Source organism: Streptomyces sp. NPDC059679, assembly GCF_042734105.1.
Classification (GTDB): domain Bacteria; phylum Actinomycetota; class Actinomycetes; order Streptomycetales; family Streptomycetaceae; genus Streptomyces.
The window spans coordinates 1-57,671 of sequence record NZ_JBHWES010000012.1 but is presented as its reverse complement, the minus strand read 5'-3'; the positions used below and the strand labels follow the sequence as shown (position 1 = coordinate 57,671).

At 71.1% G+C, this 57,671-nt stretch carries 30 protein-coding genes and 4 pseudogenes (1 of these 34 running past the window's edge); 6 read left to right on the top strand and 28 right to left on the bottom strand.

Annotated features, from left to right (window positions below):
• Both ACFV2X_RS16000 and ACFV2X_RS15995 read left to right on the top strand, forming a co-directional pair.
• Window positions 1-652, top strand: the 3' portion of a protein-coding gene (locus ACFV2X_RS16000) for an SDR family oxidoreductase (RefSeq protein ID WP_385616526.1). It extends 110 nt beyond the left edge of the window; the window shows 652 of its 762 coding nt (coding positions 111-762); the start codon falls outside the window, past its left edge; the stop codon is at window positions 650-652.
• 33 nt (window positions 653-685) lie between these two features.
• Entirely contained in the window at window positions 686-1,693 is a 1,008-nt protein-coding gene (locus ACFV2X_RS15995; protein WP_385616524.1) for a Gfo/Idh/MocA family oxidoreductase, read from the top strand.
• 87 nt (window positions 1,694-1,780) lie between these two features.
• Here the strand turns inward: ACFV2X_RS15995 and ACFV2X_RS15990 are convergent, their stop codons facing one another.
• From ACFV2X_RS15990 to ACFV2X_RS15965, 6 genes and pseudogenes are all read right to left on the bottom strand, one after another.
• On the bottom strand, window positions 1,781-2,647 hold the full coding sequence (locus tag ACFV2X_RS15990; protein WP_385616522.1) for a sugar phosphate isomerase/epimerase family protein: 867 nt from the start codon (window positions 2,645-2,647) through the stop codon (window positions 1,781-1,783).
• The gene (locus tag ACFV2X_RS15985) at window positions 2,644-3,663 is read right to left on the bottom strand and encodes a Gfo/Idh/MocA family oxidoreductase (RefSeq protein ID WP_385616520.1); all 1,020 of its coding nucleotides are present in this window, start codon (window positions 3,661-3,663) and stop codon (window positions 2,644-2,646) included. Before ACFV2X_RS15985 ends, ACFV2X_RS15990 begins: the two co-directional genes overlap by 4 nt.
• A gap of 25 nt (window positions 3,664-3,688) precedes the next feature.
• Window positions 3,689-4,054, bottom strand: a pseudogene (locus tag ACFV2X_RS15980) (MFS transporter); the annotation flags it as partial.
• A 3-nt stretch (window positions 4,055-4,057) separates the two neighbouring features.
• Window positions 4,058-4,508 (bottom strand): annotated as a pseudogene (locus ACFV2X_RS15975) (2-keto-myo-inositol dehydratase); the annotation flags it as partial.
• A gap of 75 nt (window positions 4,509-4,583) precedes the next feature.
• Window positions 4,584-5,336, bottom strand: a pseudogene (locus tag ACFV2X_RS15970) (aldehyde dehydrogenase family protein); the annotation flags it as partial.
• 1 nt (window position 5,337) lies between these two features.
• Window positions 5,338-6,051: pseudogene (locus ACFV2X_RS15965) on the bottom strand (PfkB family carbohydrate kinase); the annotation flags it as partial.
• A gap of 228 nt (window positions 6,052-6,279) precedes the next feature.
• On the opposite strand from ACFV2X_RS15965, the gene ACFV2X_RS15960 reads away from it, so the two are divergent.
• Window positions 6,280-7,278 carry a LacI family DNA-binding transcriptional regulator gene (locus tag ACFV2X_RS15960; protein ID WP_385616733.1) on the top strand — a complete coding sequence of 333 codons (999 nt, stop codon included), beginning with the start codon at window positions 6,280-6,282 and terminating at the stop codon, window positions 7,276-7,278.
• A gap of 24 nt (window positions 7,279-7,302) precedes the next feature.
• Here ACFV2X_RS15960 and ACFV2X_RS15955 read toward each other — a convergent pair whose 3' ends face one another.
• Entirely contained in the window at window positions 7,303-7,911 is a 609-nt protein-coding gene (locus ACFV2X_RS15955; protein ID WP_385616519.1) for a TetR/AcrR family transcriptional regulator, read from the bottom strand.
• Window positions 7,912-8,123: 212 nt separating this feature from the next.
• Here ACFV2X_RS15955 and ACFV2X_RS15950 point away from each other — a divergent pair, with 212 nt between their 5' ends.
• Window positions 8,124-11,819, top strand: coding sequence for a family 78 glycoside hydrolase catalytic domain (locus tag ACFV2X_RS15950; protein WP_385616517.1), 3,696 nt, complete (start codon window positions 8,124-8,126; stop codon window positions 11,817-11,819).
• Between the two features lie 11 nt (window positions 11,820-11,830).
• Here ACFV2X_RS15950 and ACFV2X_RS15945 read toward each other — a convergent pair whose 3' ends face one another.
• From ACFV2X_RS15945 to ACFV2X_RS15870, 16 genes are all read right to left on the bottom strand, one after another.
• A complete protein-coding gene (locus tag ACFV2X_RS15945) occupies window positions 11,831-12,691 on the bottom strand; it encodes an SAM-dependent methyltransferase (protein ID WP_385616515.1) in 861 nt (286 codons plus the stop codon).
• Window positions 12,692-12,733: 42 nt separating this feature from the next.
• Window positions 12,734-25,726 (bottom strand): type I polyketide synthase, encoded by a 12,993-nt coding sequence (locus tag ACFV2X_RS15940; RefSeq protein ID WP_385616513.1) that lies wholly within the window; start codon window positions 25,724-25,726, stop codon window positions 12,734-12,736.
• 54 nt (window positions 25,727-25,780) lie between these two features.
• On the bottom strand, window positions 25,781-26,101 hold the full coding sequence (locus ACFV2X_RS15935) for a BBE domain-containing protein (protein WP_385616511.1): 321 nt from the start codon (window positions 26,099-26,101) through the stop codon (window positions 25,781-25,783).
• A 397-nt stretch (window positions 26,102-26,498) separates the two neighbouring features.
• Window positions 26,499-27,497 carry a radical SAM protein gene (locus ACFV2X_RS15930; RefSeq protein WP_385616509.1) on the bottom strand — a complete coding sequence of 333 codons (999 nt, stop codon included), beginning with the start codon at window positions 27,495-27,497 and terminating at the stop codon, window positions 26,499-26,501.
• Window positions 27,491-29,140, bottom strand: a complete 1,650-nt coding sequence (locus ACFV2X_RS15925; protein WP_385616507.1) for an AMP-binding protein — start codon at window positions 29,138-29,140, stop codon at window positions 27,491-27,493. The genes ACFV2X_RS15930 and ACFV2X_RS15925 overlap by 7 nt, the downstream gene beginning before the upstream one ends.
• Window positions 29,137-31,140 carry a prolyl oligopeptidase family serine peptidase gene (locus tag ACFV2X_RS15920; RefSeq protein ID WP_385616505.1) on the bottom strand — a complete coding sequence of 668 codons (2,004 nt, stop codon included), beginning with the start codon at window positions 31,138-31,140 and terminating at the stop codon, window positions 29,137-29,139. The genes ACFV2X_RS15925 and ACFV2X_RS15920 overlap by 4 nt, the downstream gene beginning before the upstream one ends.
• Before the next feature lie 38 nt (window positions 31,141-31,178).
• Window positions 31,179-32,456 (bottom strand): MFS transporter, encoded by a 1,278-nt coding sequence (locus ACFV2X_RS15915; RefSeq protein ID WP_385616503.1) that lies wholly within the window; start codon window positions 32,454-32,456, stop codon window positions 31,179-31,181.
• Window positions 32,447-33,199, bottom strand: coding sequence for a hypothetical protein (locus tag ACFV2X_RS15910; RefSeq protein ID WP_385616501.1), 753 nt, complete (start codon window positions 33,197-33,199; stop codon window positions 32,447-32,449). The genes ACFV2X_RS15915 and ACFV2X_RS15910 overlap by 10 nt, the downstream gene beginning before the upstream one ends.
• Window positions 33,200-34,789 carry an amino acid adenylation domain-containing protein gene (locus tag ACFV2X_RS15905; RefSeq protein WP_385616499.1) on the bottom strand — a complete coding sequence of 530 codons (1,590 nt, stop codon included), beginning with the start codon at window positions 34,787-34,789 and terminating at the stop codon, window positions 33,200-33,202.
• Between the two features lie 17 nt (window positions 34,790-34,806).
• Complete coding sequence (locus ACFV2X_RS15900) at window positions 34,807-35,826, bottom strand: HAD-IIIC family phosphatase (RefSeq protein ID WP_385616497.1); 1,020 nt, start codon at window positions 35,824-35,826, stop codon at window positions 34,807-34,809.
• Window positions 35,823-36,998, bottom strand: a complete 1,176-nt coding sequence (locus ACFV2X_RS15895) for an acyl-CoA dehydrogenase family protein (protein WP_385616495.1) — start codon at window positions 36,996-36,998, stop codon at window positions 35,823-35,825. Before ACFV2X_RS15895 ends, ACFV2X_RS15900 begins: the two co-directional genes overlap by 4 nt.
• Window positions 36,995-37,249: an acyl carrier protein gene (locus ACFV2X_RS15890; protein WP_385616493.1), complete on the bottom strand. Its 255-nt coding sequence runs from the start codon at window positions 37,247-37,249 to the stop codon at window positions 36,995-36,997. Before ACFV2X_RS15890 ends, ACFV2X_RS15895 begins: the two co-directional genes overlap by 4 nt.
• Window positions 37,250-37,251: 2 nt before the next feature.
• Window positions 37,252-38,580 carry a condensation domain-containing protein gene (locus ACFV2X_RS15885; protein ID WP_385616491.1) on the bottom strand — a complete coding sequence of 443 codons (1,329 nt, stop codon included), beginning with the start codon at window positions 38,578-38,580 and terminating at the stop codon, window positions 37,252-37,254.
• A gap of 51 nt (window positions 38,581-38,631) precedes the next feature.
• Window positions 38,632-44,070, bottom strand: coding sequence for a beta-ketoacyl synthase N-terminal-like domain-containing protein (locus ACFV2X_RS15880; protein WP_385616489.1), 5,439 nt, complete (start codon window positions 44,068-44,070; stop codon window positions 38,632-38,634).
• Entirely contained in the window at window positions 44,067-44,405 is a 339-nt protein-coding gene (locus ACFV2X_RS15875; protein WP_385616487.1) for a phosphopantetheine-binding protein, read from the bottom strand. Before ACFV2X_RS15875 ends, ACFV2X_RS15880 begins: the two co-directional genes overlap by 4 nt.
• A gap of 57 nt (window positions 44,406-44,462) precedes the next feature.
• A complete protein-coding gene (locus tag ACFV2X_RS15870) occupies window positions 44,463-45,848 on the bottom strand; it encodes a condensation domain-containing protein (RefSeq protein ID WP_385616485.1) in 1,386 nt (461 codons plus the stop codon).
• Between the two features lie 98 nt (window positions 45,849-45,946).
• On the opposite strand from ACFV2X_RS15870, the gene ACFV2X_RS15865 reads away from it, so the two are divergent.
• Both ACFV2X_RS15865 and ACFV2X_RS15860 read left to right on the top strand, forming a co-directional pair.
• Window positions 45,947-47,773, top strand: coding sequence for an ABC transporter transmembrane domain-containing protein (locus tag ACFV2X_RS15865; RefSeq protein WP_385616483.1), 1,827 nt, complete (start codon window positions 45,947-45,949; stop codon window positions 47,771-47,773).
• Window positions 47,770-49,581, top strand: coding sequence for an ABC transporter ATP-binding protein (locus ACFV2X_RS15860; RefSeq protein WP_385616481.1), 1,812 nt, complete (start codon window positions 47,770-47,772; stop codon window positions 49,579-49,581). Before ACFV2X_RS15865 ends, ACFV2X_RS15860 begins: the two co-directional genes overlap by 4 nt.
• Window positions 49,582-49,717: 136 nt before the next feature.
• Here ACFV2X_RS15860 and ACFV2X_RS15855 read toward each other — a convergent pair whose 3' ends face one another.
• The 5 genes from ACFV2X_RS15855 to ACFV2X_RS15835 all read right to left on the bottom strand — a co-directional run bounded on the left by ACFV2X_RS15855 (window position 49,718) and on the right by ACFV2X_RS15835 (window position 57,560).
• Window positions 49,718-52,468 carry a condensation domain-containing protein gene (locus tag ACFV2X_RS15855; protein ID WP_385616479.1) on the bottom strand — a complete coding sequence of 917 codons (2,751 nt, stop codon included), beginning with the start codon at window positions 52,466-52,468 and terminating at the stop codon, window positions 49,718-49,720.
• A 1-nt stretch (window position 52,469) separates the two neighbouring features.
• On the bottom strand, window positions 52,470-53,657 hold the full coding sequence (locus ACFV2X_RS15850; RefSeq protein ID WP_385616477.1) for a hypothetical protein: 1,188 nt from the start codon (window positions 53,655-53,657) through the stop codon (window positions 52,470-52,472).
• Between the two features lie 23 nt (window positions 53,658-53,680).
• On the bottom strand, window positions 53,681-53,932 hold the full coding sequence (locus tag ACFV2X_RS15845; RefSeq protein WP_385616475.1) for an acyl carrier protein: 252 nt from the start codon (window positions 53,930-53,932) through the stop codon (window positions 53,681-53,683).
• A gap of 89 nt (window positions 53,933-54,021) precedes the next feature.
• On the bottom strand, window positions 54,022-54,876 hold the full coding sequence (locus tag ACFV2X_RS15840; RefSeq protein WP_385616473.1) for a 3-hydroxyacyl-CoA dehydrogenase family protein: 855 nt from the start codon (window positions 54,874-54,876) through the stop codon (window positions 54,022-54,024).
• Window positions 54,873-57,560: an SDR family NAD(P)-dependent oxidoreductase gene (locus tag ACFV2X_RS15835; protein ID WP_385616731.1), complete on the bottom strand. Its 2,688-nt coding sequence runs from the start codon at window positions 57,558-57,560 to the stop codon at window positions 54,873-54,875. The genes ACFV2X_RS15840 and ACFV2X_RS15835 overlap by 4 nt, the downstream gene beginning before the upstream one ends.
• Window positions 57,561-57,671 lie beyond the last annotated feature (111 nt).

Below are 57,671 nucleotides of genomic sequence, written 5' to 3'. Positions count from 1 at the left end.
GCGCCGGGCCGAGGTCGGCGACGAACTCGCGGCGGAGACGGGCGCACACTTCCTCCGCGCGGACCTCGCGGATCCGGCGCAGGCGCACGACAGCGTCACGCGGACCGTGGCCGCGCACGGGCGCGTCGACTGTCTGGTCAACGCGGCCGGACTGACCTCGCGTGGCTCGCTGCTGGACACCACACCGGAGCTGTTCGACGCCCATGTCGCGATCAATCTGCGGGCGCCGTTCTTCGCGATGCAGGCCGCCGTCGCCGATATGGTCGGGCGCAGGGCACCCGGCACGGTGGTCAACATCATCACCACCTCGGCGCACGGCGGACAGCCCTATCTGGCCCCGTACGTCGCGGCCAAGGCCGGGCTCGTCGGCCTGACCCGCAACGCCGCACACGCCCACCGCTTCGACCGCGTCCGGATCAACGGCCTGAACATCGGCTGGACGGACACCGAGGGCGAGGACGCCACCCAGCGCGCCTTCCACGGCGCGGGTGACGACTGGCTCGAGAAGGCCGCCGGGCAACAGCCGATGGGCAAGCTCGGCCAGGTCGACGAGATCGCCGACTTCGTCGTCTTCCTGCTCTCCGACCGCAGCGGCGTGGTGACCGGCTCGGTCATCGACTGGGACCAGATCGTCATCGGCGGCCTCGACTGAGCCGCCCCTCGGACTGAAGGAACGAGAATTTTCATGCGCATTGGCATCATGGGTCTTGGCCGGATCGGCGCCTTCCACGCGGAAACCCTCGCCGGGCTCGACGTGGTGGACTCCCTCGTGGTCACCGACCCGGTGGCCGCGGCCACCGCCACCGCGGCGGAGCGGTTCGGGGCCACCGCCGTCGACTCCCCGGAGGCCGTGTTCGCCGCCGGTGTGGACGGCGTGGTCATCGCCGCCGCGACCGACGCCCACCCGGAGCTGATCCTGGCCGCCGTCAAGGCGGGCGTCCCCGTGTTCTGCGAAAAGCCCGTGGCCCGCGGCGTCACGGAGAGCCTGGAGGTGCTGCGCGCCGTGGCGGACGGCGGCGTGGAGGTGCACATCGGCTACAACCGGCGCTTCGACGCGGGATGCGTCGCCGCCCGCGCGGCCGTCGTCGGCGGCGAACTCGGACCACTGCACACCGTACGGTCCACCACCCTGGACCCCGCGCCGCCGCCGGCCGCATATGTGGCTACCTCAGGCGGCATCTTCCGCGACTGCGCCGTGCACGACTTCGACATCGTGCGCTGGGTGACCGGCCGCGAGGTCACCGAGGTGTACGCCACCGGCGGCAACCGGGGCGCGGACTACATCCGTGCTGCGGGCGACGTCGACACGGCCTCGGCCCTGCTCACCCTCGACGACGGCACCATCGCCGTCATCTCCAACTCCCGCCACAATGCGCGCGGTTACGATGTTCGGCTGGAGTTGCACGGCATGAAGGACAGTATCGCGGTGGGCCTGGAGGACCGGCTGCCGCTGCGCTCCGTCGAACCCGGCGCCACTTTCCCGGCCGGGACGCCACACGACTTCTTCATGGACCGCTTCGCCGACGCCTACCGCGCCGAACTCACCGCGTTCACCGAGGTCGTGGCGGGCACCCGCCGCTCACCGTGCACGGTGGCGGACGCCATCGAGGCGAGCTGGATCGCCGAGACGTGCACCCTGTCCCTGCGCGAGCGGCGGCCCGTACGGCTGGAGGAGGTGCGTACGGCGGTGTGACGGAGGCCGGGGCCCGGCCGCGGATCGCGCGGCCCGGCCCCGTGCCTCTTCCGGAGGGTGGTCCGGGCACTCCCTGAGGGTGGCTCCCTATGCGGCGAGCTCCTTGGTGATGCGGTCCAGCATGAACGCCGAGGACTCGCGTGCCCGCTCCTCCCAGGCGAAGACGCATGCCGTGGCGACGCCGTCGAAGTTCAGCTCGCGCAGGGTGCCGAAGAAGGCGCCCCAGTCGACCTCACCCTGCCCGATGTCCAGGTGCTGATGGATACGGGCCGCGGTGCCGGGCGGGTTGAGGATATAGCGCAGGCCCGAGGACCCCTTGTGGTTGAAGGAGTCGGCGATGTGCACGTGCTGGAGCTTGTCGCCCGCGTAGCGCATCATCGCCGCGACGTCCGCCGTGGGGTCGGCGCCGGACAGATGGAAGGAGTGCGGGGCGCAGTAGAGGTAGTTCACCCAGGGTTTGTTGATCGCGCGGACGAGGTCGACCGCGGGGGTGTTCTCCTCGCAGAAGTCGTCCGGATGCGCTTCCAGGTTCAGGGCGATGCCCTCCCGCTCGAACAGCGGAAGCAGTTCCTCCAGCGAGCGCCAGAAGGCCGCCTCGCTCTCCGCGGCCCGATCCGGGCGTCCGTTGAACTCCGAGTTCATCAGCGGGCATTCGAGCTCCGCGGTGATCTCGATCATCCGCTTCCAGTAGCGTACGGCGGCCTGCCGTTCGGCCTCGTCGGGCGAGGACCACTTGTACAGGGGGAGTACGGAGGACAGCCGCACACCGTGGGTGCGCAGGGATGTCTTCAGTGCGCCGATCCGCTCGTCGTCCGCCCGCGGATGCAGGAAGAACGGCATGAAGTCGTCGCGTGGCGACAGCTCGATGTAGTCGTAGCCGAGTTCGGCCACCGTGCGCACCATGTCGTCGATCGGCAGAGCGCGGAACATATACGGGTCGAGGGCGATTTTCATGCGGTGCCTCCGTAGAAGCCCGGGCGGGGCTTCATGTCGACGGTGATGACCTGGCTGTCGGACTCCAGCGAGCGGACGGCGGCGTCGGTGATGACGGTGGCGGCGTAGCCGTCCCACGCGGAGGGACCGGTGGGCTCGACGCCGGCCGCGATGCCGTTGATCCACTCGCGGAACTCGGTGTCGAAGGCGTCCGCGAACCGGCCCTTCCAGTCCTGCGGGACCGCCGTGCCGTGCGCTCCGGCGGTACGGACCCCGACGGCCGCCGGGTCGGGCAGCCGGACCAGCCCCTTCTCGCCGACGGTCTCGCACTGGATGTCGTAGCCGTACTGGCAGTTGACGAACACCTCCAGCTCGATACGGACGCCGTTCGCCGTCTCGAAGTACATGAGCTGGGGGTCCTTCAGATGCTCGAACCGCATGCCGGTGGCGCGCGGCGTGATCACCTGGGCGGAGACGATCTCGTCGTCGAGCAGCCAGCGCAGCACATCGATCTCGTGCACGGCCGTGTCCTGGGCGGCCATCACCGAGGTGTACGACTCGGGCACCGTCGGGTTGCGGTGGGCGCAGTGCACGATCAGCGGTGTGCCCAGCGAGCCGGCGGCGATGACCTCCTTCATCTGGCGGTATCCGGCGTCGAAGCGGCGCATGAAGCCGACCTGGACGAGGCGGCGGCCGTGGGCGCGTTCGGCGTCGACGATGCGCAGACATTCCTCGGCGGTGGTGGCGAGGGGTTTCTCGCAGAACACCGGCTTGCCGGCCGCGATCGCGCCCAGCACATGCTCGGCGTGGGTGGGGCCCCAGGAAGTGACGAGGACGGCGTCCACCTCGGGAGAGGCGATCAGCTCGGCGCCGGTGGGCAGCGCCACCGCGCCCACCGTGGCCGCGACCTCGGCGGCACGGGCCTGGTCGATGTCCGTCACGGCGGTGACGGTGGCTCCGGTGACGACATCGGTGAGGCGCCTGATGTGGTCCTGGCCGATCATTCCGGCGCCGATGACGCCTACACGTACGGTCATGGTCGTTTCCTTAAGGACGGGAGGGTCAGGAGAAGCGCGCCCGGAGTTCGGCTTCGAGGGTTTCGAGGGAGTGGCCCCTGGTCTCGGGGACATGGCGCTTGACGAAGGCGAAGGAGAAGACCCCGGCCACCACGAAGAGGAAGAAGGTGTTGGAGACCCCGATACCGGAGACCAGGGACGGGAAGACCAGGCCGATCACGAAGTTGGTCAGCCACAGCACCACGGCCGCCACGCCCATGCCGAAGCCGCGCATCCGCATCGGGAAGATCTCCGAGAGCATCAGCCAGGTCACCGGCGAGATCGCGCCCTGCTGGAAGGCGAGGAAGGTCACCGTCATCGCGAGCACGGCGTACGCCCTCCCGTCCCCGGCGGGCAGCACCAGGGAGAAGACGCACAGCTTGCCCAGCCGGTCGGCGGCGCGGCCGAAGCCGGCCCACTGCTCGGCGGTCAGCTCGGGGGACTCGGTGAACGCGCCGGTCTTCTCGTCCCGGTACATGGGCGGGATCAGGACCAGGTGGTGGGCGCCCGCGGCGGCCGTCAGCGCGGCGACCTGGCGGACGTGGGCGAGCATGTCGTCCCATGCCTCGGGGCGGTGCAACGCGCCGAAGGCCGTACCGCCGGAGACCTGGAGCCCACGGGCGTCGAGCTCCCGCTTGAGGCGTTCCGGGTCGGTGGGGAGGTAGCCGTACGGGCCGAGCTCCAGCCAGGTGTAACCGGCCTGCGCGAGTTCGTCGAGGAAGCGGGTGTACGACACCTGGTGCTCGTCCTCGGGGAACCAGACGCCCCAGGAGTCGGGGGCGGAGCCGAGGCACAGATTGCCGGAGGGGGGATGGCGCCGTTGCCATGACGTGTCCTTTGGGGAGAGGGACGGGGGAGTTTCCTGCGGTGTTCCTTGCGTGTTCCGTGTGGGGGTGGGGAGGTCAGCCGGCCGTCGGGAAGGCGAACCCGGCGGCGACCTGCTGCCTGGGCTGGGGCCAGCGGGTGGTGACGACCTTGGGGCGGGGGTAGAAGCGGATGCCTTCGGGGCCGTGGACGGGGGAGTCGCCGATGAGGGAGTCCTTCCAGCCGCCGAAGGAGTAGTACGACATCGGCACCGGTACCGGCACGTTGATGCCGATCATGCCGACCCTGACCTTGCGCTGGAAGCGGCGGGCGGCCTCACCGGAGCCAGTGAACAGGGCGGTGCCGTTGCCGCACGGATTGGCGTTGATCAGCTCGATCGCCTCGTCGAGGGTGTCCACCCGGACGATCGCCAGGACGGGACCGAACAGCTCTTCCTGGTAGGCGTCCATCTCGGCGGTGACGTGGTCGAGGAGGGACGGGCCGGTGAAGAAACCCTCCTCGTGGCCGTCGACCTTCAGCCCGCGGCCGTCCACGACGACAGTGGCGCCCTGTGTGGCGGCGGTGCCGACGGCGTTCTCGACGCGCTCCTGGTCGGTCTTGGTGACCAGCGGCCCCATCTCGGTGGCCGGGGCGTCCCCTGGGCCGACCTTCACCTCCCGGGCCTTGCGCTCCAGCACCTCCACCAGCCCGTCGGCCGCGGTGCCGACCGCGACCGCCACGGACAGGGCCATGCAGCGTTCGCCGGCCGAGCCGTAGGCGCCCGCGGTGATGTGGTTGGCGGCGAACTCCAGGTCGGCGTCGGGCAGGACGACGGCGTGGTTCTTCGCGCCGCAGCTTCACCCCGGCGGCCAGCAGCGCCTTCGCGGCGGCGTACGGCTCGCGCTCGCCGGTCGCCACCTCGCATTCGTCGAGATTGCCGACGGCGACGGTGGTGTGGCGCAGGGCCTTCGCGTAGTACGCACGGGCCTCGGCGGGGTCACCCCCGGCCACGCTCTTCCGGGCTGTGGTCTGCCAAGCTGCGTTCTTCCAAAACATGGGCCGCCAGTCGAGGTCGAACACCGTCGTGCCCGCCTTCGCCCGGTGCTCGAGCACGGCAAGGGTGGCCGTACGGCTCGGCTCCTCGCTCAGCCCGGTGCCGGTCATCCAGAAGATCCGGGCGTCGCGCACCGCTGCCAGGTCCAGCTCCTCGGGCCGGATGTCCAGGTCGGGTGGCTTGGGCAGCCGGTAGAAGTAGAGCGGGAAGTCGTCCGGCGGGAAGATCTCGCAGAAGGTCACGGGGGTCGGCGCGATATCCGACGCACCGACGAAGCGGGTGTTGACGCCGTATCCGTCCAGGGCCGTGCGGACGAAGTCCCCGAACGGGTCCGCGCCCGTCTTGGTGATCACGGCCGAGGTGCGCCCGTACCGGGCGGCGGCCACCGCGACATTGGCCGGACTGCCGCCGAGGTACTTGCCGAACGAGGTGACCTCGGCCGGCCCCACGCCCGTTTGGAGCGGATACACATCCACTCCGATGCGGCCCATGGTCAGCACTTCGAACGGCATGACGCTGGTTTCCCTTCGCTCCGGAGATCCGGGGAAATGGTCAGGAAAGAGGTTGCTGTTGCGCTCTACTAGCGCGCTCTAGTGCGAGTACGATGACCTCTGTCCGAATGTCATGTCAATAGCTTGTTGCCGGAGGATTTCGATGCTGTCCTAGGGTGGGCTCCGTCGAGGGTGGTGGGAGATCGGGTGGGATCAGTGGTGGATGCGGCGGGCAGGCAGCGGCCCACGATGGCCGATGTCGCCGACAGGGCCGGAGTGTCCCGTGCGCTGGTCTCGATCGTGTTCCGCAATCAGCCGGGGGCGAGCCAGGAGACCCGCGAGCGGGTGCTACGGGTGGCCGATGAGATCGGCTACCGCCCCGACAGTGCGGCCCGGCTGCTGGCCCGTGGCCGCAGCCGCACGCTCGGCGTGATGTTCACGGTGCATCAGACCTTCCACAGCGACCTCATCGAGGGGATCTACCCCGAGGCCGAGCGCCTTGGCTATGACGTGCTGCTCTCCGCGGCGGCCGAGGGGCGGAGCGAGGCCAGGGCGGTCGAGGCGTTGCTCGGCCACCGCTGCGAGGCGCTGATCCTGCTCGGCTCCGATGCGCTCCCCGGCTATCTCGATGAACTCCGGCAGCGCGCCGTCACGGTGTCGGTCGGCCGCCGAGTGCCGCGCGCCCGCGTGGACTTCGTGCACAGCGCCGAGGCCAAGGGGGTCCGGCAGGCCATGGACCACCTGGTCGAACTCGGCCACCGGGCGATCGTGCACATCGACGGCGGCCGGGGGCCCGGGTCGGCCGAGCGGCGGCGCTCCTACCGTGCGGCGATGCGCCGGCACGGACTGGAGCGGGAGATCCGGGTGATCCCCGGTGAGCACACAGAGCAGTCCGGTATCGAGGCCGGCCAACTGCTCCTGGCGGAGCGCGACCGGGGCCTGCCCCTTCCGACGGCGGTCCTCGCGGGCAACGACCGGTGTGCCATGGGGGTGTGGATGGCCCTGGCGCGGGGTGGCGTCGAGGTCCCGCGGGACATCTCGGTCGTCGGCTACGACGACAGCCACCTCTCGCATCTCATGCCGATAGGGCTGACGACCGTCCGTCAGGACGCGGTGCTGATGGCCGAGTACGCGGTCGGGTTCGCTGTGGAGCGGCTCGAGAACCCGGAACTGGAGCCGCGGGAGGCGGTGTTGGATCCCAAGCTCGTGGTGCGGGGGACCAGTGGGCCGCCGCCGGGGGCGGCCTGAGTGCTCAGCCGTCGGCCTGAACGCTCACTCGTCGGTGCGATCGTGGCCGAAGAGCAGCCGTACGAAGTCGGTGACGGGGCCGACGATATCGAGGTCCTGGTCGAGTACCCACTGCAGTTGGAGCCCGTTGAGCACGGCGTGGAAGAGGATCGCGGCGCTCTCGGGGCTCAGGTCCTCGCGCAGCCGGCCGCGGGCCACTCCGTCCTGCAACCCCTCGGCGAACTGCGCCCGCCCGCGCTCATAGCGCTCGACGAAGTAGTCGTGGGCGGGGTGGTCCGAGCGTGAGGCCGCGGCGGCGAGCTCGATCCACAGGCGCATCAGCTCGGGTGCCTTCTGGTGGTGGCGGATGAGCTCGCCGAGGTAGGGCGTGAGCTGGTCGAGGCTGTCGACCTGCGTGAGGCCGTGCTGCCACTCCTCGGAGTCGCGCTCGGCAAGCACCTCGGCAAGGAGCTCGTCCTTGTTGCGGAAGTGGTGGAGGAGGCCGGCGTGGGTGATCCCGGCCCGTTCCGCGATATCGCGCAGGGAGGCCTTGGCGTAGCCGTTCTCGGCGAAACTGTCGCGCGCCGCCCGTACGATCTCCGCTCTGCGGGCCGGCGTCTTGGCGTACGGCCCACGCACTTTGGCCTCACTCACGGTGTGCCCACTCTCCTCGACGAAGCCGAGCACCAAAACCTACCATACGGTAAGTATTTGTCGGGCCGTGTCGTGGGCGGTCGATGGATAACGCTCTGATTACGAACATTGATCGTACTCTTTCCGGCGCTCGTGGCGCGGGCTTAACGTCCCAGCGAAAAACAACCAGCTGGTAAAGGTTGGTGTTGCGCAACCCTGAAAGGAACTGAGCCGTGCCCGAGGAGAACAGAAGCGCGCTGAGCCGTCGACACATGCTCGGCATCATGACGGCGGCAGCAGCCGGGGGCTCCCTCCCGCTCGCCACCGCACCCAGCGCCCGGGCGGCGAGCGCGACGACAACCGGCGGACACGGCTCCGCGCCCGTGGATCTGCAGATCAACTCCCGGATCCAACCCCTGGGGACACAGACGGCGCCGAGGTTCGGCTGGGTGCCCCTGGTGGACCGGCAGACCGCGTACGAGATCCAGGTCGGGACCGCACCCGGCCGGGCGGACGTCTGGCACAGCGGCAAGGTCGCAAGCCCGCACAGTGTCGACGTGGCCTACGGCGGTGGCGCGCTGCGGTCGGAGCAGCCGTACTTCTGGCGGGTGCGGACCTGGGACGAGAAGGGCACGCCCGGCCGCTGGAGCGAGCCCGCGAGGTGGGAGACCGGCCTGCTGAAGGGCGAGAAGGACTGGTCGGGCGCGCTGTGGATCGGCGGACGCCAGCCGCAGGACCACGACTGGAAGGACCTGACCGCCACCGTCGTCTTCCGCGGCGGCACGGACCCGGCGAGCGGGCTGTCCCTGCTGCTGCGCGCCGAACCCATCGGCAAGACCTGGGGCGAAGGACTCGACTGGACCATCCGCCAGAGCGGCGACGACATGCAGCTGACCATGAAGACCAGCCACTACGCCGGCAACACCTGGGTGGACGACGGCACATCCGAGCCCAACTGGGGCGTCGACTTCTACGACCCGCAGAGCGAGATCAACCCCACCACCGCCGGCACCCGCGGCGTCCCGGTCGGCACGGTCACCCTCCCCGCCTCGACCGGGCTGACGAAGGACACCTGGGCCTCCCGCGACCACACCGTGAAGGTCACGGTCCGCGGGCTCACCGTGATCACGGAGGTGGGCGGCGTCGAGGTGGACCGCCGCACGCTCGCGATGGACCAGATCCGCCGCCATGGCAGCTTCGGCTTCGGCGGCGCCACCTCCGCCACCGTCCGCAGCGTCACGGTGACGGGCACCGGCGCCCCCGACTTCTCCGCCGACCTCACCACCGGCGCCAACCCGTTCGAGAGCGGCATCGGCACCCTCGACGGCCTGACCTTCCCGCCCAAGAACCCCTACATCCCGGCCAAGAACGCCATGCTGCCCATCGCCAACCCGGCACCGGTGCTGCGCCGCGCGTTCACCCTGCCCCGCGGCCGGCGCATCGCCAAGGCACGCCTCCACCTGAGCGCCGCGGGCAACGTCACCTGCACCGTCAACGGCGACCCGATCACCGTGGACGGCAAGCAGCCGGCCGGGGACCGGACCAACGTCCCCCGGCTGCTCACCGACCAGAGCACCTACGACCGTACGGTGCTCTACGACACCTTCGACGTCACCGCGCTGCTCCGGGCCGGCCGGGACAACGTACTCGCCGCCGAACTCGGCCGCGGCTGGTACGGAGTGACCACGCCGCAGGAGTGGTACTGGCAGCTCGCCCCCTACGCCGGCCCGCCGCGCCTACGTGCGAAGCTCGTCGTGTCGTACACGGACGGCTCGGCCACCACGCTCGTCACCGACCGGGACTGGCTCACCGCGGACGGGCCCACGACGTTCGACTCCGTCTACTCGGGCGAGAAGTACGACGCCCGGCGCGCGGACCAGCTCGGTGACTGGCGCTCCGTCGGCTACCGCGCCGGCGGTCAGTGGCGTCCGGCCACCGCGCTGATCCCGCCGGGCAGCTGCTCCGGCCCCGCACCGAAGCACCACGGAGCGCTGCCCGCCACCACTGTCCCCGAGGGTTTCAAACCGGCCGTCCTACGGGCCCACGAGGCGGAACCGGTCCTGGTCAACCAGACGCTGCGCCCGGTCTCGCTCACCGAGACCGCGCCCGGCTCGGGCGTCTGGGTCCTGGACTACGGCCAGATCCTGACGGGCTTCGTCCGGCTGTCCCTCACCGATGTACGCCCCGACAAGGAGGGCATCACCCTGCGGATCCGCGGGGGCAACCGCATCTCGGGCGGCGACGGCAGCACCGGCTCCCCGCTGTCGGTCGAGGAGGAGAACTTCCAGCACGACGCCAACCTCCAGACGCACTACTACACCGTCGGCAGGCGGCCGGCGCAGATCTGGGAACAGCGGTTCAGCCACTTCGGCCTCCGCTACCTGGAGGTGAGGAACCTCGAAACCGTCCTCGGCCGGACACCCGACCTCAAGCGGGACGCGGACGTACTGACCGTCGACGTCGCCCGCTCCGGCTTTGCCCGCACCGGCACGTTCACCACGGACAACGCCCTGCTCAACCGCCTCCAGCGCAATCTGGAGTGGGCCGAGCAGAACAACCTGGTCCAAAAGCCCACCGACACCCCCTCACGGGAGAAGAACGGCTGGACCGGCGACGCCATGGCCAGCTCCGAATCGCAGTCCCTCACCTGGGACGTGAACGCCGTCCTCACCAACTACCTGCGCCACTTCCCCGACACCCAGATCTCCACCGGCCAGCTGCCCATGTTCGTGCCCGTCGCCAAGGGCGGCTACGGCTACGACCACACCCCCGGCTGGAGCGCCGCGTGGAAGGCGGTGCCGGCCTGGGACTCGGCGTACTTCGTCATCCCGAGGGAGCTGTACGCGTACTACGGCAACAGCAGCCTGTTCGCCGAGCTCTACGACCACCAGGACACCCTTCTCAAGTACTACGAGACGCTGTTCACCGCCGAGAACCACTACATATTCGAAGCCTCCCTCGGCGCCTACTCCGGCGCCGAGCCCCCCGGCAGCAACGCCGTCATCAGCCTCGCCTTCTACATCCACTTCTGTGACTACATGGACGAGGTGGGCACCCGGCTCGGCCGCACCGAGCGCGCCGCACACTACGCGAAGCTGGCGCGCACCCTGCGCAGAGCGTTCATCGCCAACTACTGGGACACCTCCTCGGGACACTTCACCCAAGGCAGCATCTCCAGCGAGAACGCCCTGGCCATCGCCTTCGACCTGGTGCCCGGCTCGGACCTGCACCCCGATGACCCGCGCTATCTGGCCGGTACGAAGACGCTCGCCGAGAACAGGAAGGCCCTCGCGAAACTGCTCGCAGACCGGATCGTGGCAGCGGACCACCACATCCAGAACGACATGTACGGATCGCGCTACGAGTTCAACATCCTCAGCGAGCACGGCTACACGGACATCGCGCTGGGGGCCGTCACCCAGACCGGCACGCCCGGCTACGTCCACCAGATCGCCAAGGGCGCCACCTCGCTGTGGGAACAGTGGACCGACCGGCTCTCGGTAAACCACCACTACCGCTCCAACGTGGCCACCTGGTTCTACCAGAGCCTGGCCGGTATCAAGCCGACCGCCACCGCCTACGCGTCGCTGCGCATCCGCCCGTACATACCGTCAGTCGCGGTCAACAGCCGCGTCCCCAAGGACACGCAGGACACCGATCTGGCGCCCGCGACGCTCGATCACGTCAGCGCCTCCATCGACACCGTACGCGGAACGGTGTCCTCGCGGTGGCGGCGCCTGCCGGACGGCAGGATCGACCTCGCGGTCACGATCCCGCACAACACCGACGCCGAGATCTGGGTCCCCACCCGGAACAAGCCCGTCACCGCGCCCCGGGGGGTCGCCTTCGTCCGCGACGACACCTCGGGGGGAGCCCCCTACAAGGTCTATCGGGCCCGGGCCGGCTCGTACCGCTTCAACGCCGGATGACCGTGCGGTGATCAGCCCCCGGCCGGACACTCGGGGCGCTTGGCGGTCAGGACCACATAGCCGAGCTTGAGCGACGAGTTCATCCGCGCCCACTCCGCCACGAGCGTGTCGAACCGCTCGGTGTCGACGCCGAAGGCCGCCGCGTAGGCGGCGGAGTTGGCGACGACGGCACCGCCCAGGGCATCCATGGACGGGCGGATGATGTCGTCGCCCAGGTCGGCCAGCTCCTCCAGCCGCAGGCCCGCGCCGAGGATCAGCCGGGGGTACTCCACCAACTCGATATGGGCCGGGACCGCGAACATCGAGCGGCCGCGCTCGACGGCGCCGCGGTCCCGCCTCGCGACCGGCTCCCGCAGCACGACGTCCATGACGGCGAGCCGTCCGCCGGGGCGGAGCACCCGAGCGATCTCCCCCAGCACCTGCGCCGGGCTGGGCATATGGAACATGCACTCCAGCGCCCATACGGCATCGAACGAGGCGTCGGGGAACGGCAGCGTCATGGCGTCGGCGCGGACGAATCGCACCCGGTCGGCGACCCCCTCCCGCTCGGCGAGCGCTGTCGCCCGCTCGATCTGTACGGGGCTGACGGTAACGCCGACGACCTCGGCCGGCCCGCTCCGCGCCAGCCGTACGGTCGGCCTGCCGGAGCCGCAGCCCACGTCCAGCACCCGGCGGCCCGCGATGTCGCCGAGTTTGCCGATGAGGTGGTCGGTCAGCCGGTCGGCGGCGACTCCGAGGGAGCTTCCGTCGTGCGGATGCGGCCAGTAGCCGAAGTGGAGGTTGCCGCCCGCCGCCTCTCCGATCAGGTCGGTGAGACGGTCGTAGTAGTCGGCCACGTGGTCGGGGGAGATGTTCTGCGATGCGGTGGTCATGGCACTCCAGTCGTTCGTCCCTGGCTTCGAGCGTTTCGTCGTTCAGGAGAGACCGAGGTCGTTTCTGATGAAATCCAGCACCTCGGCGGCCGTGGCGGACGCCAGCCTGCCCTCGCCCTCGCCGTCACCGCCTGCCGCCGGACCGTCGGACTCGTTCCACTTCAGGAGAAGGGCCTGCAACCGGGCCGTCACCCGCGCCCGGACCGGATCGTCCCCGTCCACCCGGGACAGCGCCGCTTCCAGCCTGTCGAGCTCGGCCAGCACCGGGGCCACCCGCGCCGCTTCGCCGCCGCCCAGCACCTGCTCCCCGACGTGACGGGCGAGTTCGTCGGGCGTGGGGTGGTCGAAGACGAGGGTGGTGGACAGCCGGAGACCGGTGGCGGCGTTGAGCCGGTTGCGGAGCTCCACTGCGGTCAGGGAGTCGAAGCCCAGGCCGCGGAAGTGCGCACCGGGATGGACGGTGTCCGGATCGTCGCGGCCCAGCACGAGGGCGGCGTGCGAGCGGACCAGCGAGAGCAGGATCTCGTGCTGCTCGGCCGGGCCGTGACCGTCGAGGCGGGTATGCAGGGGGGACGGCCCGGTGGTGGCGGACACGGGGCGTGTTCGCCGTGTCCTGGATCCGACCAGGCCCCGGTACAGGGGCGGCACGGTCGACGAACCGGGGTGCGGATCCGGGGTGTCGAGGCGGGCGGGGACGAGGACGGGGCGGTGGTGGCCGAGGGCCGCGTCGAAGAGGTCGAGCGCCTGCCCGGTCGTGAGTGGGCTGATGCCGAGCCGGGCCAGCCGGGCGCGGTCGGCCTGGTCCAGGTGCCCGGTCATACCGCTGCTCTGCTCCCACAGCCCCCACGCCAGCGACACCGCCGGAAGGCCCGAACCGCGTCGGTGGTGGGCGAGCGCGTCCAAGAAGGCGTTGGCCGCGGCGTAGTTGCCCTGCCCGGGCGAGCCGAGCAGACCGGCGACTGAGGAGAAGAGGACGAACGCGGCCACGTCGGCGTGGCGGGTGAGGGCGTGCAGATGCCAGGCGGCGTCGGCCTTGGCGGCCAGGGCGGCGTCCAGGTGGCGGGGGGTGAGCGATCCGAGGGTGGCATCGTCGACGACCCCCGCCGCGTGGATGACGGCGGTCAGCGGTCGCTCGGCCGGGATCGCCCCAAGGAGCCGGGCGACAGCCGCCCGGTCGCCGAGATCGCAGGCGGCGATGGTGACCCGCGCGCCCAGCTCGGTCAGCTCCCGCCGCAGCTCCTCGGCGCCCGGGGCGTCGGGGCCGCGCCGACCCGTCAGCAGCAGATGTCGGGCGCGCCCGGTGCCCGCCAGATGGCGGGCGAGGGCGGCGCCCAGGGTGCCCGTACCGCCGGTGATCAGCACGGTGTCCTCGGCGTTCCAGCCGGCCGGGACGGTGAGCACGTTCTTTCCGATGTGGCGGCCTTGTTGCAGATGGCGGAAGGCGTGCTCCGCCTGCCGGATGTCCCAGCAGGTCCTCGGCAGGGGCGCCAGGACGCCGCGCTCGAACAGGTCCAGTACGGTGCGCAGGATCTGCCCGACCCGCTCCGGCCCGGCCTCCAGCAGGTCGAACGCCCGGTAGAGCACGCCCGGATGGTCCAGTGCCACCTGCCGCGGGTCGCGGATATCGCTCTTGCCCATCTCCAGGAACCGGCCTCCGTCACGCGCCACCAGGCGCAGTGAGGCGTCGACGAACTCATGGGCCAGGCAGTCCAGGACGACATCGATCCCGCGCCCGCCGTGGGTCGCCGCGAAGCGCTGCTCGAACTCCAGCGTGCGCGACGAGGCCAGATGGGCGTCGTCGATGCCCTGGGCGCGCAGGATGTGCCACTTGCCGGGGCCGGCGGTGGCGTACACCTCGGCGCCCAGATGGCGCGCCAGTTGTACGGCGGCCATGCCCACCCCGCCGGCCGCGGCATGGATCAGCACCGATTCCCCCGGCTGCAGACGCGCCAGGTCGACCAAGCCGTGGTAGGCGGTGGCGAACACGATCGGGACCGACGCGGCCTGGGCGAACGACCAGCCGTCGGGGATCCGCGCCAGGGTCGCCCGCTCGGCCACGGCGACCGGGCCGAACGCCTCGGGGAAGATGCCCATCACCCGGTCCCCGGGGGCGAGCTCGCGGACCTCCGCCCCGACCTCGAGGACGATCCCCGCCCCCTCACTGCCCAGCGCCGTCCGCCCGGGCACCACGCCCAGCGCGATCAGCACATCGCGGAAGTTCAGCCCCGCGGCCCGCACCGCGACCCGTACCTCGCCCGGGCCGAGCGGCACCGCCGCGGCCGGGGACGCGGTCGCCGTCAACCCGTCCAGGCTGCCCGCGCCGGGGCACTCCAACCGCCAGCCTTCCGGCCCCCGCGGCAGGGCCAGACCGCTGTCGTCGGCGCCGTCGCCCGGGCGCACCAGGCGCGGGGCCAGCGCCCGGCCGCCGCGGACCGCCAGCTGCGGCTCGCCGAGGCCGAGCGAGCCGAGCCCGAGCGCGCCGAGCAGCGCCGCGCGGGACTCCTGGGCGCCGTCCATGTCCACCACGGTGAAGCTGCCCGGATGCTCCGACTGGCCGGAGCGCACCAGCCCCCAGACCGCCGCCCCCGCCAGATCCCGTACCGGCTCGCCCGGCCTGGTGGCGACCGCGCCGGAGGTGAGCAGCACCAGGTGTGCGTCGGCGAGCCCGTCCTCGCCGAGCCATCGCTGAAGCAGCTCCAGCACCTGGCCGGTTCTCGTGCGCACCGTCTGTGCCTGTTGGCTTGCGCTGTCGGCTCCCGGGGCTTCGTGGCAGGCCGCGATGACGAGGTCCGGGACGGGGGCGCCCGCCGCCACGGAGCGCAACAGCTCCTCCAGGTCCGCGTATCGCTCCACGCCGTCGAGCACGGGTGCCAGGCCGAGGGCGTCCGTTCCGGTCAGCGCACACCGGGGCAGGGCCGGGGGCGGCGTCGGCAGCGGCACATCCGTCCAGTCCAGGCCGTACAACGAGGTGCGCACCGCCGCCTCGGCCCCGTGCAAGGCGCCTCGTGGCACCGGGCTCAGCGTCAGCGACTCCACCGACACGACCGGCCGGCCGGCCGCGTCGGACACGGCGACGGCCACGGTGTCAGGACGGAGCCTTCGCAGTCGTACCCGCAGGGCCGACGGTCCCGCCGTACGCAGCGAGACCCCTTGCCAGGCGAACGGCAGGCCCTGATCCGGGCCGCCCAGGCCACCCGTCGGCCGTGTGCCGTCGGGCTCCACCAGCCACATGGTCTGCAGGGCCGCGTCGAGGAGCGCGGGGTGCAGCCCGAAGCGGGTTGCGTCACCGGCCAGTTGGTCGGGGAGGCGGACCTCGGCCAGCGTCTCGTCGCCGTGCCGCCATGCCGCGGCCAGCCCTTGGAAGGCCTCCCCGTACTCGAACTCGGCCTCGGCGAACCGGTCGTAGACCCCGGTGACGTCCAAGGACTCGGCGCCGGCCGGCGGCCAGGCCGTGGCCCATGACCCGAACGGCTCGTCGCCCTCGGGGGCGTGGCCATTGTGCCCCGTGCCATCGTCGAGGCTGACGTCGTGGGCCGTCGCCAGCGTGCCGATGGCGTGCCGTGTCCACGTGCAGTCGTCTGTCGGCCGGGCGTGGATGCTCAGCCCACGGCGGCCGGACTCGTCGGCCGCCCCCACCGCCACCTGCAGCACCACCTCGCCGTCGGCGGGCAGCGGCAGCGGCGCGTGCAGGGTCAGCTCCTCCACACGGTCGCAGTCCACGTACGCCCCGGCCCGCAGCGCCAGCTCCACGAACGCGGTGCCCGGCAGCAGAGTGGTGCCGGCGATGACGTGGTCGGCCAGCCAGGGGTGGGTACGCGGCGAGATCCTGCCGGTCAGCAGACAGCCATCGCCTTCCGCGAGCCCCACGGCGGCGCCGATCAGCGGGTGCTCCGGCGCGTCGAGCCCGGCGGCCGTCACATCGCCGGCCGCCGCCGGGGCGGGCAGCCAGTAGCGCCGGTGCCGGAAGGCATAGGTGGGCACGTCGATCTGGTGTGGCGTCGGCCGCGGCCGTGCGACGTAGTGGCGCGTCCAGTCGATGGGGCGGCTGTGGGCGTGGACCGTGGCGAGCGCGCCGAGGACGCTGTGCCTCTCGCCCCGCTCCGGATGGAGCAGGAAGACGGCCACGGGATCGTGCGCGGCGAGGTTGTGGTGGACGAGGGCGGTGAGGGTGGCGTCGGGGCCGAGTTCCAGGAACGTGGTCACACCGCGGGCGTGCAGCCGCTCCACGGCCCGCGCGTAGTGGACGGTACGCCGGGCCTGGAGAGGCCAGAACGCGGCCGTGCCGGGGTCGGGTGTGTCGTCGCCGTCCGCCGACGCGGTGACGAGGGGAGTGTGGGATTGGTGGTAGGTCAGGGTGTCGGCGGTGCGCCCGATCTCGCCGAGCAGGGGCTCCATATGAGGGGAGTGGAAGGCGCCGCTGACCTGGAGGGGGGTGACCTTCCTGCCCTGCGCGCGGAAGCCGTCGGCGACCTGGTGCACGGCGTCATGGTCGCCGGTGATGACCAGGGACGCGGGGGTGTTGATCGCGGCGATGTCGACCCGGTCCGCCAACTCGGCGAGGCGGGGCCGCAGCTCCGCCTCGGTGGCCTCGACGGCGACCATGGCTCCGGCCGCCGGAAGGTCCCGCATGGCGCGGGCGCGGGCCGCCACCAGCGCCGCGGCGTCGGGCAGGCTGAGGATGCCCGCCAGATGGGCGGCGGTCAGCTCGCCCAGGGAGTGCCCGGCCAGATAGTCGGGGGTGAGCCCGAACTCCTCGGTGACCATGCGGTGCAGCGCGGTCTGGAGGGCGAAGAGGGCCGGTTGGGCGTAGGCGGTCCGGTGCAGCAGCGCCGACGTATCGCTCTTCTCGTCGGCGAACATCACCTCCATCAGAGGGTGTTCCAGATGCGGGTCCAGATGGGCGCACACCTCCTCCAGCGCCTCGGCGAACGCCGCGGACGAGCGGTACAACCCGCACCCCATGCCGGGGCGCTGAGTGCCCTGCCCCGAGCACACAAAGGCGACCTTGCCCTGTCGTCCCGCCGCCACGCCCTGGACGACCGTGCCATCGGGCGCGCCCGACACCAGGGCGTCCAGGGCGTGCCGGAAGTCGTCGTGGCCGGTGCCGAGGAGCACGGCCCGGTGCTCGAAGGTGGCCCGTCCGCGCGCGAGGGAGTACCCCACGTCGGCGGGGTCGACATCCGGGTGCTCGGCCGTATACGCCCGCAACTTCCCGGCCTGGGCCCGCAGGGCCGCCTCCGACCTGGCGGAAATGGGCCAGGGGAGCAGGGAGGGCACGGGGGCTGTCGGTGCCGGGTCCGGCTCCGGCCGCGGCGCCTGTTCCAGGATCACATGGGCATTGGTGCCGCTCACGCCGAAGGACGACACCCCAGCCCGCCGGGGGCGCCCGGTGTCCGGCCACGGCTGGTCCTCGGTCAGCAGCCGCACCGCACCCGCCGACCAGTCCACATGCGGCGACGGCTCGGACACATGCAGCGTGCGCGGCAGCATCCCGTGCCGCAGGGCCAGCACCGTCTTGATGACCCCGGCGATACCGGCGGCCGACTGGGCGTGCCCGATGTTGGACTTGACCGTACCGAGCCACAGCGCCCGGTCCGCCGGCCGCCCCTGTCCGTAGGTGGCGAGCAGGGCCTGGGCCTCGATCGGATCGCCGAGCGTCGTCCCCGTGCCATGCGCCTCGACCGCGTCCACTTCGGCCGCGGTGACCCCGGCGGCGGCCAGGGCGGCCCGGATGACCCGCTGCTGCGAGGGGCCGTTGGGGGCGGTCAGCCCATTGCTGGCACCGTCCTGGTTGACGGCGCTGCCGCGTACGAGAGCCAGCACACGATGGCCGTTGCGCCGCGCGTCCGACAGCCGCTCCACCACCACCATGCCCACGCCCTCGCCCCAGCCGGTGCCGTCGGCCGCGGCGGAGAACGCCTTGCACCTGCCGTCCGCCGCCAGGCCCCGCTGACGGGAGAACTCCACGAAGTTGAACGGAGTCATCATGACCGTGACGCCGCCCGCCAGGGCCAGTGAGCATTCACCGGCCCGGAGCGACTGGCAGGCCAGATGGAGCGCCACGAGCGAGGACGAGCAGGCGGTGTCGATGCTGACCGCCGGGCCCTCCAGGCCGAGCGCGTACGAGACACGCCCCGAGGCGACGCTGTTGTTGCTGCCCGTCAGCGCGTAGCCCTCGCACACCTCCGCCAGTTCGGACGGCGTCTGCCGCAGCCGCGCGCTGAAGTCCTGCGCGTTGCTGCCGGTGAAGACGCCCGTCGGACTGCCCTGGAGGTCGTGGGGGTTGATCCCGGCTCGTTCGAGGGCTTCCCAGGACGTCTCCAGGAGCAGCCGTTGCTGGGGGTCCGTCGCCGTGGCCTCCCGTGGGCTGATCCCGAAGAACTCCGGGTCGAAGTCGCCCGCGTCGTGGAGGAAGGCGCCCTGTCGGCTGTACGAGGTGCCCGGCCGGTCCGGATCGGGGTCGAAGAGCCTCGCCAGGTCCCAGCCCCGGTCGGTCGGGAAGTCCCCGACGGCGTCCCGGTGCGCGGTGATGAACTCCCACAGGTCCTCGGGGGAGCCGATCCCGCCGGGATAGCGGCAGGCCCAGCCGACGATGGCGATGGGTTCGGCGGGATCCGGTGCGCCATGTGCCGTAGCGGACGAACCGCCGCTCGCGTCGGCCGTCACCCCGGTGACGTCCGGGCCCGTCGGCGCGCACCGCGCCAGCAGGTCCGCCGCGAGCTTGTCCGGCGTCGGACGGTCGAAGGCGACGGTGGTCGGCAGGCGGAGCCCGGTAACCGCCGCGAGGCGGTTGCGGAGCTCGATGGCCGTCAGCGAGGTGAACCCCAGGTCGCGGAAGGCCCGGTCCGTGGGGATTGCCTGGGGCGCGGCGTGCCCGAGGACGGCGGCCGTGTGCGAGCTGATGAGGTCGAGGAGCGTCTGGTGCCGCTCGGCCGGGCTCTGACCCGCCAGGCGGGCACGGAGGCTCGCGGTGGTGTCGGCCGCCTCGTCCGCGCCGTCGGTGGCGGCCGGGGCCGGGCGGCGGCTCCCCGGGATGTCGCGGGTGTGCGGCGCCGGCGTGAGCTTCTTCCAGTCGACATCGGCGACGACGAGCTGGGCGTGGGGCGAGACGACGGCGCGCTCCAGAGCGGCCAGCGCCAGGCGTGGCGGCATGGGAGGAAAGCCGCGGTTGCGCAGGTACGTCTGCGCGGACTGTGTGTTCGCGAGCCCGTCGCCGTCCCAGTTGCCCCAGGCGATGGAGGTGGCGGCAAGACCCCGGGCCCTTCGGTGCTGCGCGAGGGCGTCGAGGTAGGCGTTGGCGGCCGCGTAGTTGGCCTGGCCCGCGGCGCCGAAGGGCGCCGCGACGGACGAGAAGAGGACGAACGCGTCGAGGGGGTGGTGCCGCGCGAGGGCGTGCAGATGGTGTGCGGCGTGGGACTTGGGCCCCAGAACGGAGGCGAGGTGGTCCGGGGTCTGTGCGGCGAGGGTGCTGTCGTCGAGGACGCCCGCGGTGTGGACGACCGCGGTGAGGGGGCGGTCCGAGGGGACATCGGCGAGGAGATCCGCGAGCGCGCCGGGGTCGGCCGTGTCACATGCGGCGAGGGTCACGGTGGCGCCGAGTTCGATGAGCCGGTCACGGAGCGCGGTGGCGCCGGGGGCGCTGGGCCCTCGCCGACTCACCAGCAGCAGATGGCAGTCGGGGTGGCGTTCGGCGATGCGGTGGGCGACGCGGGAGCCGAGGGCCCCGGTGCCGCCGGTGATGAGGACGGTGCCACGGGGCGTCCACGGCCGGTCCTCCTCCGCTGCGGCGGTGGACGGTGTCCGGACCAGGCGCCGGGTGCGCGGGCCGGTGGCGCGCAGCGCGAGTTCGTCCTCGTCGTGACAGGTGGTCAGCGCCGTGACGAGGCCGCGGAGGACCCGCTCGGTGAGCGTGTCCGGAAGGTCGATGAGTCCGCCCCACAGATCGGGGTGTTCAAGGGCGGCGGTGCGTCCCAGCCCCCAGACCATCGCCTGGAGGGGGTGATCGAGCGTATCGGCGGACGAGGTGGCGACGGCCTCGTGGGTGGCCAGCCACAGCCGTGGCGCGATGTCCTCGCGTGCGATGAGCGCCTGGATCAGAGTGAGGGTGAGGGCGGCGCCGACGGGCACCTCGGGGTGGCCCGGATGCGGTGCCTCGTCGAGGGCGAGCAGCGAGAGCACACCGCCGATGGCCGGCCCATCGCTCGCGATCGCCTGTGTGAGGTGCCGCTCCAGCAGGGGGAGTTCGGTGTGCGTGCCGTCGAGGACGAGGGTGGCGATGGGCAGCCCCTGGCGTTCCAGCGCGGTCAGGACGGCACTGACGTGGGGGTGATCGGTCAGCCCGGCGGAGATCGCGACAAGCCATCGGCCGGACGGCCGGGGGTCGGCGGCGGCGAGGTCGACCGGCTTCCAGACGTCGCGGTAACACCAGGTGTCGGTGATGGCCTGGTCGCGACGGCGACCGTGCCAGGCGGACAGGGCCGGTAGCAGCGCGTCCAGCGAGGTGCCCGGCTCGACATCGAGGAGCGCGGCGACGGCGTTGGTGTCCTCGCCCTCGACCGCCTCCCAGAAGCGTCCCGCGGCGAGGTCCGTACCCGCCGCCTTGTCCTCGGCGGAGTCGTGGAGCCAGTAGTGGTGGTGTTGGAAGGGGTAGGTGGGGAGGTCGATGTGGGGTGGGGTGGGGCGCAGGGGCTGGTAGTGGTGGCGCCAGTCGATGGTGTGGCCGTGGATGTGGGCCTGGGCGAGGCCGGCGAGGATGTGGTGGGTGTCGTCGTGGTCGCGATGGAGCGAGGCGATGACGGTGGTGGTGTGGTCGGTGGTCTCGGTGGTGGCCGTGATGGCGGGGATGAGCGTGGGGTGTGGGCTGACTTCGATATAGGTGTGGTGGTCGGTCTCGGTGAGGGCGTGGACGGCGTCGGCGAACCGTACGGGGCCGCGGAGGTTGCGGTACCAGTAGTCGGCGTCGAGTTCGGTCGGCTCGGCCCATCGGCCGTCGACGGTGGAGTAGAAGGGGATGTCGGTGGCGCGCGGGGCGATGCCGTCCAGCAAGTCGGGCAGCCGCTCGGCCACGGCGTCCATATGGGGGCAGTGGGAGGCGTAGTCGACCGGGATGCGTTTCGCCCGTACGTCGTGGGCGTGGTAGTGGTCGAGCGCTTCGTCGAGTGCGTCGGTGTTCCCCGAGATGACCGTTGCCGTGGGGGAGTTGATGCCGGCCACCCATAGCCGGTCGGGCCAGTGGGTGTGCAGATCCTCGGTGACCTGGTCCGCGGGCAGGGGCACGGAGGCCATGCCCCCGGCGCCCCGTACGGCCTGGAGGGCCTGGCTGCGCAGGGCGATGACCTTGGCCGCGTCGTGGAGCGTCAGGGCGCCGCAGACGTGGGCCGCGGCGATCTCGCCCTGGGAGTGGCCGAGGACGGCGTCCGGTTCGATGCCGTAGGAGCGCCAGAGCGCGGCCAGGGACACCATGATCGAGAACAGGGCGGGCTGGACGATGTCGGCGCGCTGCCATACGGGGTCGTCGGCGGGCCGGTGGAGGATATCGGTGAGTGTCCAGTCGACGAAGGGGGAGAGGGCCTGTTCGCAGGCGGCCATCCGCTCGGTGAAGACGGGTGAGCCGTTCAGCAGCCGTAGGCCCATGCCCGCCCATTGGCCGCCTTGTCCCGGGAAGACGAAGACGATACGGCCGTCGGCGGTGGTGGCACGGTCCGCCGTCTGGTGGACCGCCGGGTCGGGCCGGCCAGTGGCGAGGGCGTCCAGGCCGTGGAGGAGCTGTTCGCGGTCGGAGCCGATGAGGACGGCGCGGTGATCGAAGGTGGCGCGGCCGGTGGCGAGGGTGTGGCCGACGTCGGCCGGTTGGAGCTGTGGCTGGGCGGTGAGGTGTTCGTGCAGGCGGCGGGCCTGGTCGCGGAGCGCCTGGGGCGTCTTCGCCGAGACCACCCAGGGCAGGACAGGCCCGGCCTCGGCGGCATCCCCCTCGGGAGCCGTCGTGGACGATGGCGTTGCCTGCTCGAGGATGACATGGGCGTTGGTACCGCTCACACCGAAGGACGACACGCCCGCCCGGCGCGGGTGGCCTCGCTCTGGCCAGGGCACCGGCTCCGTCAACAGCCGTACGGCCCCCGCCGACCAGTCCACGTAATCCGACGGCTTGTCGACGTGCAGGGTGCGCGGCAGCACACCGTGCCGGAGCGCGAGCACCATTTTGATGACCCCGATGACGCCCGCGGCCCACTGGGTGTGTCCGATGTTCGACTTGATCGAGCCCAGCCACAGCGGCCGGTCGGCCGTACGCCCCTGTCCGTAGGCGGCCAGCAGCGCCTGCGCCTCGATCGGATCGCCCAACCGGGTACCGGTGCCGTGCCCCTCCACCGCGTCGACCTCCGGAGCCGACACCCCGGAATTGACCAGGGCCGCCCGGATGACCTGTTGCTGTGATGGACCGCTGGGCGCCGTGAAGCCGTTGCTCGCCCCGTCCTGGTTGACGGCGGAGCCCCGTACCACCGCCAGCACCTGGTGTCCGAGCCGTCGCGCGTCGGACAGCCGCTCGACGAGCAGCATGCCCACGCCCTCGGACCAGCCGGTTCCGTCCGCGGCGGCCGCGTACGCCTTGCAGCGGCCGTCCGGAGCCAGACCGCGCTGTCGCGAGAACTCGATGAACATGCCAGGGGTCGAGAGGACCGTCGCCCCGCCGACCAGGGCCAGCGAGCACTCTCCGGCCCGCAGCGCCTGGGCCGCCAGATGCAGGGCGACCAGGGACGAGGAGCACGCCGTGTCCACGGACACCGCCGGCCCCTCAAGACCGAGGACGTAGGAGATCCGTCCCGAGGCGGCGGCGCCGATGTTGCCGGTCAGCAGATGGCCCTCCAGCTCCGGCGACGCCTGGTGCATACGGGGGCTGTAGTCCAGCGGGGCCACGCCGACGAACACCCCGGTGCGGCTGCCGCGCAGCGTCGTCGGGTCGATCCGCGCCCGTTCAAGCGCCTCCCATGAGGTCTCCAGGAGCAGCCGCTGCTGGGGATCCATGGCCGTGGCCTCGCGGGGCGCGATACCGAAGAACTCGGCGTCGAACTTGTCGGCGTCGTGCAGGAATCCCGCTTCGCGCTGGTAGTACGTGCCGGGCCGGGCGGGGTCCGGATCGTAGAGCTGCAGCGGATCCCAGCCCCGGCCCTGCGGGAAGGGGGAGAGGGCGTCGGTGCCCGTGGCGACCAGCTCCCACAGTTCCTCCGGGGTACGGGCGCCCCCGGGGAAGCGGCCCGCCATGCCGATGACGGCGATCGGCTCGTCGTCGGCCCTGGCCGGACCGGCCGCCGCCGCGGGGTCGGGTCGGCCGTCCGCGCCCGGCTGTTGGCCGCCCTGGTGGCCGAAGAGCCGGGAGAGCAGATGGTCGGCGACGGCGGCGGGCGTCGGATGGTCGAAGGCGAGGGTGAAGGGCAGCAGCAGCCCGGTGGCGTCGTGCAGGCGGTTGCGCAGCGCGACCGCAGCGGCGGAGTCGAAGCCCGAGGCGACGAAGTGCTCCTGCTCCGCGATGCCGCGGCCCGGCGCGTCCGCACCGGCGACTTCTTCGAGGACCTTGGCCGCCTCGGCCCCCACCAGCTCGCGCAGCCGCCGCTTCCGCTCCGCGGTGGAGAGCCGGGCAAGCCGCTCCACCAAGGGGGGCCGGCGGGCCTCCGCCGGGTCCGGGGCGTCGGCGAGCTCTACGGACGCGTGCGCGGGCGGTTCGAGGGGCAGGGTGATCAGGTGGCCGCCCGGCACCGAGAACGCCGCTCGGTGGTCGTCCAGCGCGCCCCGTACGTACAGCTCGGCCAGCGCGGTACGGAAGGACGCGAGGGCGGCCTGTCCGCGATGCAGCGTCGGCACGATCACGACGGGCTCACCGCCCACCACCTCCTCGGCGGTGGCCTGCACACACATGGTCAGCATCGGGTGCGGGCTCAGCTCCACGAAACAGCGTGTGCCCTGCCGCAGCAGCCCCGTGACGACGCTCTCGAAGCGGACCGGGTCGGCGAAGTTCCGGTACCAGTAGGCCGCGTCGAGCCCCAGGGTCTCCAGCGGACCCCCGACGACCGAGGAGTGGAACGGCACCCGCGACGCCCCCGCCGTGACCGATGACAGCGACTCCAGCAGGCCGTCCTTGAGGGGGGCCATGAACGGCGAGTGCGCCGGGATGTCGATCGCCACCTCGCGGGCCCGGACACCGGCACGGGCGAGTTCCGCCAACAGCTCTTCGGCGGCCGGCCGATCGCCGGAGACGACCGTGGCCATCGGGCCGTTGACCGCGGCGATCGTCAGTCTGCCCGGCCACCGCCGCAACAACGGAAGCAGCTGCGCCTCGGATCGCGCGACCGCGATCAGCGCACCCGACCCGGAGAGCGTCGCCTGGACCCGGCTGCTCTCGATCACCACGCGCGCCGCGTCGGACAGCGGCAGGGCGCCGCAGAGATGGGCCGCCGCGATCTCCCCGACGCAGTGCCCCACGATCGCCGCCGGGCTCACCCCATGTGTCCGCCACAGCTCGGCCAGCCCCACCATGACGGCGAACAGTGTCGGCTGCACCACGTCGGTCCCCTCCAGGGGCGGCGCGCCCGGCGCGCCGCGCAGCACCGCCTCCGGTGACCAGGGGACATACGGTTCGAACGCCTCCGCGCAGGCGTCGACCGCCCGACGGAACGCGGGGGAGACCGTCAGCAGGTCCACGGCCATACCGGGCCACTGGGTGCCCTGGCCGGGGAAGACGAACGCGACCCCGTCGCCGGCCGCGGCCGCCGTGCGCCGTACGACACCGGGGGCGTCCTCACCCCGGGCCACCGCGTCGAGCCCCCGCAGATACCCCTCCCGGTCCGCCGCGACCACCGCCGCGCGATGAGGGAGCGCCGGGCCGCCGCTCGCCAGCGTGTGGCCGATGTCTTCCGGACGGAGCCGCGGGTGGTCGGCGACATGGTCGTGGAGCCGCCGCGCCTGGGCCTGCAGCGCGGTTCCGGTGTGCCCGGAGAGGATCCACGGATGACCGGCCACTGCGAACTCGTTCTGGGCATTGGGCAACCGAACCGTCTCCAAACCGAACGAGGCAGCAGTTCTGCGGCAGAGCTGTTCGGTTTATAGAGCAAAGCGGCAGAGCGACGGTGGCATCCCACTTGACAGCGCCTCAGGTGACGGTCGAGGCCGCGGCGCCCGGGGGAGGCTCCTACGCGCTGGGGCGGGAGCGATGTTGTTGTTGTGGCGGAGCAGGTTCCGCGGATCCCACACCGCCTTGATCTCCGCGAGCCGCCGGTACTTGGCCTCGCTTCCGAGGACGGCCGTGGCCTGGTCGTCGGGGAAGACGATCTGGCCGGAGACGACGTCCGGGCCCAGCGGGTGGGCGCGGTACTCGAAGGCGGTGACGACGCCGAAGTTGCCGCCGCCTCCGCGCAGCGCCAAGAACAGATCCGGGTTCTCCTTCTCGTCCGCGCGGACCTCCCGGCGTCGACGGTGATCATCTCGCAGGCGAGCAGGTTGTCGACAGTGGCGCCGAAGCTCGTCGCCACGCGTGAGGCGCTGCTGGCCGACCTGACGACCTGGTGGCACGGGCCCAGCGGGAGGTGTCGCTCCGGGCGGACGTGAACACATACGACCTGGTCCTGATGATGGTCCCGCTGCCCCCGCGGATCCCCGAGGACGGCGCCGGCGGCGGCCTGTCCGCCGACCTCACCGGCCGCCAGCTGTCCGTCCTCCTCGACGGCCTGCGCGCCCCGGCGCGGAGCGGCTGCCCGGCTCCGCCGCCACTCGCCCGGACCTGGACGAGTTCTTCCGTACGCGGTTCGGAATCTGAACGCGCTCAGGGGCGTGGCGTGGACGCCGTGGGGCCGGTGAAGACGGACCGGCCGGCAACCAGGCCGACCGAGTCCAGGACGCGCATGGCGTGGTCGGAGCGGACGACGAAGCGCTCCTTGCCGTAGATGAGATACCGGTCCGCGTTGCGCCCGTGGGTGAAGTTGATCGTCAGGACATTGGCCCCGGCCAGGAAGCCGCTGCGCTGCCCGTCCTTGCGGTTCTTGGCCAGGGCGCTCACCGCGGGGATCAGCCAGTCCGGCCGTACGATGCGGCAGACGGCCAGTGCGTTGAGCGTCGTGTCGACATCGCCGGGTTCCAGGTGCTCCAGCGGGGTGTGCGGCGCTGGTACGAACGGTGAGAAGCTGCACATATGCGTGCCCAGCTCCCGCGCCATGACGATGTCGTCCGCGATATGTGCCAGCGTCTGACCGGGCAGTCCGACGATTCCGCCGGTGCCCACCTTGAACCCCAGCTCGATGAGATCGGTCAGACAGCGCAGCCGGCTCTCCAGGGTTTCGTGGCGCATCCGCAGATTGAGGTCCGGGTCGCTGGTCTCGTGTTTGAGGATGTAGCTGGTCGCCCCCTGTTCCCGCAGATACGCGTACTCGCCGCGCTTCTTGTTGCCGAGGTTCAGCAGTACTTCGACGTCGTCGTCGTACAACTCCCGGATCCGCGGCAGGGCTTCGCCCACCACACGCGTCGTCTGAGGGATCTCACCGGCCTGGAAGAAGACGACGTTGATGCCGTTGTCCTTGACGACCCGTGCGGCGTCCACGAGATCGTCGGGCCCGGCCAGGAAGGTGTCGTTCTCCCGGGTGTTGTCCCGGCGCATGGGGCAGAAGTCGCAGTTGACCCGGCAGGCGTTGCCGATCTCCGTCACACCGCGCACGACGACGTGGGTGCCGAAGACTTCTTCGCGGATCCGTCGGGCCCGCGCGAAGAGCTCTTCCTGTTCCTTTCCGCGTAAGGCGAGCAGTTCGACCATGTCCTGTTTGGTCAGCACTGAATTGCGCTCCCTTCGGGTGGGGTGAACTCGCGTCGCAATCGATCACGGAGCAGGAATTTCTGCACCTTCCCCGCCGGATTACGGGGCAGGGCACCGACGAGCTCCACACGCTCGGGCCAGTAGTGCTTGGTCACCCGGTGGACGTCCAGGAATTCCTGGACGTCGCTGAGCTTGAGGCTCTTTCCGGGATACAACGCGACGAACAGACAGGCGCGTTCGCCCAGCCGCCGATCGGGCATCGCGACGAGTGCGGATTCGCGTACGGAGGGATGGGCGGCCAGCAGCTGCTCGATGGCGCCGACGGGGATCTTCTCCCCGCCCCGGTTGATCACGTCCTTCGCACGACCGGTGATGCGCAGATACCCGGACGGCTCCAGGACCGCGAGGTCGCCCGTGCGGTACCAGCCGTCGGGGGTGAACGCCTCGGCCGTCCGGTCGTCCCGTCCGAGATAGCCGTCGAAGACGAGCGGGCCGGTCATCTCGAGATGGCCCTCGCATCCGGCGGCGAGCTCGGCGCCCGAGTCGTCGGTCACTCGGAGCCGTACGCCCGCCAGCGGGCGCCCGTCGGTCGCCGCCACCGACTCCGGTTCGTCCTCAGGGGCGGACAGTGTCGCCATGCAGGTTTCCGTGCTGCCCCAGGCCGCGCAGACCCGTACGCCGAGGCGGGCGCGGGCGCGGGCGAGCAGAGCGCGGGGTACGGACGCGCCGGTGATCACGAACGTACGCAGTGCGGCGGGCGCCGTCGCACCGGCCTCGACCGCGTCGACCAGATCGAGCAGGAACGGTGTGGACCCCTGCATAAAGGTGCCGCCCCATTCCCGGAACGCCCGCAGCGCGCGATCGGCGTTCCAGGTCGGCTGCACGATCTGGGCGCTGCCGAGCAGCAGGGACAGCCACATTCCGTAGAGGAACCCGCTGTGGTGCGCCATGGGCGCGGCGATGTGCACCCGGTCGCGCGACGTCAGGCCGAGTCGGTCGGCGGTGAGCAGGGCGGCCCGGTTGAGCGTGTCCATACGGTGCGGGACCCCCTTCGGCTCTCCCGTGGTGCCGGAGGTGAAGAGGAGATGCGCGACATCGTGGGGAGAGGCTCCGGGCGGACGGGCCGACGCTCCGGCGGGCCTGGCCACGGCCACACCTGCGGCGAGCCGGTGCGTGGCGGGCACGGTCGCCGAGGGCGCGGGTGAGTGTCCAGGAGCGATGAGAAGGTGACGCAGGTCCGGGGCCAGCCCCGCCTCCGCCATGGCGCTGACTTCGCAGGGGTGGCCACGGCCGCGGAACGACTCCGGTACGACCAGGACATGTGCGCAGGAGCGGCGCAGCACATGGCCGAGTTCGTGTTCGCGCAGGCTCGGGAGCACCGGGCACACCACGGCCCCGATGCGCAGGAGCGCGAGCGAGACGGTCACGAGGTCGGCGGAGTTGGGGAGCGCGGCGACCACGGTCTGGCCGGGCCGGACGCCCAGACCGGTCAGCACGGTGGCCGTACGGTCTGCCAAGTCGACGAGTTCATGCCAACTTAGGGTGAGATCGTCACCGGTGTCGCGCAGTTCGACGAGGGCGAGGCCATCGGGTTGCTCGCCCGCCCGCCGCCACACCACATCGGCAAGGGAGAGCGATGCGGTGCCGGTTCGCAGGCTCACTTGAGATCCCTCCCTTCGACGTGTTCGACCAGCCAGGCCACGACGCGGCGGCGGTAGTCCTCCTGGTGGCCGAGGGGGCCGTTGTGCATGAAGAGATGTCCGCTCCCGGGGTAGCGCACGAACTCGACCTCGCATCCTTGGGTGCGCAGCGCGGTGAACCACTCCTCGCTCTGACCAATGGGGTTCATGAGGTCGTCCTCGCCGTGCAGCAGGAGCGTGGGCGCCGTGACGTCGCGGACGTACGTCAGCGGCGAACTGGCGGCGTAGCGTTCCGGGGCATCCTGGGGGGTGCCGCCCAGGAGGACGGGTGCGGTCGTCGCGCCGAGCGACGACGTCCCGTACAGGCTGGACCAGTTGGCGACGCCGGCGACGCTGATGCCCGCGGCGAACCGGTCGGTGCGGGCGGTCAGCCAGTTCGTCATGAACCCTCCGTGGCTGGAGCCCATGACGGCGACCTGGCCTTCGGAGGCGAGTCCGTCGCGCACCATGCGGTCGAGGGCGAACAGGAAGTCCTCCTCCTCGCTGAAGCCCGGCCTGCCCAGCGGGGCGCGCATGAAGGCTTCGCCGTAGCCGTCGCTGCCCCGCGGATTGAGCAACAGGACGTTCCAGCCACGGGCCGCCAGGGCCCGGTGGTAGAGGTGGCGCGGGGAGAGGCTGGGACGCCATACGTAGTCGGGCCCGCTGTGAATGTCGAACAGCGTGGGTCCCCGGGTTCCGGCCGGGCGCCCCCGCAGCAGGTATCCGTGCAGTTCCGGGCGGCCCGGTGGGCTGAAGCGGATGTCCTCGGCCGCGGTGACCGTGAACCGCGCTGCCCATGGATTGAGTTCGGTGAGCTTCCGGGGCCCCGGCTCGTCCGTCGGTGTCAGATATACGTCTCCCGGGGTGCGTGCGTCGCCGATGACCAGGGCCAAGGAGTCCGCGGCGGCCGATGCGCTCATGCCCATCACCACGGTGGAGTCGCCGCCGAACCAGGGCGTCGCCCGGCCGCCTCCCGCCGGGGCCCGGTACACCCGGGTGCCCCCGGCCTCCCGTGCGCAGAACAGGAAGTCCCCGGTGCCGAGGAAGAGCGCGGCGGGTGTGGTGCCGCGTGCGGAGGCGACCAGCCGCCGCCCGAATCCGGCGAGGAGGTCGACGGGTTCTCCGTGCGGGCCGTCCACGACGCGGTACAAGCTGGAATGCTGACAGGGGCCCGGGTGGCGCTGCCCCGCGAAGACGATCTGACGCTCCGGGGTCCAGCCGGTCCACACCACCGTGCCGCCCCAGTCGACGAGGTGACGCAGCTCTCCCGTGGCGGCGTCGGCGAGGCACACATCGGCGAGCGGCCAGGGGACATCGCCCGCCGGTCGGCTCACCCCGAGGCTCAGCACCGCTCCGTCCGGCGACCACGCGGGGCCGTGGACGTCGAACCCGCCCCGGGTGAGCTGTCTGACGTCCCCCGTGGCGATATCGGCGATATGCAGATGGCGCCGGGCCTTCGGCACCAGCCCCACGCCGTCGATCTTGTAGCCGAGGTCCCTGACGACATGGGGAGCGCGCCCCGGGGCCTCGCCGCCGTCTTCCTCGGCCGCGACAAAGGCCACCCGCGTGCCGTCCGGCGACCACATCGGGCGCCCGGCGGCCCGCAGGCCCCGGGCGAGCGGACGTACGGTGCGGTCGACGGCGGACCACAGTGCCAGCGAGACACCGGGTTGCCCCGGCTCCCGGACGAGATGGGCGAGCCACCTGCCGTCGGGCGACCAGGCGGGGGCGTCCGCCCCGGCCGGTACGACGGCTTCGGGCTCCTTGGCTCCCTCGGCGGTGTCCCGGACGACCAGCGCGGTGGTCCAGCGATCGCGCGCGGTGTCGGCCCAGCGGACCACGATGGCGACGCGGTCGCCACGGGGGCTCAGGGCGACCTGCTCCGCGGTGCGGAAGCGATGGGCCTCGGCACCGCCGAGATGGGGTGGGCCCTCCGCCGGGCGCGCTGCTCGCCCGTCCACAGGTATGGCTGATGTGTCCACGCTGCTCCAAGAAGTCAGAGAGGTACAACACGGTCGATTCAGGGGGCTGTCGGGCTGGAGGGGCGCGGAGCGGGCGAGGCCCGGGCCAGCGCCGCGTCGATCTTGCGGTTGGTCGTCATGGCCATGCTGCCGAGGGTGGCGACGGCCAGGACCGCCGCACCGATCAGATACGGGGCGCGCAACCCGGCCTCGGTCGCCAGCCAGCCGCCCAGCAGCGCGCCGAGCGGGGCAGGGGCGACGGCCATCAGCCGGGCGGCCGCGGAGACCCGGCCCATGAGGTCGTTGGGCACGACGGCCTGACGTACCGAAGGCCCCAGGACCATCGTGATGCCGAACGCGGCGGCGCGTACGACGATCGCCGCCCCCGCCGCCACCGGTCCGGCGCTGAGACCGAGGGCCAACTGGGCGCCGGCCAGGAGGAAGGCGCTCAGCGTCAGCGCGCCCCCGATGCCGATCCGGTCGGCGAGCCGCCCGGCCAGCGCGGCGCCCGCCAGACCGCCCACCGCTTCGGTGGCCAGCAGCAGTCCGTACCCTGCCGGGCCGAGGTGCAGTTCCTCCTGGGCGAACAGGACGAAGACCGCCGTGCCGGCGCCGAAGGCCAGGTTTCCGACGGCGGGGCGCAGCGACAGCCCGAGCAGCACGGGGTTGCGCACCAAGTAGGCGGCCCCGGCCCGAGCTTCGGCGAGCAGCGGACCTTTTTCGGTCTGTGGCTTGGGAGGTGTCTTCGGCAGCGAGCGGATGGTCAGGGCGCTGAAGAGGAACGTCAGGGCGTCCGCGAGCAGGGGAACGGCGCGGCCGAGGGAGAACATGGCGGCCCCCGCCGGCGGGCCGAGGAAACCGTTCACGGCGGTCTGTGTGCCCTGTAATCGCGTGTTGGCCCGCTTGAGCAACTCGGGGTCCCGGTCGAGGAGTTCGGGCAGATAGGCGGAGGCGGCGGTGTCGTACAGGATCTGGCCGATGCACAGGAAGAACGCGAGCGCGATGAGCAGCGGGATGCCGATGAGCCCGGCGCACACACCGGCCACCGCCGCGAGGAGCAGCGCGGCGCGTGCGGCGTCCGAGATCCACAGGGTGCGGCGGCGGTCCCAGCGGTCGACGAGCGCGCCACCGATCAGGCCGAAGAGCAGCCAGGGCACCCGGGCCGCGGCGGCGACCACGGAGATCACCACCGGGTCGCGCGTCACGCTCGCCGCGAGCAGGGGGAGGGCGGCCAGATGGACGCCGTCGCCGAACGCCGAAACGCCCGAAGCGGCCCATATCCGCCGGAACGCCTTCGGCAGTGTCGCCGGGCCGCGACGCCCCGGCGTCATACGCATGGCGGGTCGGCGAGCAGATCGAGTAACTGTGTTCTGAGCTCCGGCGAGCCCAGGAGATCCCGGCGGGCGGAGGCCGTCTGCCGGTGGCCGACCGATGGCAGGCCGGGCCAGTCGGGCGGCATCGTATGGCCGGTCGAGGAGAGGGCCACACAACGGCCGGGGTAGGGGGAGAAGTCGGCGGATCTGGTGGCGAGGACGAAGTCCAGATAGGCGGTGTACCGGCCCGACAGCCCCACCACGGTCTCGTCGTCGGTGGCACAGCCCAGCGCCTCGGCCAACGCCTCCCGTACGGTGCGCAGCACCCGGTCACGCCACAGCTCCGGCTCGGTGTCCAGGGTGTTGTCCCTGATCAGCGCCTCGATCAGGTCCTCCACATCGTCCCGGCCGATCTGCCCCACCGTGTTCACCAGCGCGTCGCGGAGGGTGAACTCGCCCGGGACGACGGGATCCGCGAGCAGCAGCCCCAGGGTCGGGACACCACGCTCGGCGAGGTGCGCGATCGCGTCCTGGGCCAGCGGAGCCGCGGAGCAGAAGGCGGCGGCCAGCACGGCCGCCCCGTCCGGGACCGCCGATACGGCCGCGTCCACGTAGCAGGCGGCGGTGAAGGGGCGTACCGCGTCCGGGACCGTCACCAACCGACGTGCCACTTCGGGGAGTTGCTTGAACAACAGGTCGAAGCCGCTCGCGACCCGGCGGCCCGGGAAGTCGAACGCGAGGACCATGGCGGATGGGTCGGGCCTCATTCATGTCCTCCGGGGTGGATACACATGGCGTCGGCCGCGCCGCGCCCGGTCGCGTGGCGCGTCGTCCACGGCGGCAGCGGCGGCAGTGGCAGCGGCGGCGAGCGCCGACTTGTCGGTCTTGCCGTTCGGGCCGAGCGGCAGGTGGGGAATCTTCCGCAGCCGCTGGGGCCGCAGATGGGCGGGGAGCGTCACGGCGAGATGTCTGTTCAGCGCGGCCGGATCGACCGGGGCCCGGTCGTCCGCGTCCACGACATAGGCGACCAGGATGGTGTACCCGGACGCGATGACCTCCGTGGCACACGCGGCGTGGCGGACCCCGGGGAAGGAACGGACGGCGGATTCCACCTCGCCCAGCTCGATACGGAAGCCACGCAACTTCACCTGGTCGTCGCGGCGTCCGAGGTAGTGCAGATCGCCCTCCGCGTCCCGCACGGCCCAATCGCCGCTGCGGTAGTGGCGAACCCCTCCCTCCTCGGGCCCGCCACCCACGAACCGCTCGGCCGTCAGCTCGGGCCGGCCCAGGTAGCAGGCGCAGACACCCTCGCCCGCCACCCAGATCTCGCCGGGCGTCCCGGGTGGCGCGGGGTTGCCGTCCTCGTCCCGCAGGGACACCTCGAGATGGGGCAGTGGCCGTCCGATGGGGCTGCCGCCCGGCCGTACGGACTCCAGTAGCTGAGGCGTCAGCCGGCAGAAGGTGACATGGACCGTGGTCTCCGTGATGCCGTACATGTTGATGAGCTCGGCCCCGGGCGCGATGCCCCGGCGCAGCCAGGCGCGCAGGTTCTCGGACTGCAGCCCCTCGCCACCGAAGATCAGATAGCGCAGGGACGGCCAGGCCGGCCCGTTGTCGGACACCTGGTCGAGTCGGCTGAAGACCGACGGCACCTGGTTGAGCACGGTGACGCCCTCGGTCGCGACCAGAGCCTTGAACGCATCGGGATCCGCCAGGGTCTCCTTGTCCACCACGACCAGCCGCGCGCCGTACAGGAGCGCGCCCCAGATCTCCCAGACGCTGAAGTCGAAGCTCGTCGAGTGGCAGAGCGTCCAGACGTCGGCGGACCGGAAGCGGAACAGCGGCCGCGTGTGGTCCATCAGGCTCAGCACGTTGTGGTGGCGGACCACGCACCCCTTGGGGAAACCGGTCGAGCCCGAGGTGTAGATGACGTACGCCACATCGTCGGGCACCCGCGGTGCGAGACCCGCCGGGCGGGCCGCGACGGTCAGGGCTCCGGCCGTGGCCACGGCCTCCTCACCGGGGTCGCAGGGTCCGTCGGTGACGATCAGCCGGGCCGCGGAGTCGTCGAGGATGTAGCGCCGGCGGGCCTCCGGGTAGTCCGGGTCCACCGGCACATATCCGCAACCGGCCTTCAGCACGCCCAGCACCGCGACGGGGAGCTGCGCCCCGCGCCCCACCCGTATCGCGACCAGCCGGTCCTCCCGCAGCACCGGGGAGAGCGCGGCGGCGAGCTCGTCGCTGAGCCGGTCGAGCGTGCGATAGGTCAGGGGCCCGCCGGTGCCGGTGACGGCCGTGTGGTCGGGGTGGGCCCTGGCGACGGCCTCGAATCTCGTGTGCAGGGTGTCGGACGGCACGGCGCTGACTCCTGATCTCAACGGGACACGACGTTCATATACGGAGGGAAGCCCTGCAGATTCGTGAAGTCGTGCTCCAGGATCACCAGGTCCCCCTCCGTGCGGGACTCGATGAAGCCGGAGAACTTGTACGTCACATACATCGCCCGGTTGCGATCGGTGGGCAGGAACTCGGCGAACAGCCGGACACCGGCCCCGCGCGCCTCGTGGACCAGGTGGTTGAGCAGCACGGAACCCACCCCGCGCGACATCACCCGGCACGACATCAGCAGCAGCTTCACGGTCCACTCGGCCGAGGTCCGCTCGACGAGCGCGAGTCCGATCTTTCCGTAACCGCCGTAGCGGTCGGTCAGTTCGGTGATCAGGAGCAGATGGTCCGGTGATGTGCGCAGCGCGTCGAGTTCGTCGTACGAGTAGGTGTAGCCGGTCGAATTCAGCTGGTGGGTGCGGACGGTGAGCTCTTCGAGCCGGCGAAGGTCCTCCTCGCGGGCGGGGGAGATGGTGAACGTCATGTCCAGCGAGGCAAGGAACTCGTCCGCCGTCCCCGAGTGGCGCTCCTCGGCCTGCTTGCGCCGTTCGTCGGCCCGGTAGAGCAGCCGCCGGTTTCTGGCGTCCGCGGTGACGTCGCGCACCTGGAATTCGGGAAGGTCGGGCAGGACCGAGATCTCTGTGGCGTCGAAGCACCGCACCTCGGGCAGGGCGAAGGCGACCTCGTCGCGCTCGAACGGCTGATCATCGACGAAGGCCAGGGCGTCCACGCCGATGTTGAGCGCCGCCGCGATGGCCTTCAGCGACTCCGACTTGCTGCCCCAGGTGATCTGGGGGTGCAGGAAGTACTCGTCCAGGCCGAGTTCGCGCAAGCGTGCCCGGGCGGTCCCGGCGTCGTTGCGGCTCGCGACCGAGTGCAGGATTCCGCGCTCGTCCAGGACCTCGATGACCCGCGGGACATCGGGGCGCAGCCGGACCGTGGGGTCTTCGAGGAGCACCCCGTCCCACAGCGTGTTGTCCAGATCCCAGACCACGCACTTGACCGTCATATGCCGCTCCTCTCCGCCGTGGGGGCCGGCCGGTGCCGTCCCGGTGAGAATTCCTGGAAGGCGTACTCCGCCAGATTGACCTCGTGGATCTGGGAACTTCCCTCGATGATCTCCATGACCTTGGCGTCGCCGTAGTGACGCCGGACCGGATAGCCGGCGGCGCAGCCGTTCGCCCCGTGGATCTGCACCGCGTCCGAGGCGCAGCGCACGGCGGCGGTGGACGCGAAGTACTTGGCGAGCGAAGTGGCCGCCAGGGCGTCGGGGGCGCGTTCGTCACGCAGCCGGGCCGCGTCCAGACACAGCAGCTCGGTGGCCCGGTGATCGGTGAACATCCGGCTGATCATCTGCCGGACCAGCTGATGCTCCTTGAGGGGCGCGCCGAACTGCTCGCGCCCGCCCGCATAGCCGACGGAGGCCGTAAGACAGGCGTCGATGATGCCGAGGCAGCCCCAGGCCACGGTGTACCGACCGAGGTCGAGGGCGGCTCCGGCGATATGGGACACCCCCAGGCCTGGCCGGCCGAGGAGGTTCTCATCGGCCACCGTGCACCCGTCGAGGCGCACCTCGGCGGTCATCGAGGCCCGGATTCCCATCAGCTCGGTGATCGGTTCGGTGGTCAGTCCCTCCGTGTCGCGCTCCACGAGGAAGGCGGTCGGCCCCTGCTCCGTACGCCCGATCACGAGGAACACATCGGCGATCTGCCCGTAGGTGATCCACTTCTTGCGGCCCCGCAGCAGCCACCCACGGCCGTCCGGAACGGCGCGCGTGGTGACCCCCGCCGCATCGCTGCCGACCTCGGGTTCGGACAGGGCGAACGCCCCGATCCGCTCGCCCGTGGCAAGGAGCGGAAGCCACCGCCGCCGCTGCGCCCCGCTGCCCCACCGTGCGATCGCGTGCGCCACCATGGTGTGCACGGTGAACAGGCTGCGCACCGACGAACAGGCCCGGCCCAGTTCCGCGGCGAGCAGCCCCACCGTAACCGCGTCACCTCCGCCCCCGCCGAACTCCTCGGGGATCGGCAGCCCCAGGTAGCCGCGGTCGGCCAGCGCCTTGATCACCGCGTCCGGGGTGTGCTGGTCGCGGTGGAAGTCCTCGGCGTACGGAGCGATGACACGGTCGGTGAACTCCCGGAACTCCGCACGGACGGCCCGGTGACCCGCGCTGACCCTCACTGCGCGGCGGATGCGCTGAGCTTGCCGCTGACGAAGAGATCCAGCGCCTGTACGGACCGGAAGTTGTCCGGGTGCAGATCGTCGTTCTCCACGGTGATGCCGAACTCGTGCTCCACGAATGCGACGATCTGCATGGCGAACAAGGAGTTCACCAAGCCGAGTTTGAAGAAGTCCTCCTCGGGCCGCAGCTCTCCCACCGGAAAGAAGCGGGAGAGATAGTCGGTGATACGGCTGCGCACATCACTTTCCATGATCACTGTCCCCTCTGGATACGCTCGATTTCCCGGGCGAGCCGCGCGACCGTGGCCGGCTGGTCGAAGATGTGGCGCAGGGGGAGGTCGATGCCCAACTCCCTGCGCAGGCGCCCGATCACGGCGGCGCCCTGGAACGAGTTGCCGCCGAGTTCGAAGAAGTCGGTGTCCATGTCGAGCACGTCGACGTCGAGCTCCGCGGCCCAGACGGCGGCGACGCGCGTCTCGAGGTCGGACGGGGCCCTCGACGGCCCGGCCTGCGGCAGCAGCCGGAACACCGGTTCGCCCGGGGAGGCCACGGCGTTGGCCAGGATGTTCCGGAGGGCGTCGAGCATCCGGTCGGCCGCGTCCTCGCCGAGCACATCCTCGCGCCATCCCACGGTCAGGCCGAGGGCGGACTCCTTTTCCGTAAAGGCGAACTCCAGCGGGGAACGGCTCGTGGCGGCGCCGAGGTCGAGGACGTCCAGGGCCAGCCCCGATACGTGCGGAAGGCGCAACTCCCGTCGCCAGTGCAGCGTTACGCGGCCCTCCTCCGGGGGTTCACCGCCCGGCCCCAGGGCCAAGGTTTTGCCAATGTGGTCGAGGACGTCGGCGAAGGGCGGGTCGCCCGCCAGATCGACCCGTACGGGCAGCGCCTCCTCGAAGGGACCGACGGCCCGGTCCAGCCCGGGCCGCGGCCGTTCGTCCGTGACAAGGCCGATGACGTGCTCGCGCCCCCGGTCCATGGGCACGTCGGCGCCCACGCTGTCCAGGAGCACGGCGAAGGCCGCGAGGGCCACGGCGGAGCACGGCACGTCCGCCGCGTGCGCCATGCTGCGGATCCCTGCCGCCGTCGCCCCGGGCAGATCGGTGGACACTGTCCTGATGCGGTGCACCGGGCGGGCCGGCCGGCCCACCTGGCTTCCGGCCGCCGGGGCCGCGGCCGGTAGCGATTCGGGGGCGTCGGCGGCGAAGGCCCCGTACGCCTGCCACAGCTCCTCGGTCAGAATGTCCAGCGAGCGGGTGTCGACGCGGTCGCGGTGCGCGGAGGCGAGGACGGCGTACCAGTCCTCGTCGACCTGGAGCGCGGTCAGCGCGACCAGAGGGTGCGTGGCCGTGTCGTACGGCAGCCACATCCGCTCCAGGAGCCGGTCGACGGCCGCCGCGGAGCGTTCCTCGGGCGGCAGTGTCCGCAGATCGACGACGTCCACCGGCGCGGCGGCGCCAGGCGCCCCGTGCCGCTCCGTCAGCCACTCGGCGGCCTGCCGCAGAACAGCCAGGTCCAGCATCCCCTCCACATCGACCACGACGGTCGCGACATCGTCGCCGGGCCGTACGAGGCGACTGTTCATCTGTCCTCCTCACAGGACCGCGGCGCCGGGCGCGCCGACGGGTAGACGGCTTCAGCGGCTGCTCAGGCGCCGGACGATCTGCTCGACCACCGCTTCGCGTGACTCGGCCAGGAAGAGATGGCTTCCCGTGAACTCCTCCCAGTCGAATGCCCCTTCGGTGAGTGCTCCCCAATGCCGCAGCCGGTCCAGGGGCACATGGACATCGCCACTGCCGCGGAACGCGGTGGTGGGACAGGTCAGCCGTCTGCCCGGCGGGCTCTGGTAGGACTCGGCGATGGTGAGATCGGCGCGGATGGTGGGCAGGAACAGCCGGCGCAGCTCGGGATCGGTGAGGATCGCGTCCGGCGTGGCCTCCATCCGGCGCAGCTCCGCGATCAGCTCCTCGTCGGGCATGTCGTGCCACGGTCGGCGCGGCGCGCCGAGGTTGGGTGGTCTGCAGCCGGAGACGAAGAGGTGATCGGGCTGCACTCGGTGTCTTTCGCGCATCCGGTCGGCCAGGGACCAGGACACGACGGCACCCATGCTGTGGCCGAAGAACACGAACGGCCGGTCGAGCAGCGGCAGCAGAGCACGCTCCAGGGCGTCGAGCAGCGGATCCAGCAGGCTCGTCGGGGGCTCGAGGAGGCGGTCCTCGCGCCCGGGGAGCTGTACGGCCCACAGTTCGATATGCGCGGGGAGCAGACGTCCCCACTCCTGGAAGACGGAGGCGCCGCCACCTGCGTACGGGAAACAGAGCAGCCGCGGCCCGGTGTCGCGGCGCGGCCCCAGCCGCCTCAGCAGCGGCGGGGGACCGTCCCCGGACGAGGCTTCGGCCCGGGTGGCCGAGGGCGCGCCGGTCGCGTCGGGCACCGGTGAGATCAGCCTGGCGACCCGTTCGGCGAAACCACCGACGGTGGGCGCGCCGAACAGACTGACCAGCGGGATGTCCAGGTCGAAGAGCGACCTCACCCGGGCCACGACCTGGGTCGCGAGAAGGGAATGCCCGCCCAGAGCGTAGAAGTTGTCGTCGCGGCCGATGCCCTCGATGCCGAGCACGTCCTGCCAGACGGTGGCGATCGCTGCCTCGCGCTCGCCGCCGGGCGCGACGAACGCCGTGTCCAGAGGGGGGCGCGGATGGCGACGGGCCTCGGGCGCGGGGGAGCGGGCGGGCTCGTGGCCGGGGCGTCCGACCCAGCGGTCGAGGCGCGTTTCCAGATCACTCGTGACCACGGTGACCTGCGGCTCGTCGCACCATTCCATGAGGCGCCGCACCACGCGGACACCGTCGTCGGGCGCGATGGCGTAGCGCGGTGTGCCATCGGACCGCCGCGAGGTGTCCGGCTCCGCCCACTCCTCCAGATTGACGCTGATCCAGCGCCTGCCCGTGAGCGCCCGTTGTCGGCAGGCGGTGGCGTCCAGGTATGCGCTGCCCGCGCTGTGGCCGGTGAGACCGATACCGCCGAGCAGGGCCGCGTTGGACGAGACGAGGAGACAGAAGTCCAGGTCAGCGTCGCCGAACAGGTCCACCAGGACCCGGCAGCCCGCGACCTGCGCGCGTGGGATGGCGTCGGCGCAGTCCTGCCCCGGGACGAGTTCCCCGAGCGGGGCGACGGCCTCGCGAGCGGGTGAGCCCTCGGCCTGCACCACCGCGTTGACCTGGCCGAACGCCTTCTCCACCGCGTCGATGGCGGCACGTGTCGAGGTGCGGTCGGTGGTGTCGGCCCGCACCACGAGGACGTCCGCGCCACGGTCCCGCATCGCGCACAGCCGCACGATGAGCCTGCTCGTGGGATCGTCCGGACCGTACTCGGCCGGCCAGTCGGGCCATCGCTCGGCTGCCGGGAAGGAGACACCGGTGACCAGAGCGAGCCTGGCCCGGGCGCGGGTGGCGAGTTCATCGGCGATGTCCAGGCCGATCCGGGACAGTCCGCCGGTGATCAGACAGACCCCGCCCGGCCGCAGCGGATAGGGGGCGGGGCCGGTGTCGGACAGCGGCAGCGGTTCGAGCCCCGGCAGCCAGCGGCGGTCGCCGCGGAAGGCGGTCAGCCGCTGGGTGGCCCGCGGGCGCGTGGGTTCCCTGACGACCGTAAGGAGCCGTTCGGCCAGGGCCCCAGGGCGCGCGGCCCACGTACCGGCGTCGACGACGTCGACGCTCACCTTTGGGTACTCCTGGGGGACGCACAGCGCGGGACCTCGCAGGGCGGCCGTTTCCGGGCGGAGCGCGTCACCGCTCTCGACCGCGGCGATCCCGCTCGTCACCACCCAGATCCGCAGTGGCTCGTCCTCGGTACGGGAGGCCGGCGCGCGGCCGTCGGTACGGGGGGCCAGCGCGCGGGCCGTGTACGCCAGGCTCCGGAAGCCAAGGGTCAGGGCCCGCTCCGGATCCTCCAGCGGCCCGTGGCCCGGGTCCAGGCTCCACAGGTGCGCGACATGGGTGCAGCCGAAACCGGTGCGGGTGAGGTGGTCCGCGAGTGCGTCGTAGTCCTCGGAGCGCGCCGGGTCGATCCGTATCCGCACCTCGTCGACCGGCTCGAACCCCGTACCGGGTTCGACCAGGAGCGCCGCCCCGCCGCCTGCGAGGATACGGCGGGCCAGGGCCCGCGCCACTCCGCCGCCGTCCGCGAGGATCAGCCAACGCCCCCCGGCGGCCGTGGCGTTCCGCCGATCGGCCACCGGAAAGGGAAGTGAGCGCCACGACGGGGCGAAGACCCGCTCCCGGGTGTCCCGCTCCCCGGCGTCCGCGCCGGAAGCGGGGACGGCGCCCGGCGCAGGCGGGTCCACCCAGGCGCGGGTGCGCTCGAACGGGTAGCTCGGCAGGGGCACCCGGCCCGGCTTCCGCGGTGCGTGCACGGCGGGCCAGTCGACATCGGCGCCCGCCAGCCACAGTCGGCCCAGGACGTCCTGGAGGAGTGAGGTGTCGCTCTCCCGGTGGTCGTACCAGGCGCGTACGGAGGGGAGGACCGCCCCATCAACGGGGCCGGGGCCGGGCCGGTCCGTGTCGAGCAGATGCTCGGCTGCCAGCGAGCACAGAGCCTGGCCGGGGCCGAGCTCGAGGAGTACGTGATCGCGGTCCGCACACAACTCCCGCAGCCCGCCCGCGAAGTCGACGGTGCGCGCGCTCTGCCTGCCCCAGTACTCGGGGTCGGTGGCCTCGGCGGCGGTCAGCCACGTCCCCGTCATATTGGAGAGCAGCGGAGTCGCCGGCGGCGACAGCTCGACCGTGCGCAGCGCCTCGGTGAACGGGGCGACCATCGGCTCAAGCGACGGGGTGTGAAAGGCGTGCCGGGTCCCGAGGGGCCGACAGGCGATCTCGTCGGCCGACAGCTCCCGCGCCAGTGCGTCCACCGCCTCGGAAGGACCGGCCACCACGGTCAGCCGCGGGCCGTTGAGAAGCGCGATGGAGAGCCCGCTGCCGGTCAGGCGCGGGCGGAGCGCGTCCGGTGACAGCGACACGGCCAGCATGGCCCCACCGGGCAGCTCGTCGATCAGCCGCGCCCGGTGCACGATCAGGCGCAGCGCGTCGTGGAGGGTGAACACCCCGGCGACGGTCGCGGCCACATACTCGCCGAGGCTGTGCCCGATGAGGGCGGCGGGCCGTACCCCCCAGGCGGTCAGCTGCCGGGCGAGGGCGTACTCGACGCAGAAGACGGCCGGATAGGCCAGCGTCGTGGCGCGCAGTTCGTCCTCCGGCGGGGCGCCGCTGAACATCCCGGCCATATCGAGCCGACCGCGTGCGCGGGGCCCCTCGACTCGCGGGGCGCCGCGCTCCGGGTAGAGCACATCGCGCAGATCGAGGCCGAGGTGCGGGCGCAAGGACTCGGCGCACTTGTCGATGGCGGCGGCGAAGACGGGCTCGTCCTCGTAGAGGTCCTGGGTCATGCCGACGTACTGGTCACCGACGCCGGAGAACATGAACGCCACCGTGCGTCCGTGTCCGGCCCCGCGCAGCTTCCGCCAGCGCGGGTCCCCCGGGGCGGACAGCAACTCCACCGCGTCCTCGTGGTCCCGGCAGACCACACTCCTGCGATGGGCGAACCTCGCCCGGCCCACCTGTGTGGTGTACGCGATATCGACGAGCGACTGCTCCGGGCGGTCACGCAGCTGGTCGGCGAGCTTGCTGGTGGCGTGTTCGAGCGCGTCGGCGGTCTTGGCGGAGAGCACCAGCACCTGGGGGCGCGCCCCGGCGGGTGTCGGCGCCCGTCGGGGTGGTTCTTCCAGTACGACATGGGCGTTCGTACCGCCGAAGCCGAAGGCGCTGACCCCGGCCCTGCGCGGTGTCGCGCCTCGCGGCCATGCGCGCAACTCGGTGTTCACATAGAACGGGCTGCGCTCGAAGTCGATCTCCGGGTTGGGGGCCTTGAAGTGGAGCGACGCGGGGATCTGCCCGTGGCTCAGTGCCAAGGCGGTTTTGATCAGCCCGGTGACCCCGGCCGCCGTGTCGAGATGGCCGACGTTGGTCTTCACCGACCCCAGGGCGCAGTAGCCCACCTGGTCCGTGCTGTCGCGGAAGGCGCGGGTGAGTGCCGCCACTTCGGCGGGGTCGCCGAGGCGGGTGGCCGTGCCGTGGGCCTCGACGTAGCTCACCGTATCGGCCGTGACCTCGGCGACCCGCTGCGCGCGTACGATCACCTCGGCCTGACCGCTGATCCCCGGTGCCGCGAAGCCGACCTTCCCGGCGCCGTCGTTGTTGACGGCGGACCCCTTGATCACCGCGTGAATGGTGTCCCGGTCGGCGACCGCCTCCGGGAGGCGTTTGAGTACGACCGCCGCCACGCCGTTGCCGAACACCGTTCCGGCGGCCTCCGCGTCAAAGGCCCGGCTGTGCCCGTCGGGGGACGCGGTGCTGCCCGGCATTCTGAGGTATCCGGTCAGCTGCGGCGGGGTGACGGTGGCGCCGCCGACGAGCGCCAGATCGCACTGGTAGCTCAGCAGCGCGTCGACGGCCAGATGGGTGGCGACCAGGGAGGTGGAGCAGCCCGTCTGCACGGCCAGGCTCGGTCCGCGCAGATTCAGATGGTAGGAGACCCGGGTGGCGAGGAAGTCCTTGTCGTTTCCCATCAGAAGCATCGGGGAATCGGCGTCCGACACGTCCGGATTTCCGAGGAGATTGCGCAGAAGATAGCGGCTCAGTCCCATACCGGCATAGACACCGATGGCGCCGTCGTAGGTGAACGGATCGCAGCCAGCGTGCTCCAGCGACTCCCATGCGGTTTCCAGGAAGAGCCGCTGCTGCGGATCCAGCAGCGCGGCCTCTCTCGGAGAGTAGCCCCAGAACTGGTGGTCGAAGAGCGACACTCCTGGTATGAGGCCCGCGGCGTTCACGAAATGAGGGTGACGGCGCCGCTCGGCCGAAACTCCGAGGCTGTCCAACTCTTCTTCCGTACACGGCTTTATGGACTCGACTCCGTCGCGCAGATTCTCCCAGAAGGTGTCGATGTCGTCCGCGCCGGGCACATGGAGAGCCATTCCGATCACAGCGATGTCATCGGCTCCGTACGGCTGCTCGGTCATAGGCGGCCCCCTGGGTCCGGGCCGCGAAAGGTACGGCGGTGCCGTCGCTGCTGCTGGGCGCGGAGCCGGCTCTCGTCGAACGCGCCCGCTTCCCGGTCCTGCGAGCTGCTGAGATAGGACACCAGCGCGGAAACGGTGGGAAGATCGAAGAGCGCCGTCAGGGGGAGGTCGGGGGCGATCGATTCACGTAATCGCATATGCACTCGGGCCAGTTGTAACGAGTTTCCCCCCAGGTCGAAGAAGTTGTCGTAGAGCCCGACAGAATCGATCTTCAGCACCTCACGCCATATGGCCACGATGTGCTGCTCGATTTCGGGTGGGGGAGGAACCCGCATTCCTTGCAGCCTCTCCGTCGGAAGGTGTTTCGGCCCGGGTGCCGACCGGTGTCGGTCTCACTCCTCGCGCGCGCGATGCCGTGCGTCGATAAGGCGCTGTAGCCGGCCGCCGCGCGTGACCGCTGCCCGCGATACCGCCGGCGCCGCCGGACGCAGTTCGGCGAGGGGCACGGACGGATCGGCGGTCACGCGGGCGACGACCGTCCGGAAGGCGGCCGCCAGGGCGGCGGCCCGTTCGGGGGTCAGCCGACCCGTGTCGTAGTTGACGCGGAACGCGAAGCGGTCGGCGTCCGGCTTTCCGTAGAACCCGACGTCGACCTGTGGAGCCATATGCTCGGGCGGCAGGAAGGCGGCCACCTGGAAGATGGTCAGAAAGGTGGGGTTCCGCCCGCCGTCGCGCCGGGGGTTGGCCTGTTCGACCGCCAGGTCGAAGGGGTAGCGGCTGTGCTCGTACGCCCGCAGACTCTTCTCGTTGACCAGCGCCGTCGCGTCGGCGAAGGTGACGGCGCCCGACAGATCGGCCCTGACCGCCACCATATTGGCGAAGAGCCCGACGAGCTCCATCAGCTCCATGGAGTGGCGTCCGGAGAACGGCACGCCGATGATCAGGTCGTCGTCGCCGGTCAGCTGGGTGAGGGCGACGGCGTAAGCGCTCATGAACAGGGTGTTGACCGTGACACGCACACCGCGCGCCGCCGCCCGGGCCGCCGCGGTGGTCTCCGCGTCGAGATGGAACGTCATGGAGGCGAAGGGGGTGCCTCCCGGCGAGGTGGCGGGGCGCCCGCCGTCGGCGAGGCGCAGCCGGGGCAGCGGGGGGCGTAACTCCGCGCGCCAGTACGCGGCCGAAGCGACGCCTTCCGGGCTCGCGAGCCATGCCGGCTCCTCGCGGACATGGCTTTCGTAGGACGTCGGCAGCGCCGGCAGGTCAGGGGGCGCGCCCTTCTCGAGCATGTCGACGAGGGCTGTCAGCTCACGCTGCACAATCGCGTTGCTGAGGCCGTCCGATATCAGATGGTGCACATTCAGATAGAGACGGAATTGAACGTCGGCAAGCTTGAACAGACAACCCCTCAAGAGAGGGCGGGAAAAATCGAAGGGTTTCGCGTTGTCTGCGCGTACCTGGCGGTCGAACTCTTCCGCTGGATCGGCGTGCGACGTGAGATCGGACAGCGGCAGTTCGAACCGGTAGTGGGGGAGTATGGATTGGCGGGGCCCGTCGGGCCCGGTGCTGAATACGAGTCGAAGCGCGTCGTGCCGGGCGATCAGAAAATTTAGCGCAAATTCTGTGCGTTCGCGGTTTGTTCCGGGACCGAGATCGGTCCACATCGGAAGATTCTGTTCTGTCCCGGTGTCATCGAGCAGTTTGAGGAGCCAGAGTCCGCGTTGCGCGTGTGACAGTGAGAAAGCCGTCCCTTCAGGGCTCGGCATCGCGGCATCTTTCATCACCCATCCCCGTCTGCAGTCGCACGGTTGAGAGATGCTGCTGCACTGGTTCGGTTGTGGTCATATGCCGCACGTTATTATTGCTTCATGGTGGGCTCATGTCAACTAGTGTGTGTGCGGTGAGGAAATCTGACACGGACCCTGGGGTTCCGGACTCTCGCAGCGCGGGGCGTTACCTATGGTGGCTGATCACCAGCCAGCGCCATCGCATTGTCACCGGCTCGCTATTGGGCAGTTTATGGATGGTTGGACTGACTCTTCCGCCGTATCTGCTGTCCCGGGCGATTGACGACGGCCTCGTGCCCGGCCGTTCGGGCGCGTTCATGGGCTGGGTCGCGGTCCTGCTCGGAGTCGGCGTGCTCAACGCCTGGCTGGGCATCATGCGGCACCGCACGATGACGAAGGTCAGGATGGACGCCGTCTTCCGCACGGTCCGCAGTGTCGTCGGACAGGCCACCCGGCTGGGCGCGGAACTGCCCCGTCATGTCACCGCCGGAGAAGTCGTCACCATCGGCATCTCCGATGTCTGGCGGATCAGCCAGACCTTGACCATCACCGGGCCCGGTGTCGGCGCCGCACTCGCCTATGTCGTGGTCGCCGGGCTGCTCTTCTCCGTCTCCGTGCTGCTCGCCGTCGTGGTGCTGCTCGGTGTGCCGCTGCTGGCCGTGCTGGTCGGCCCGCTCCTCGGCCGACTTCAGAGCGTGGAAACCGCGTACCGTGCCCACCAGGGCACCCTCACCGCCCGATTCGTGGACATGGCCGGCGGACTGCGTGTCCTGAACGGCCTGGGCGGCAAGAGCATGTACGCCCAGCGCTATGGGCGCGAATCGCGGCAGCTCATGGCCGAGGGATACCGGGTCGGCGCGGTGACCAGTTGGATCCAGGCGCTCGGCGTCGGCCTGCCCACGCTGTTCCTGGCGGCGGTGACCTGGCTGGCGGCCCGGCTCGCGGCCCAGGGGAGCATCAGCGTGGGCGAACTCGTCGCGGTCTACGGCTATGTCGCGGTCCTCGTCGTGCCCGTGTCCTTCTTCATCGAAGGAGGCTACGACCTCGGCCGCGGGCTGGTCGCCGCCCGCCAGGTGATCCGCTTCCTCAATCTGCGCCCCGAACGGCCCGATGCCATCCCCGCCGCCACCCCGCCCCCGACCCCGTCCGAGCTCCACGACCCGGACTCCGGAGTCACGGTGGCGCCGGGTGAACTCACCGCGCTGGTCGGCGCCGTCGCCGCGGAGACCTCGCTGGTGGTCGACCGGCTCGCCGGGTTCGTCGACTCGGCGGCCGTGTGGGGCGGCACCCGCCTCGACGCGTGCGCCCGCGCGGATCTGCGCGCCCGGATCGTGGTCGCGGACAACGAGGCCGACCTCTTCTCCGGCCCGCTGCGCGAGGTCATCTCGGGGCGGCACGACCGGGACGAGCGGACACTCGCCTCGGCGGTGCACACCGCGGCGGCGCAGGACATCGTGCACGCACTGCCCGACGGGCTCGAAGCGGCCGTCACCGCGCAGGGCGGCAACCTCTCCGGCGGCCAGCGCCAGCGCATACGCCTCGCCCGCGCGCTGGCGGCCGACCCCGAGGTGCTGTTGGCCACCGAACCCACCTCGGCGGTCGACGCGCACACCGAAGCGGTCGTCGCGGCCCGGCTGCGCGCCGCGAGGTCCGGCCGCACCACCCTCGTCACCACCACCTCGCCACTCCTCCTCGACCACGCGGACACCGTGTACTACCTGGTCGATGGCGTCGCCGCCGCCTTCGGCAGCCACCGCGAACTGCTGTGCTCACAGCCCGGCTACCGCCGGCTCGTCTCCCGGGGCGGGGAGGACGAGGACGGCGACGAGAGCGGGGATGGGGACGGGGACGGGGACACGACTCACGACGACCGGAGACCTGGACCGTCCGCCCGTCCCTCCGAAAGGACCGCCCGATGAAGACCGGGACCAAGGCGGCCTCCTCGCCCGAACCCGAACCCGAACCCGAATCCGGACCGGGTTCCGGGCTGCTGCCCGTAGCCGACCCTCGCCGGGCCCGCCGGGCCGCGTTCGGGCTGATCAAAGCGGACGGCCGCGCCTTCACCGTGGTGGTCCTCCTCAACGCGCTGGCCGCGGCCGCCGGCCTCGTCGGGCCCTGGCTGCTCGGCCGCATCGTCGACACCGTCAAACGCGGCGGCACCGTGGCCGACGTGGACCGCCTCGCCGTCACCATGCTCGTCTGCTCCCTGGCCCAGCTGCTCCTCTCCCGGTACGCCCGGTACGTCGGCCACCGCTTCGGCGAACGGACATCGGCGCGGATCCGCGAGCAGTTCGTCGACCGGGTGCTCGCGCTGCCCGCGTCCGCCGCCGAACGCGGTGGCACCGGCGACCTCACCGCGCGCGGCACCAATGACATCGCCACCGTGGGCACGACGCTGCGCGACGCGGGGCCCGAGGTGTCCATGGCCATGGTCCAGGTGCTCTTCGTCCTCGGGGCGGCCTTCGCCCTCGACCCGCTCCTCGGCGGCATCGGGGTCGTCGCGCTGCTCGGCATCTGGTTCGCGGCCCGGTGGTATCTGCGCCGCGCCCACCCCGCCTACCTCGCCGAGGGGGCGGCCGACTCCGCACTGGCGGAAGTACTCGTCACCACGGCGGCAGGCGCCCGCACCGTGGAGGCCCTTGGCCTCCAGGAACGCCGCGTCACGGCCTGTGTGGCGGCCATCGAGCGGGTCCGGAGCGCTCAGCACCGGACGCTGTTCCTGCGCAGCGTGCTGTTTCCCGCCATCGACGTCTCCCAGGTCCTGCCGGTGGTCGCGGTGCTGATGGCGGGCAGCGCGCTGCTCGAACAGCAGGCGGTCAGCCTGGGCACGGTGGTGGCCATGGCGATGTACTTCCGGCAGCTGTCCACACCGATGGACACGGTCCTCCTGTGGATGGAGCAACTGCAGGGCAGCGGGGCGTCCTTCGCCCGTATCGAGGGCGTCGGCCTGGTCGCGAGGGAGCGGCGGACCGATGCCGACGCGCCCACCCCGGCCGACGACCGCATCGAGGTACGGGATGTCCGCTACGCCTATGACGGCGGCGGTGAGGACGTGCTGCACGGTGTGGACCTCTGCGTCCGCCCCGGCGAGCGCATCGCCGTCGTCGGTCCGTCGGGGGCGGGCAAGACCACGCTCGGCCGGCTGCTCGCCGGCGTCGACGAGCCGCGGACCGGCGCGGTGACGGTGGGCGGTGTCCCGGTCGCCACCCTCGCCCCGGACAGACTGCGCAGACAGATCGTCCTCGTGACCCAGGAACACCATGTGTTCGCCGGTACGGTGCGCGACAACCTGCTGCTCGCGGCTCCGGCCGCGACCGACGACGAGTTGCGGCAGGCGCTGGCCGTCGTGGGCGCCGAATGGGCGGCGGGGCTCCCCGACGGGCTCGACACACAGGTGGGCGCCGACGGACACCGGATCGACGGCGCCCGGGCCCAGCAACTGGCCCTGGCCCGGGTGGTCCTGGCCGACCCGCACACCTTGATACTCGACGAGGCCACCGCGCTCCTTGACCCCACGACCGCCCGCCACACCGAACGGGCCCTGGCGGCGGTGCTGGAAGGACGTACGGTCATCGCCATCGCGCATCGACTGCACACCGCACATGACGCCGACCGGGTCGCCGTGATGGCCGACGGCCGGCTCACCGAGTTGGGCACCCATGACGAGCTCGTGGCCCACGGTGGCGCCTACGCCCGACTCTGGAGCTCTTGGCACGGCGGATCCTGACTTGCCACTTCCCCATCCGTCCCCGTCCCACTTTTGAGGCTCGCCTGCCTCCGGGCGCTCAGGTCCCCTGTCGACGCTCCTCGACACCGCGCTCTGTCGTTCGTACCTCGCTCCGACGCTTGGTCTCTCCCCCCAGCTACCGCTGGGAGGTGCCCCCTCTCTCGACAGGGGCGCGCCCTTTGGCGCTCGCCACTTCGACACCGAGCCGCGCGAGGGCGCCCAGGGCCTCCCGTACCCCGGTCCTGTCGTCCTGCGCACGGCGCATCGTGGACAGGACGGCGGCCGCCGTGGCGCCGTCCGCCACGCTCTGCCGCAGCGCGGGCACCAGCACCGGGTGCGCGCTGATCTCGACCAGGACGTTGTACTTCTCCGCCAGCAGGCGTCTGGTCGCCGCGGCGAGCTCCACCGGCCGACGGAGGTTTCTGACGAAGTAGTCCGGGGTGATGTCCGCCCAGTCGAGCCAGTCGCCCGTCACCGACGACACCATCGGAAGGCGTCCGGGACGCGCCGTGATCCCCTCGACGGCCTTCCTGAGATCATCCGCGATCAGGTCGATGGCCGGGCTGTGGGCGGGAAGGTCGACACGGATCATGGCACATGGCACATCGCGTTCGGTCAGCTCCGCGACGATCGCCTCCAGCTCGGTCCGGTCCCCGGCCAGCCCCGTGGTCCGCGGCCCGTTCTTCGTCGCCACATGGACCCGGTCGCCGCCCCGCTCCGCCAGATACGCGTCGAGCTCGGCCGCCGACAGCTCGATGGCCGCCATGCCGCGGTCAGGGCCCGCCACGCGGCGTTGCTGACCGCTGTAGTGGCAGATCAGCAGCGCCGCGTCCGCGACGTCGAGGATCCCCGCGATCACACACGCGGCGATCTCCCCGACGCTGTGTCCGACAACCGCCTCCGGGCGGGCCCCGGCGGCCTCCAGAGCGCGCGCGATGCCCACCTGCACCGCGAAGACGACCGGCTGCATGACCCCCACATCACCGGTTCTGGCCTCCGGCTCGTCGAGAAACAACTCCCGCACCAGGGACCAGTCCGTATACCGGGCCAGCTCGCGGTCGCACTCGTCGAGGGCGTCGCGGAACACCGGGTCGGCGGCGTACAGCCGACGCCCCATGCCCACCCACTGCTGACCGTACGGAGAGCAGACGAAGGCCAGCCGGGGGCCACCCGTGAGGTCGGCCGCCGACACCGCCGGCGTGGCGGTGGGACGGCGATCGCGCCGCCGTGCCGGGCGCTGCCGAGCCGAGAGGCGTACGTCGGCTCCGCCGAGCGCGCTCAGCGGCAGGTCGGGCTCGTCGGCCACCGTGTCGAGCAGCGCGATGAACTCGGCCGTCAGCCGCCGCGCCTCCTCGGGCGGGAACAGATCGAGGGCGTACGTGAGCGTGGTGTCCACACCGTCCGGCGCCCGGTCGTCCGCGAACGCCTCGACCAGCTCGAAACGCAGGTCGAAGCGGGTCCTCTCCTCGTAGACCGGCTCGGCCCGCACCGTCAGCTCCGGCAGCCGGAACTCGGGGGCCGCGTTGTTCTGGAACGCGAGCATGACCTGGAAGAACGGATGCCAGGCGGGCGACCGTGGCGGATTGAGCGCCTGGACCAGCTGGTCGAACGGCACCTCCTGATGGGCGAACGCGGCCAGGTCCGCATTCCGCACCCGGGCCAGCAGCTCCCGGAAGGCCGGGTCACCGTCCGTCCTGGTCCGCAACACCAGGGTGTTGACGAAAAAGCCCACCAGATCGTCCAGCATCTCGTCGGTACGTCCCGCGGTGGGCGTGCCGATGGCGATGTCGGAGCCGGCCCCGCGCGCGGTGAGCAGCGTCGCCAGCGCCGCGTGGACGACCATGAACACGCTGGTGCCGGTCTCACGGGCCAGGTCGTACAGGGCCTGATGCGTGGTGGCGCAGACCCTGGCGGTGACACGGCCACCCCGATGGGAGGGGGTGTCGGGGCGGGGGCGTGGTGTGGGGAGGCCCAGCCGGTCCGGCATACCCGCCAGTTCACGCCGCCAGAAGTGTGTCTGGCGGCTGAGTTCGCTGTCCGGGTCGTCGGCCGTGCCCAGGACCTCGTGCTGCCACAGACTGTAGTCGGCGTACTGGACGGGCAGCGGGCTCCACGGCGGTGGCGCACCGCCGCGCCGGTGTGTATAGGCCTCAGCGAGATCCCGTAGAAGTGGCACCGTCGACCAGCCGTCGCAGGCGATGTGGTGGATGACCAGGAGCAGCACATGCTCGTGGTCGGAGAGCCGGAACAACCGGGCGCGCACCGGGGTCGTGGTGGTGAGGTCGAAGGCATGACGGGCCTCGGCGGCCAAGGCGGCGGACAGCGCGCCCTCCGTGACAGGGACGACCGGCAACTCCACCGGGGCCTCGTCGGCGTCGAGGACGACCTGCTGAGCCCGGCCGTCCCAGTCGGGGCAGGCCGTACGCAGCGACTCGTGCCGGTTCACCAGGTCCCCCAGGGCGCTGCGCAGGGCGGCGATGTCCAGGGGACCGCTCAGCCGATGGGCCAGCGGCATGTTGTAGTTTCCCGTCTCCCCGTGCAGCAGATTCAGGAACCACAGCCGGCGCTGCGCCGGCGACAGCGGAATCTCGTCGCCACGCTCCATCGGGCGCATCCTGGGCAGCGGGGCGCGGTCCACCCGGCCCACGCGCTCGGCCAGCAGCGCCACCGTCGGGGCCTCGAACACCGTGCGCGGGGCGAGGCTGATGCCAAGGGTGCTCCTGATCCGGTTCCGCAGCCGGGTCGCGAGCAGCGAGTTGCCGCCGAGATCGAAGAACGACACGTCGGCCGACACCTGGTCGGCGCCCAGCACCTCCGCGAACACCGCACAGAGAATTTCCTCCCGCTGGGTACGCGGGGCCCGGCCGCCGGCCTGGGCATCGGCCATCTCAGCCTCCGTCCACGGACCGTACGCCCTCGCGCACGGTGGCGGGCCACTCGGCGGTGTCGGTGTCGAACTGGCACAGGAACGCGTAGACCAGACGCTCCAGGCCGAATCCCACGCATCCGCTGCGCACGGGGCCGTCCGTGCCGTGGTCGATGCGGAAACGGCGTCCGAACAGGTCGTCGTGGAAATTGAAGGAGCCGACGGCGATGGACCGGCCCGGTGCGACATCGAGCCGCAGTTCGTACTTGAGCTCCAGCAGCCGCTGGGACCAGATCTGCTCGGAGGCATCCGTACCGCCGAAGAACGGGTCGTTGCCGACCTCGCAGCACCCCGACAGCCCAAGGTCCTCCATGAACCCGAAGATCTTCCGCATGAAGCGGTCACGCGCCTCGATGACCTGCTGACGCGCCCCCATGAACACGATCTCGCGAATCGTGAAGTCCCACAGGCGCTCCAGCGTCGTCGCATAGCCCGCCTCGAACCGGAACGACTTCCCCCGCGACGTCACCACATGGAGGCGGTCGCCGTCCAGAGTCCGCCCGCTGTGCTGCTGGAAGGTGTGGTAGCACATCGTGGGCGGCAGACAATAGTCCACATTCGCACAGGACCGGAGCACTGCGGAGTCGAGCCCGCCGCCGTATCGCTCCAGGAAATCCCGGTAGACATCAATGTCGTTGTGCAGACGCGTCACAAACATCAAATGCTGGGGGAACGAGGCGAAGTAACCAGCGGTCGCCAGCGCCTCGGCCTTGACGAGCGTCGGATAGCGGTAGGCACACGCTTGGAAGTCCTGGGCGAGGATGTCTCGTATGGCCCGGTCGAAGTACGCGAACAGCGACAGCAGCGGCTCGCCGATGGCGACCTGGCCCTCGCCCGTCTCGCTCACCGAGCCCTCGCGTACCAGCCGGTCGAACAGGCCAGGACGGGTCTGGCGACGGTGCGGCGAGGTCCAGATCGCCTTGGGCCGTGTCGCCAGCTGTGGCCGCACCTCGCTGTCGACCACATAGTTGACCTTCTCGGTCAGGGCGGCCCAATCCAGCGGCGCCGGGGAGTACAGGGTGAGCCCCGCTATCTCACCGCCCGCCGCCGTCACCTCGTATCCGGTGATGTCCGGGGACACGAAGAAGAGGCGACGCTCGATCTCCGCCGCCAACCGCTCCGGCACGGGCGTACGCAGCTCGATTCTCATGCCAAGGGGCCTGTCGGGACGGTTCACGCGGCGGTCGCCGTCTTGGACGTGATCAGCCGGACCAGGCCCCCGGTCGTGCGGAAGTTCTCGAAGTCCATGTCGTCGGGGCCGAGTTCCGTTCCGGTCGCCTTTTCCACGAAGACCGCGAGCTGCACGGCGAACAGGGAATTGACATACCCGAGGGCGAATATGTCGTCGTCTTCGGCCGGTGTGTGACCACCGAGCTGAGGTGCCAGGAAATTCAGGACCAGTTTCCTCGCCTCGTCATGGTTCATCGCTGCTCCCTGAGTGAAGTGACGGTGCGCCCTGCGTGCTGGGCTGACAGTGCGCCCTGCGTGCTGAAGTGGCGGTGTGGCAGCGGGGGTCAGTACACGTAGAAGCCCTGGCCGCTCTTGCGGCCCAGCAGTCCGGCGTCGACCATCTTCTGCAGCAGCGGGGCCGGCCGGTACTTACTGTCCTTGAAGCTGTCGTACAGGACGTTGATCGAGTTGAGGATGGTGTCCAGACCGATCAGGTCACCGGTCTCCAGCGGGCCCATCTTGTGGCTGAAACACCCCTTGAACATGCGGTCGATCTGCGAGGCGGTGGCCACCTGGTCCTGGACGCAGTAGATGGCCTCGTTGATGGTCAGCATGAGCACCCGGTTGGTGATGAAACCGGGTGAGTCCTGGACCACGATGCCTTCCTTGTCCAGGTTTTTGAGCAGATGGAGAGCGGTGTCGAGGGTGGCATCGGAGGTGAAGTGTCCTCGGACCACCTCGACCGTCCCGATGAGGGGGACGGGGTTCATGAAGTGCATGCCGAGGACTTCGGCCGGCCTGGAGGTCACCGAGGCGACCCGGGTGATCGGCACCGCCGAGGTGTTCACCCCGAAGATCACCCCGGGGCGGCAGACGGTGTCGATCTCCTCGTAGACGGCGCGCTTGATGTCCCAGTTCTCGGTGACGTTCTCCACGATGAAGTCGGCGTCGGCCAGCTTTGCCAGTTCCGTCCCCGTGGTGATCCGGGAGAGAATCGTCTCGGGGCTGCTCTCGAGCTCCTGGGCGCTGAACACCTTCTGGAACCGCAGCTCGCGTTCCATCTGCTTCAGCGCGCCGTCGAGCTGGCTCTGCGCGATATCGACGAGCACCACCTCGTACGCCCCCGCTTGTGCGAGCGACTGTGCGACACTGCGGCCGATCGTGCCGGCGCCGATGACACCCACCGTGCGAATGCTCATGAACTGCCACCCTTTCGTTTGCCGTCAGTCAGGTACGCGGAGAGTTCGGCGATGCTGGCGTAACGGAACAGATCGGCCATCGAGACCCGCAGGGCCAGGCGCTTCTCGATGTTCTGAGCCATGCGCAACGCGTTGAGCGAGTCGATGCCGAGGTCGAAGAAGCTGGCGTGGATGTTCAGCTCGGTCAGCCCGAGTTCCTTGGCCCAGATCCGGGTGAGTCCGATCTCCAGCTCGCTGTACCGGCCGCTCTCCCTGCCCAGGAGGGTGACGTCGGGGTCCGCCGCCGATCGCCCACCGGGGTCGGCCGTGGATGGACCGTCGCTCTCCGGGGCCGCCAACCTGCCGTGGTTGATCTCGCCGACGATCACGCGCGTACAGCGGGAGACAAGGACCTCCTCGAAGCTCCCGATCCCGTCCTCGGCGGACAGCGACCGGAAGAAGCCCTGGTCCCGCTGGACCCCGTGATCGCTCGCCATGCCCACCCCGATCCAGTCGGACCAGCCGACCGTCACGGTCGGCCGTCCACGCGCCGTACGGTGTTCGGCGAAGTGGTCGAGATAGCTGTTGGCCGCCGTGTAGTCGCTCTGTCCCGCCGCCCCGAACACCGAGGCGGTCGAACCGAAGTTGACCATCAGCGCGGGGGGTTCGTCGTCGGTGACGAGATCGAGCACAGTGGCGCCCAGCACCTTGGGCGCCAGGGTCTGCCGGAAGGTGTCCCAGTCCTTACGGAAGAGAAAGCCGTCGCCCGCCACCCCGGCCGCGTGCACCACACAGCCGATGGCCCCCCACTCGTCCCGGACGGCACGGACGACCGCCGCCATCTGGGCGAGGTCGGTGACATCCGCATGGTACGTACGCACCCGCGCGCCGTTCGCCGTCAGCTCCCGCAGCGTTTCGATCCGCGCGCGCAACCGGTCGTCGGTCTCCGGTGTCCCGTCCCAGCGGCCGGGCGGTGGCACCGGGGTCCGGCCGACAAGCGCCAGCCGGATCCCGGGGACGCTACGGCTCAGCTGCCGCGCCACTGCCAGGCCAAGCCCGCCCAGGCCACCGGTGATCAGATACACCCCGTCCGGGCGGGACGCTCCCGGCGGCGCGGTCGCCGCGAGATCCACGGGCACGAGCTCGGCCACATGACGTCGGCCGTCGCGCAGCGCGACCGCGCCGGGCACGCGAGCGCCGAGCAGTTCGGCGCATACGGCCTCGAGGGAGGTGTCCGGCGCGATGTCGAGGCAGAGAACGTCCGTATGACCGTTCTCCAGGCCGACCGATTTCGCGATGCCGAACAGCGTGGCGTGAACGGGATGTGTGTCCGCCTCATGCCCGGTGACACGGGATACGCAGGGCGCGACGACGCTCAGTCTGCCCGGTGGGGCGCCATGCTCGGAGAGGGTCTTCACGAGGTGGAAGAAGCCTTCGACGCTGTGCCCGAGATGACCGGTCAGCGCCGACGGGTCCCGCTGTACGTCATCGGGGGCCGCCCCGGCGATGTACATGACCTCGTCGAGTCGGCCGAGCTCATTCGGCGAGAGTGCGCCGATCAGCCGACCGAACCCCTGCGCCGTGGGTGGTACGCGGAAGCGCTCGGCCCGAGTGTCCGCGTCCCAGGTCTCGGCGAGGGTCACCTCCGTGACGTCCACGCCATGTGTCCGCAGCCGCGCGCTCAATTCATCGGTGACCCCCGGGTGGTCGCCGACGACCAGGGCCCTGCGGGGCGGTGGTGGTTGCTCCGGTCCGCCGGGTGTGGCCGATGAGGCGACCCAGCGCAGCGTATGGTGGCGGGCGGCGCCACCGAGCCGGGCCACGGTCCGGTGCGGGTCCGAGACGCGTTTGACAGTGAACCCGCTGATGTCGATGGCGGTGTTCCCCGCCTCGTCGCAGATCACCACGTCGACCTTGCGGATCTCCTGGGCTCCCTCGTATCCGGGGTGCGGCTGGATGAAGCTCACGCCCCGGGGTGGCAGGGGAGCGTGGATGCGCAGCGAGTCGTATCCGACGGGAAGGAAGAACCCTCGGTCCTCGCGGGCCCGTTGGCGGTCGTCCGCACCGTCGAGCACGGCGAACCCGCCGAATCCGGTGGCCAGGTCGAGCAGCGCCGGGTGCAGCGGCATATCCGCGCAGTCCGACAGATACGCATCGGGCAGGCACAGGAGACCGAGCGCGCCTCGCACACCGACGTGCACCTCGGTCAGGCTCTGCTGCCAGCGCGGCCCGAACCACATGGATTGGTGCTCAGTCTGGCGCACGCCGACATCGACGACCTCCAGGGCGCAGCGGGCCCGCAGTTCCGCAAGGTCCTGGCTCGGGGCCGGCTGCGGCAGAGGGTTGACGCTGACGCTCCCCTGGACGTGCATCGTCCACTGACCGCCGCCGGGCCCTTGGCTGGCGACGGCGAATTCGGCGGTTCCGTTGCCCGTCTCCCGGATGGTCGTATGCGCTGTCCTGCGCTCCTCGGCGCGTACCAGCATGGGGGTGAGGAAGTGTACGTCCTCGATTTCGGTGGCGGGTCGCCCGAAATGCTCCGACGCTGCCGCTCGTGCCATTTCGAGATAGGTGGTGCCGGGGACGATGGATTCGTTGAGTAATTTGTGCTCGGAGAGCACCCACTGCCGTTCCGGTGTGAATTCCGTGAGGAATACAGATTGCCCCATGCTTTTGAGCAGGGTTTGATCGAGAAGCGGATGGATTCCGGGTTGATCTGATGCTGTGGTGGTTTTGGTGGGGTGGGGGAGCCAGTGGTGTTGGTGTTGGAAGGGGTAGGTGGGGAGGGGGATGCGTTGGGGTTTTTGGTGGGTGGT

What these genes read in the sequence shown, in the direction of transcription:
- ACFV2X_RS15985 (WP_385616520.1), bottom strand. Translation starts at nt 3,663, where the DNA reads ATGACCGTACGTGTAGGCGTCATCGGCGCCGGAATGATCGGCCAGGAC.
- ACFV2X_RS15855 (WP_385616479.1), bottom strand. Translation starts at nt 52,468, where the DNA reads ATGGCCGATGCCCAGGCCGGCGGCCGGGCCCCGCGTACCCAGCGGGAG.
- ACFV2X_RS15860 (WP_385616481.1), top strand. Translation starts at nt 47,770, where the DNA reads ATGAAGACCGGGACCAAGGCGGCCTCCTCGCCCGAACCCGAACCCGAA.
- ACFV2X_RS15960 (WP_385616733.1), top strand. Translation starts at nt 6,280, where the DNA reads ATGGCCGATGTCGCCGACAGGGCCGGAGTGTCCCGTGCGCTGGTCTCG.
- ACFV2X_RS15990 (WP_385616522.1), bottom strand. Translation starts at nt 2,647, where the DNA reads ATGAAAATCGCCCTCGACCCGTATATGTTCCGCGCTCTGCCGATCGAC.
- ACFV2X_RS15865 (WP_385616483.1), top strand. Translation starts at nt 45,947, where the DNA reads ATGTCAACTAGTGTGTGTGCGGTGAGGAAATCTGACACGGACCCTGGG.
- ACFV2X_RS15845 (WP_385616475.1), bottom strand. Translation starts at nt 53,932, where the DNA reads ATGAACCATGACGAGGCGAGGAAACTGGTCCTGAATTTCCTGGCACCT.
- ACFV2X_RS15885 (WP_385616491.1), bottom strand. Translation starts at nt 38,580, where the DNA reads ATGAACAGTCGCCTCGTACGGCCCGGCGACGATGTCGCGACCGTCGTG.
- ACFV2X_RS15890 (WP_385616493.1), bottom strand. Translation starts at nt 37,249, where the DNA reads ATGGAAAGTGATGTGCGCAGCCGTATCACCGACTATCTCTCCCGCTTC.
- ACFV2X_RS15870 (WP_385616485.1), bottom strand. Translation starts at nt 45,848, where the DNA reads ATGAAAGATGCCGCGATGCCGAGCCCTGAAGGGACGGCTTTCTCACTG.
- ACFV2X_RS15910 (WP_385616501.1), bottom strand. Translation starts at nt 33,199, where the DNA reads ATGAGGCCCGACCCATCCGCCATGGTCCTCGCGTTCGACTTCCCGGGC.
- ACFV2X_RS15900 (WP_385616497.1), bottom strand. Translation starts at nt 35,826, where the DNA reads ATGACGGTCAAGTGCGTGGTCTGGGATCTGGACAACACGCTGTGGGAC.
- ACFV2X_RS15945 (WP_385616515.1), bottom strand. Translation starts at nt 12,691, where the DNA reads ATGACCACCGCATCGCAGAACATCTCCCCCGACCACGTGGCCGACTAC.
- ACFV2X_RS15915 (WP_385616503.1), bottom strand. Translation starts at nt 32,456, where the DNA reads ATGCGTATGACGCCGGGGCGTCGCGGCCCGGCGACACTGCCGAAGGCG.
- ACFV2X_RS15875 (WP_385616487.1), bottom strand. Translation starts at nt 44,405, where the DNA reads ATGCGGGTTCCTCCCCCACCCGAAATCGAGCAGCACATCGTGGCCATA.
- ACFV2X_RS15880 (WP_385616489.1), bottom strand. Translation starts at nt 44,070, where the DNA reads ATGACCGAGCAGCCGTACGGAGCCGATGACATCGCTGTGATCGGAATG.
- ACFV2X_RS15850 (WP_385616477.1), bottom strand. Translation starts at nt 53,657, where the DNA reads ATGAGAATCGAGCTGCGTACGCCCGTGCCGGAGCGGTTGGCGGCGGAG.
- ACFV2X_RS15995 (WP_385616524.1), top strand. Translation starts at nt 686, where the DNA reads ATGCGCATTGGCATCATGGGTCTTGGCCGGATCGGCGCCTTCCACGCG.
- ACFV2X_RS15840 (WP_385616473.1), bottom strand. Translation starts at nt 54,876, where the DNA reads ATGAGCATTCGCACGGTGGGTGTCATCGGCGCCGGCACGATCGGCCGC.